Annotated in this window: 52 protein-coding genes and 1 pseudogene (2 of these 53 cut by a window edge); 24 read left to right on the top strand and 29 right to left on the bottom strand. The window is 73.4% G+C overall.

The window, feature by feature from the left end:
* The 8 genes and pseudogenes from ACTWO6_RS00785 to clpB form a co-directional block, all read right to left on the bottom strand.
* On the bottom strand, window positions 1-584 hold the 5' portion of the coding sequence (locus ACTWO6_RS00785) for a hypothetical protein (RefSeq protein WP_446217716.1). It extends 232 nt beyond the left edge of the window; the window shows 584 of its 816 coding nt (coding positions 1-584); its start codon is at window positions 582-584; its stop codon lies beyond the left edge, outside the window.
* Between the two features lie 72 nt (window positions 585-656).
* Window positions 657-1,427, bottom strand: a complete 771-nt coding sequence (locus ACTWO6_RS00780) for a hypothetical protein (RefSeq protein ID WP_446217715.1) — start codon at window positions 1,425-1,427, stop codon at window positions 657-659.
* 93 nt (window positions 1,428-1,520) lie between these two features.
* The gene (locus ACTWO6_RS00775; RefSeq protein ID WP_446220513.1) at window positions 1,521-2,516 is read right to left on the bottom strand and encodes a hypothetical protein; all 996 of its coding nucleotides are present in this window, start codon (window positions 2,514-2,516) and stop codon (window positions 1,521-1,523) included.
* A 72-nt stretch (window positions 2,517-2,588) separates the two neighbouring features.
* Window positions 2,589-3,285 (bottom strand): annotated as a pseudogene (locus tag ACTWO6_RS00770) (spermine/spermidine synthase domain-containing protein); the annotation flags it as partial.
* Window positions 3,284-3,913, bottom strand: coding sequence for a DUF4178 domain-containing protein (locus ACTWO6_RS00765; RefSeq protein WP_446217714.1), 630 nt, complete (start codon window positions 3,911-3,913; stop codon window positions 3,284-3,286). The pseudogene ACTWO6_RS00770 and the gene ACTWO6_RS00765, both read right to left, overlap by 2 nt.
* A gap of 83 nt (window positions 3,914-3,996) precedes the next feature.
* A complete protein-coding gene (locus tag ACTWO6_RS00760; protein ID WP_446217713.1) occupies window positions 3,997-4,869 on the bottom strand; it encodes a hypothetical protein in 873 nt (290 codons plus the stop codon).
* A gap of 69 nt (window positions 4,870-4,938) precedes the next feature.
* The gene (locus ACTWO6_RS00755; RefSeq protein WP_446217712.1) at window positions 4,939-5,313 is read right to left on the bottom strand and encodes a hypothetical protein; all 375 of its coding nucleotides are present in this window, start codon (window positions 5,311-5,313) and stop codon (window positions 4,939-4,941) included.
* Window positions 5,314-5,471: 158 nt separating this feature from the next.
* On the bottom strand, window positions 5,472-8,063 hold the full coding sequence (gene clpB / locus ACTWO6_RS00750; RefSeq protein WP_446217711.1) for an ATP-dependent chaperone ClpB: 2,592 nt from the start codon (window positions 8,061-8,063) through the stop codon (window positions 5,472-5,474).
* A 186-nt stretch (window positions 8,064-8,249) separates the two neighbouring features.
* Between clpB and ACTWO6_RS00745 the strand changes: the two genes are divergently transcribed.
* Window positions 8,250-9,302, top strand: coding sequence for a Fic family protein (locus tag ACTWO6_RS00745; protein ID WP_446217709.1), 1,053 nt, complete (start codon window positions 8,250-8,252; stop codon window positions 9,300-9,302).
* A gap of 167 nt (window positions 9,303-9,469) precedes the next feature.
* On the opposite strand, the gene ACTWO6_RS00740 is transcribed toward ACTWO6_RS00745, so the two are convergent.
* Window positions 9,470-10,573 (bottom strand): hypothetical protein, encoded by a 1,104-nt coding sequence (locus tag ACTWO6_RS00740; protein WP_446217708.1) that lies wholly within the window; start codon window positions 10,571-10,573, stop codon window positions 9,470-9,472.
* 30 nt (window positions 10,574-10,603) lie between these two features.
* Between ACTWO6_RS00740 and ACTWO6_RS00735 the strand changes: the two genes are divergently transcribed.
* The 3 genes from ACTWO6_RS00735 (at window position 10,604) to ACTWO6_RS00725 (ending at window position 12,930) form a co-directional block, all read left to right on the top strand.
* Window positions 10,604-11,104, top strand: a complete 501-nt coding sequence (locus ACTWO6_RS00735) for a cation:proton antiporter regulatory subunit (protein ID WP_446217707.1) — start codon at window positions 10,604-10,606, stop codon at window positions 11,102-11,104.
* A 5-nt stretch (window positions 11,105-11,109) separates the two neighbouring features.
* The gene (locus ACTWO6_RS00730; RefSeq protein WP_446217706.1) at window positions 11,110-12,318 is read left to right on the top strand and encodes a cation:proton antiporter; all 1,209 of its coding nucleotides are present in this window, start codon (window positions 11,110-11,112) and stop codon (window positions 12,316-12,318) included.
* A gap of 180 nt (window positions 12,319-12,498) precedes the next feature.
* The gene (locus ACTWO6_RS00725; protein ID WP_446217705.1) at window positions 12,499-12,930 is read left to right on the top strand and encodes a hypothetical protein; all 432 of its coding nucleotides are present in this window, start codon (window positions 12,499-12,501) and stop codon (window positions 12,928-12,930) included.
* Window positions 12,931-13,184: 254 nt separating this feature from the next.
* Here the strand turns inward: ACTWO6_RS00725 and ACTWO6_RS00720 are convergent, their stop codons facing one another.
* The 5 genes from ACTWO6_RS00720 to dnaK form a co-directional block, all read right to left on the bottom strand.
* The gene (locus ACTWO6_RS00720) at window positions 13,185-13,403 is read right to left on the bottom strand and encodes a hypothetical protein (protein ID WP_446217704.1); all 219 of its coding nucleotides are present in this window, start codon (window positions 13,401-13,403) and stop codon (window positions 13,185-13,187) included.
* Window positions 13,404-13,543: 140 nt separating this feature from the next.
* The gene (locus tag ACTWO6_RS00715) at window positions 13,544-13,984 is read right to left on the bottom strand and encodes a heat shock protein transcriptional repressor HspR (RefSeq protein WP_446217703.1); all 441 of its coding nucleotides are present in this window, start codon (window positions 13,982-13,984) and stop codon (window positions 13,544-13,546) included.
* 30 nt (window positions 13,985-14,014) lie between these two features.
* Complete coding sequence (gene dnaJ, locus ACTWO6_RS00710; RefSeq protein WP_446217702.1) at window positions 14,015-15,205, bottom strand: molecular chaperone DnaJ; 1,191 nt, start codon at window positions 15,203-15,205, stop codon at window positions 14,015-14,017.
* Between the two features lie 83 nt (window positions 15,206-15,288).
* Complete coding sequence (gene grpE, locus ACTWO6_RS00705) at window positions 15,289-16,032, bottom strand: nucleotide exchange factor GrpE (RefSeq protein WP_446217701.1); 744 nt, start codon at window positions 16,030-16,032, stop codon at window positions 15,289-15,291.
* Window positions 16,033-16,079: 47 nt separating this feature from the next.
* On the bottom strand, window positions 16,080-17,936 hold the full coding sequence (gene dnaK / locus ACTWO6_RS00700; protein ID WP_446217700.1) for a molecular chaperone DnaK: 1,857 nt from the start codon (window positions 17,934-17,936) through the stop codon (window positions 16,080-16,082).
* 220 nt (window positions 17,937-18,156) lie between these two features.
* Between dnaK and ACTWO6_RS00695 the strand changes: the two genes are divergently transcribed.
* The 11 genes from ACTWO6_RS00695 to ACTWO6_RS00645 all read left to right on the top strand — a co-directional run bounded on the left by ACTWO6_RS00695 (window position 18,157) and on the right by ACTWO6_RS00645 (window position 34,521).
* The gene (locus ACTWO6_RS00695; RefSeq protein WP_446217699.1) at window positions 18,157-19,998 is read left to right on the top strand and encodes an ABC transporter; all 1,842 of its coding nucleotides are present in this window, start codon (window positions 18,157-18,159) and stop codon (window positions 19,996-19,998) included.
* Window positions 19,995-21,680 carry a GTPase gene (locus tag ACTWO6_RS00690; RefSeq protein WP_446217698.1) on the top strand — a complete coding sequence of 562 codons (1,686 nt, stop codon included), beginning with the start codon at window positions 19,995-19,997 and terminating at the stop codon, window positions 21,678-21,680. Before ACTWO6_RS00695 ends, ACTWO6_RS00690 begins: the two co-directional genes overlap by 4 nt.
* Window positions 21,681-21,766: 86 nt before the next feature.
* On the top strand, window positions 21,767-22,990 hold the full coding sequence (locus tag ACTWO6_RS00685; RefSeq protein WP_446217697.1) for a hypothetical protein: 1,224 nt from the start codon (window positions 21,767-21,769) through the stop codon (window positions 22,988-22,990).
* Between the two features lie 312 nt (window positions 22,991-23,302).
* Window positions 23,303-23,710 carry an NUDIX hydrolase gene (locus ACTWO6_RS00680; protein WP_446217696.1) on the top strand — a complete coding sequence of 136 codons (408 nt, stop codon included), beginning with the start codon at window positions 23,303-23,305 and terminating at the stop codon, window positions 23,708-23,710.
* Window positions 23,711-24,176: 466 nt separating this feature from the next.
* The gene (locus ACTWO6_RS00675; protein WP_446217695.1) at window positions 24,177-24,638 is read left to right on the top strand and encodes a hypothetical protein; all 462 of its coding nucleotides are present in this window, start codon (window positions 24,177-24,179) and stop codon (window positions 24,636-24,638) included.
* Between the two features lie 628 nt (window positions 24,639-25,266).
* The gene (gene pdhA, locus ACTWO6_RS00670; protein ID WP_446217694.1) at window positions 25,267-26,445 is read left to right on the top strand and encodes a pyruvate dehydrogenase (acetyl-transferring) E1 component subunit alpha; all 1,179 of its coding nucleotides are present in this window, start codon (window positions 25,267-25,269) and stop codon (window positions 26,443-26,445) included.
* A complete protein-coding gene (locus ACTWO6_RS00665) occupies window positions 26,445-27,434 on the top strand; it encodes an alpha-ketoacid dehydrogenase subunit beta (protein ID WP_446217693.1) in 990 nt (329 codons plus the stop codon). Before pdhA ends, ACTWO6_RS00665 begins: the two co-directional genes overlap by 1 nt.
* 5 nt (window positions 27,435-27,439) lie before the next feature.
* Window positions 27,440-28,909, top strand: a complete 1,470-nt coding sequence (locus ACTWO6_RS00660; RefSeq protein ID WP_446220512.1) for a dihydrolipoamide acetyltransferase family protein — start codon at window positions 27,440-27,442, stop codon at window positions 28,907-28,909.
* A gap of 222 nt (window positions 28,910-29,131) precedes the next feature.
* Window positions 29,132-29,269 carry a hypothetical protein gene (locus ACTWO6_RS00655; protein ID WP_165823299.1) on the top strand — a complete coding sequence of 46 codons (138 nt, stop codon included), beginning with the start codon at window positions 29,132-29,134 and terminating at the stop codon, window positions 29,267-29,269.
* A 349-nt stretch (window positions 29,270-29,618) separates the two neighbouring features.
* Window positions 29,619-32,570, top strand: a complete 2,952-nt coding sequence (locus ACTWO6_RS00650; RefSeq protein WP_446217692.1) for an LppU/SCO3897 family protein — start codon at window positions 29,619-29,621, stop codon at window positions 32,568-32,570.
* A gap of 118 nt (window positions 32,571-32,688) precedes the next feature.
* Window positions 32,689-34,521, top strand: a complete 1,833-nt coding sequence (locus tag ACTWO6_RS00645; RefSeq protein ID WP_446217691.1) for an NHL domain-containing thioredoxin family protein — start codon at window positions 32,689-32,691, stop codon at window positions 34,519-34,521.
* Between the two features lie 40 nt (window positions 34,522-34,561).
* Here the strand turns inward: ACTWO6_RS00645 and ACTWO6_RS00640 are convergent, their stop codons facing one another.
* From ACTWO6_RS00640 to ACTWO6_RS00630, 3 genes are read right to left on the bottom strand one after another with little or no spacing between them, the layout of a single operon-like run.
* Window positions 34,562-35,311: a LamB/YcsF family protein gene (locus ACTWO6_RS00640; protein WP_446217690.1), complete on the bottom strand. Its 750-nt coding sequence runs from the start codon at window positions 35,309-35,311 to the stop codon at window positions 34,562-34,564.
* Window positions 35,295-36,212 (bottom strand): 5-oxoprolinase subunit C family protein, encoded by a 918-nt coding sequence (locus ACTWO6_RS00635; RefSeq protein ID WP_446217689.1) that lies wholly within the window; start codon window positions 36,210-36,212, stop codon window positions 35,295-35,297. The genes ACTWO6_RS00640 and ACTWO6_RS00635 overlap by 17 nt, the downstream gene beginning before the upstream one ends.
* A 7-nt stretch (window positions 36,213-36,219) precedes the next feature.
* A complete protein-coding gene (locus tag ACTWO6_RS00630; protein ID WP_446217688.1) occupies window positions 36,220-36,843 on the bottom strand; it encodes a 5-oxoprolinase subunit B family protein in 624 nt (207 codons plus the stop codon).
* A 108-nt stretch (window positions 36,844-36,951) separates the two neighbouring features.
* Here ACTWO6_RS00630 and trhA point away from each other — a divergent pair, with 108 nt between their 5' ends.
* On the top strand, window positions 36,952-37,629 hold the full coding sequence (gene trhA, locus ACTWO6_RS00625) for a PAQR family membrane homeostasis protein TrhA (RefSeq protein WP_446217687.1): 678 nt from the start codon (window positions 36,952-36,954) through the stop codon (window positions 37,627-37,629).
* Between the two features lie 61 nt (window positions 37,630-37,690).
* Here trhA and ACTWO6_RS00620 read toward each other — a convergent pair whose 3' ends face one another.
* Window positions 37,691-37,978 (bottom strand): DUF6458 family protein, encoded by a 288-nt coding sequence (locus tag ACTWO6_RS00620; protein WP_446217686.1) that lies wholly within the window; start codon window positions 37,976-37,978, stop codon window positions 37,691-37,693.
* A 116-nt stretch (window positions 37,979-38,094) separates the two neighbouring features.
* On the opposite strand from ACTWO6_RS00620, the gene ACTWO6_RS00615 reads away from it, so the two are divergent.
* Window positions 38,095-38,631 (top strand): SixA phosphatase family protein, encoded by a 537-nt coding sequence (locus tag ACTWO6_RS00615; RefSeq protein WP_446217685.1) that lies wholly within the window; start codon window positions 38,095-38,097, stop codon window positions 38,629-38,631.
* Between the two features lie 42 nt (window positions 38,632-38,673).
* Here ACTWO6_RS00615 and ACTWO6_RS00610 read toward each other — a convergent pair whose 3' ends face one another.
* The 4 genes from ACTWO6_RS00610 to ACTWO6_RS00595 form a co-directional block, all read right to left on the bottom strand.
* Window positions 38,674-38,943, bottom strand: coding sequence for a DUF6458 family protein (locus ACTWO6_RS00610; protein ID WP_067300694.1), 270 nt, complete (start codon window positions 38,941-38,943; stop codon window positions 38,674-38,676).
* Window positions 38,944-39,212: 269 nt separating this feature from the next.
* Window positions 39,213-41,069, bottom strand: a complete 1,857-nt coding sequence (locus ACTWO6_RS00605; RefSeq protein ID WP_446217684.1) for an acyl-CoA dehydrogenase — start codon at window positions 41,067-41,069, stop codon at window positions 39,213-39,215.
* Between the two features lie 115 nt (window positions 41,070-41,184).
* Window positions 41,185-41,544: a DoxX family protein gene (locus ACTWO6_RS00600; RefSeq protein ID WP_446217683.1), complete on the bottom strand. Its 360-nt coding sequence runs from the start codon at window positions 41,542-41,544 to the stop codon at window positions 41,185-41,187.
* Window positions 41,545-41,556: 12 nt separating this feature from the next.
* Entirely contained in the window at window positions 41,557-42,225 is a 669-nt protein-coding gene (locus tag ACTWO6_RS00595; protein ID WP_446217682.1) for an NAD(P)-dependent oxidoreductase, read from the bottom strand.
* Between the two features lie 154 nt (window positions 42,226-42,379).
* On the opposite strand from ACTWO6_RS00595, the gene ACTWO6_RS00590 reads away from it, so the two are divergent.
* Entirely contained in the window at window positions 42,380-42,802 is a 423-nt protein-coding gene (locus ACTWO6_RS00590) for a MarR family transcriptional regulator (RefSeq protein WP_446217681.1), read from the top strand.
* Window positions 42,803-42,810: 8 nt separating this feature from the next.
* Here ACTWO6_RS00590 and ACTWO6_RS00585 read toward each other — a convergent pair whose 3' ends face one another.
* The gene (locus ACTWO6_RS00585; protein ID WP_446217680.1) at window positions 42,811-43,938 is read right to left on the bottom strand and encodes a PP2C family protein-serine/threonine phosphatase; all 1,128 of its coding nucleotides are present in this window, start codon (window positions 43,936-43,938) and stop codon (window positions 42,811-42,813) included.
* A gap of 100 nt (window positions 43,939-44,038) precedes the next feature.
* Window positions 44,039-44,671, bottom strand: a complete 633-nt coding sequence (locus ACTWO6_RS00580) for a septal ring lytic transglycosylase RlpA family protein (RefSeq protein ID WP_446217679.1) — start codon at window positions 44,669-44,671, stop codon at window positions 44,039-44,041.
* 130 nt (window positions 44,672-44,801) lie between these two features.
* Here ACTWO6_RS00580 and ACTWO6_RS00575 point away from each other — a divergent pair, with 130 nt between their 5' ends.
* Both ACTWO6_RS00575 and ACTWO6_RS00570 read left to right on the top strand, forming a co-directional pair.
* A complete protein-coding gene (locus tag ACTWO6_RS00575) occupies window positions 44,802-45,419 on the top strand; it encodes a phosphoribosyltransferase family protein (protein ID WP_446217678.1) in 618 nt (205 codons plus the stop codon).
* An 85-nt stretch (window positions 45,420-45,504) separates the two neighbouring features.
* On the top strand, window positions 45,505-46,524 hold the full coding sequence (locus ACTWO6_RS00570; RefSeq protein ID WP_446217677.1) for a questin oxidase family protein: 1,020 nt from the start codon (window positions 45,505-45,507) through the stop codon (window positions 46,522-46,524).
* Here ACTWO6_RS00570 and ACTWO6_RS00565 read toward each other — a convergent pair.
* A complete protein-coding gene (locus ACTWO6_RS00565; RefSeq protein WP_446217676.1) occupies window positions 46,517-47,032 on the bottom strand; it encodes an alpha/beta hydrolase in 516 nt (171 codons plus the stop codon). The two genes, ACTWO6_RS00570 and ACTWO6_RS00565, sit on opposite strands and share 8 nt — an antisense overlap.
* Window positions 47,033-47,141: 109 nt before the next feature.
* Between ACTWO6_RS00565 and ACTWO6_RS00560 the strand changes: the two genes are divergently transcribed.
* Window positions 47,142-47,573 (top strand): ASCH domain-containing protein, encoded by a 432-nt coding sequence (locus ACTWO6_RS00560; protein WP_446217675.1) that lies wholly within the window; start codon window positions 47,142-47,144, stop codon window positions 47,571-47,573.
* 12 nt (window positions 47,574-47,585) lie between these two features.
* On the opposite strand, the gene ACTWO6_RS00555 is transcribed toward ACTWO6_RS00560, so the two are convergent.
* The 3 genes from ACTWO6_RS00555 to ACTWO6_RS00545 all read right to left on the bottom strand — a co-directional run bounded on the left by ACTWO6_RS00555 (window position 47,586) and on the right by ACTWO6_RS00545 (window position 50,302).
* Window positions 47,586-48,467 carry an LLM class flavin-dependent oxidoreductase gene (locus ACTWO6_RS00555; protein ID WP_446217674.1) on the bottom strand — a complete coding sequence of 294 codons (882 nt, stop codon included), beginning with the start codon at window positions 48,465-48,467 and terminating at the stop codon, window positions 47,586-47,588.
* A 59-nt stretch (window positions 48,468-48,526) separates the two neighbouring features.
* Window positions 48,527-49,597: a MerR family transcriptional regulator gene (locus ACTWO6_RS00550; RefSeq protein ID WP_446217673.1), complete on the bottom strand. Its 1,071-nt coding sequence runs from the start codon at window positions 49,595-49,597 to the stop codon at window positions 48,527-48,529.
* Between the two features lie 144 nt (window positions 49,598-49,741).
* The gene (locus ACTWO6_RS00545; protein ID WP_446217672.1) at window positions 49,742-50,302 is read right to left on the bottom strand and encodes an NUDIX hydrolase; all 561 of its coding nucleotides are present in this window, start codon (window positions 50,300-50,302) and stop codon (window positions 49,742-49,744) included.
* A gap of 406 nt (window positions 50,303-50,708) precedes the next feature.
* Between ACTWO6_RS00545 and ACTWO6_RS00540 the strand changes: the two genes are divergently transcribed.
* The 3 genes from ACTWO6_RS00540 (at window position 50,709) to ACTWO6_RS00530 (ending at window position 53,414) form a co-directional block, all read left to right on the top strand.
* Window positions 50,709-51,644 (top strand): ATP-binding cassette domain-containing protein, encoded by a 936-nt coding sequence (locus ACTWO6_RS00540; protein WP_446217671.1) that lies wholly within the window; start codon window positions 50,709-50,711, stop codon window positions 51,642-51,644.
* Window positions 51,641-52,390: an ABC transporter permease gene (locus ACTWO6_RS00535; protein ID WP_446217670.1), complete on the top strand. Its 750-nt coding sequence runs from the start codon at window positions 51,641-51,643 to the stop codon at window positions 52,388-52,390. Before ACTWO6_RS00540 ends, ACTWO6_RS00535 begins: the two co-directional genes overlap by 4 nt.
* 187 nt (window positions 52,391-52,577) lie before the next feature.
* Window positions 52,578-53,414, top strand: a complete 837-nt coding sequence (locus ACTWO6_RS00530; protein WP_446217669.1) for a DUF4097 family beta strand repeat-containing protein — start codon at window positions 52,578-52,580, stop codon at window positions 53,412-53,414.
* 112 nt (window positions 53,415-53,526) lie between these two features.
* On the opposite strand, the gene ACTWO6_RS00525 is transcribed toward ACTWO6_RS00530, so the two are convergent.
* Window positions 53,527-55,528, bottom strand: the 3' portion of a protein-coding gene (locus ACTWO6_RS00525) for a BTAD domain-containing putative transcriptional regulator (RefSeq protein WP_446217668.1). It continues 1,136 nt past the right edge of the window; only the last 2,002 of its 3,138 coding nucleotides appear in the window; its start codon lies off the right edge, out of view — the gene reads right to left on this strand; the stop codon is at window positions 53,527-53,529.

The following is a 55,528-nucleotide window of genomic DNA, read 5'->3' as shown; positions in this document are numbered from 1 at the left end:
GTCGGGCCGGCGGGGGCCGGGCGGCGGTGCAGGAAGGCGCTCGTGGCGGGCAGGGACACCAGCGCGGCGACCACCAGGTAGCCGAGGACCTGGGCCACCGACAGGGTCGCGTTCAGCGGGATCCACCACCCCGGATAGGCGTCGCCGAGCCGGGCGAGCAGGTCGGCGGTGACCCGCTCGTCGGCGCCCAACCGCAGCGGCGCGGCCCGCTGGACGACCAGCACGGCCAGCCCGCAGCAGCCGCAGAGCAGGCCCAGCCCGCAGACCACCCAGGTGCCCACCCGGGCGCCGGCCCGGCCGGCGAGCAGGCCGAGGGCGAGGCCGACGAGCACCAGGCCGACCAGCACGCCGACCACGGCCGACAGCACGGTGGAGCCGCGCAGCAGCGACACCACCCCGTCGATCTCGCCGGACCCGGCGCCGGTCGCGGTCGCCGCCAGTCGGAAGCGGTCGACGGTGCCGCCCAGGACGAGCAGGCCCGCGACGGCGTACACCACGGCGCCGACGGCCATCAGCACCAGCACCGCCGCCGCCGCGACCACCGCCGCCGGACGGCGGGGCGGCGCCTGATCGGGATACGACACGACAGATCCCTCCGGTAGGCGTCGGCTTGCAACCTACTCGGAGGGATCGTCGGCGTCGCTCTTATCCGGACGTCAACTTCCGGATGGCGGCCGGCTTCCCGGGCCCTCGGTCCCGCCCTCCCGACCACCCGGCTGGTCCGAGCCCGGCTGGCCCGGAGCCGGCGGGGCCGGCGGCTGCCAGGGGCCGGGCTCGGCAGGATGGGCCGGGGCCGGCGGGTAGCCGGGCTGGCCGCCCGGGTACGGCTGCCCCGGGTACGGGGCGCCGGGCAGCGGCGGCTCCCAGGCCTGCTGCGGCTTACGGAAGAACTCGTTGGCCTTCGGCAGCGCCAGCATGATCAGGGCGGCCAGCAGGGCGAGCAGGCCGAGGACGCCGAGCAGCGTGGTGACCGGGCCGTACCAGGAGGGCAGCGCGTCCTCCAGCCGGCGCTGGATCTCCTCGCCGCTCGGCATGTCGCCGGTGTTCCCGCCGCCGGTCAGCCCGCCGACCGCGTTGTTCACCAGGCTGCCGCCGGTGCAGCAGATCAGGATGCCGCCCAGCACCCAGGTGGTGATCCGGGCGCCGTTCTTCCCACGGTTGTTCAGCAGCGCGAGGACGACCATCCCGACGGCGAGCAGCAGGGTCAGCGCGGCCAACCCGATGCCGAACGCGTAGGCGAAGTCGCCGGCCTGCTCGGCGGCGGTGCCGCGGTAGGCGTCCCGCAGGACGTCCCGGACGGTGCCGATGGTGGAGATCGTCAGGATCAGGTTCACCACCTGAATGACGGCGAACAGAATGAGCAGCCAGCTGGATATCGTCACCAGGCCCGGCCGGGCGCGAGTGGGCGTGCCGTGGGCATCGACCATGATTCTCCTTCCCTAGATCACCCGCACACCGTAACCAGCCCCGGCCATCGCGGCACGGTACGCCGGGCGGAAACCTCCGGAGCCGGGCGTGGATCAGCCGGCGAGCGGTGCCTCCCGGCAGAGCCGGCGGTGCTCGGCGGTGACCACGCCGAGGAGGAAGAGGTCGACGGCGAGGGCGGAGACCGCCCCGAACTGGTTGACGGTGAAGTTGAAGATCTGCCCGAAGAGCAGGTCCACCAGGAGCGCCAGCTTGAACAGTCGGAACGCGTCGGCCCGGTCCCGGCGCAGCCGCAGCGCCGCCAGTACGCTGAGCACGGCGGTGATCAACGCGGAGACCGAGGTCCCGAGAACGGCGCCCCACTCCCGCTGCTGGTCCAGCTGACCGGTGACCCCGTCGATCACCACGGCGACCACGGTGACCGTCGGCTCCACCACCAGATAGACCACCACGGGGTAGACCAGCCACCGGCGGGCGGTCAGCCAGGCGACCACCCGGCGGCTCCAGGCCAACCACCGCTGCCAGAACCGGACCGGTGGCGGCTCCCGTCGGGGCATGGCGTCGAGCAGCTGCGCCAACGCCGCCTCGGCGGCCGGACCCGACCCCCGGATCAGCCGCCGCACCGAATCCCGGCGCCGGTCGGTGAGCCCGCCGGGCAGCCCGCCGAGCACCATGTCCAGCGCGTTGGCCGTCCGCTCCGCGGGGGTCAGCCGGATCCGGCCGCGGACCGCCTGGGTGAGCACGACCAGCAGTGCGAACGCGCCGTAGATGATGCCGGCGGCGGGGGCGTAGAAGTAGTCGGTCCCGGTGGTGACGAACTTGCCCACCTCGTCGATGAAGAGGCCGAAGCCGATGCCGCCGACGATCGCGCCGGCCGTCCGGGGCCCACCGCCGAGGAAGACCAGCACGATGCCGAGACCGGCGGCCATCAACAGGCCGCCCCAGAACACGTGCGCGATGTGCAGGCCACCCCCGCCGAGCTGCGGATACCCGGTGGCCTGCAGATACGCCCGGGTGACCAGCACGGTGACCACCCCGGAGAGCACGAACGCCTCGAGGTACGTGGCCGCCGCCACCGACCGGGTCGGCACCCGGTTGCGGAGCCACTCGACACCCGGTGGCGTGCGGCGGCGACGCGACGACCGGGGCGACATGCCCCGAACCTAGTAGCCGCGCCACTCCGCGCGGGCGTACTCCAGCACCCTGGGCTGCGACAACGTGGAGGCGGGCACGTCCATCCGACCCCGGTCGGCGGGGAAGGCCGCCGCCGCGCGCAGCACCTCCGGGGTGAGGAAACGCAGCCGCGGGGCGTCGGCGGGCAGCTCCAGCACCGGCGGGGTGGTCCCCGGCGCGGCCAGCACGAACCCCCAGTCGCCGAAGCTCGGCACGTCGACGTGGTACGGCGTGGTGGCGAAGCCGGCCTCGCGGACCGACCGCTCGATCGACCAGTACGACCGGGGGGCGAAGTATGGCGAGCCGGACTGCACGACCAGCCGCCCGTCCCCGGCGAGCACCGAGCGGATCAGCGCGTAGAACTCGACGGTGTAGAGCTTCGCGGTGGCGGTCTCGTCCGGGTCGGGCAGGTCGGCCACCACCACGTCGAAGCGTTCCGTGGCGGTGCGCAGCCAGCCGAACGCGTCGAGGTTGAGCACCCGCACCCGGGGGTCGGCGAACGAGTCGTGGTTGAGTTCGCGCAGCTGGGGCTCGGTCCAGGCCATCTTCACCACGGCCGGGTCGAGGTCGACCACGGTCACGCACGTCCGGGTAGCGGAGGATCTCCCGGACGGCGAGCCCGTCGCCGGCGCCGAGCACCAGCACCTCGCCGCGCGGCCCGCGCATCACCGGGTGCACCAGCGACTCAGGCCACCCGCTCCGGGCCGCCCTGCGGGTAGATCATCACCTCGGCCCGGTGCAGCTTCTCGCCGAGCGCCACCTCCCAGCCGGCTTCCCCGTACGCCTCGAAGGAGAGCCGGGCGCCGCCGGGCGCCTGGTAGTCGTAGTAGCGCATGGTGCCGCGCGGGTCGAGGCCGGTGCCGTCGGTGGCGGTGTAGCGGGCCTGGCCGGACTCGTCCCAGGTGTACCGGCGGCCGGCGATGTCGAGGGTCGGTGCGCCCGGGGTGACGGTGGCGGACGGCTCGGCGGTCCAGAGCACCAGCTCCAGATCCGGTTCCGCCTCGACGGAGAGCCAGCGCTTCACCCCGCCGGCGTCGTCGAGCAGGTGTTCCGCCCAGCTCCAGCCGCCCTCGACCAGGTGCACCGAGCCGCGGACCGTGTAGGGCACCTGGCGGATCTCCACGATGTCGCCGGGCCGGAGCCTGCGGGGGTCACCGCGCAGCGCGTCGACGTCCCGGTCGCGGAACGGGTCGCCGGGCGCCGGCGGCCGTGGCCGGGACCGGGCCCTGATCAGCGCCACCACGGCGATCACCACACCGGCCACCGCGATCAGACACCCCAGTGCCGTCACCAGGTACGCCACCGATTCGCTCAAGCCGACCGCCTCTCCACATGCGTCGGCGGAGACGGTAACAACCCGACGCACGCTTCCGGAAAGCCAGTTCGCTTAGTCAACGCTCAGCTACGGAGGGTGCCGGCGGTGGGGTCGGCGGGCGGCTCCTGCGGACCTTCGGGCGTCCGGTTCCCCGCCGCGGTCGGGCGCCCCTCCGCCGGACCGTGCGAGGTGGACGCGACCGACCCCGTGGGCGGGTGGGCCAGGTGCAGCGCGGGGTCGGGGCAGATCATGTAGCCCGGCGGGAACGTCACACCGACCGGCGGGTAACCGTACGAGAACGCCATCGGGTGGGCACGGGCCGGGACCGCGGGCGGGGGCCGGAACCAGCGCCCGGCCTCGGGGAGCAGGAGCAGCACCACCACGACCGTGGTGAGCGCCAGAACCGCCAGCACGACGAGCCCACCGACACCGAAGAACACGTCCGCCGGGTTGCCCTGCGCGTAGAGGGTGTCGAGGAACTTCGACTGCTCCCAGTAGGGACCGTCGGGCGGCACGCCCTCGGACGGGTCGAAGCCGGGATCGGCGGCGCCGGCGGCCAGCGCGAGGGGAATGAGGAGCAGCCCCGAGCAGCCCTGGAAGAGGCAGAGCAGCAGTTGCGCGCCGGCGGCCACGAAGACCAGGACCCGGGCGGTGTTGCTGCCCCGGCTCAGGGGCCGGGCGGTGGCGGCGAGCCAGCCCGCCAGGAGCAGCGCCGGGACGCTCATGGCCAGCGCCATGAAGACGTTGCCCGACCGCTCGTCCGACACCTCGACCGGGTCGGCGTCGGGGACCAGCCGAAGCGCCCGGTCGATCTGGCCGTCGTAGCGCACGGCCTGGACGACCACCAGTCCGACCAGGAGGAGCAGGACGACGACCGTCGCGAGCTGCACCCAGAAGGCGGCGGTGACGATGGCGGGCCGGGCGGGGCGTACCGGCGCGGCGTCGGGCGGGATCATGGCTGGCAAGGTACGGCGTACCCGCCAGCGCCGGCAGAACCGATCGGGCAGGGCCGACCGGCGAGTGGATCAATTACCGGCGAGCCGCTCCGTGGCGTACTCGCGCAGTGTCGCGCGGCCCATCACGCAACCGCTGAACGTGGTGAACTCGCGCTCATCGTCGCGCAGCCGCTTCCAGGCCGCCCGGCCGGCCTCCGCGTCGACCCGGTCCAGCAGCGTGGCCGCGTACGCCCTGCCGGCCGGCGAGCCGTGCTTGAGCAGCCAGTCGACCTTCTTGCGCGCCTCCGGGTGCTCGTCGAGCGCCCGCTCCACGTGCCGGAACGCCTCGGTCTCCGGCAGCAGCGTGGAGGCGATGCCCACCCCGCCGAAGGCGAGCGTGTCGGCCTTGGCCAGCTCCTTGACGGCGGCGTCCAGCTCGCGGTCCTTCTTCCCGATCCCCAACATGCCCTCACTATTGCCCCGCACGGCGGCCGCTGACCCTGTTGACCAAGAAGTTTGCGTCTCCGAATCCGCCTCCCCCGACACAAACTTCTTGATCACAGCGGCGGGTAAGGCGCGGCCGGGTCCCGCGGGGGGCGGGACCCGGCCGGGTGGGGGCGGGGTCAGGCGGCGGTGACCGCCAGGGAGTCCCTGCTCTCCGCGAGGTCGACCTTGACGGTGTCGCCGTCGCGGATCTGGCCGGCGAGCAGCGCCCTGGCGAGCTGGTCGCCGATGGCCGACTGGACCAGCCGGCGCAGCGGCCGGGCACCGTAGATCGGGTCGTACCCATGCTCGGCGAGCCAGGTGCGGGCCGCCTCGGTGATCTCCAGGCCGAGCCGGCGGTCGGCCAGCCGGCGCCGCATCCGGTCGAGCTGGATGTCGACGATGGAGCGCAGGTCGTCACCGCGCAGCGCGGCGAAGACCACGATGTCGTCGAGGCGGTTGAGGAACTCCGGCTTGAAGTGCGACCGGACCACCGCGAGGACGCCCTCGCGGCGCTGCTCCTCGGCCAGCGTCAGGTCGCTGATCACCGACGACCCGAGGTTGGAGGTGAGGATCAGGATCGCGTTGCGGAAGTCCACCGTACGGCCCTGACCGTCGGTGAGCCGGCCGTCGTCGAGCACCTGGAGCAGGATGTCGAAGACGTCCGGGTGGGCCTTCTCCACCTCGTCCAGCAGGATCACCGAGTACGGCCGGCGGCGCACCGCCTCGGTCAGCTGGCCGCCCTCCTCGTAGCCGACGTACCCGGGCGGGGCGCCGACCAGGCGGGCGACGGAGTGCTTCTCGCCGTACTCGCTCATGTCGATGCGGACCATGGCGCGCTCGTCGTCGAAGAGGAACTCGGCGAGTGCCTTGGCCAGCTCCGTCTTGCCGACACCGGTCGGGCCGAGGAAGAGGAAGCTGCCGGTCGGGCGGTCCGGGTCGGCGACGCCGGCCCGGGCGCGGCGGACCGCGTCGGAGACCGCGCCGACCGCCTCGGACTGGCCGACCACGCGGGCCCGCAGCGACTCCTCCATCCGGAGCAGCTTGGCGGTCTCGCCCTCCAGCAGCCGCCCGGCGGGGATGCCCGTCCAGGAGGCGACCACGGCGGCGATGTCGTCCGCGCCGACCTCCTCCTTGAGCATCGCGCCGTCGGCCTGGAGCCGGGCCAGCTCCTCCTCCGCCCTGGCCAGGTCGGCCTTCAGCGCGGGGATCCGGCCGTACCGCAGCTCGGCGGCGCGTTCGAGCTCGCCGTCGCGCTCGGCCCGCTCGGCCTCGCCGCTGAGCCGCTCCAGCTCCTCCTTGGCGGTGGAGAGCCTGGTGATGTGGCTCTTCTCCAGCTGCCAGCGCTCGGAGAGCGCGGTGAGCTGCTCGCGCTTGTCGGCCAGCTCCTTGCGCAGCCGTTCCAGCCGCTCGGCGGAGGCGGCGTCCGGCTCCTTGGCCAGCGCCATCTCCTCGATCTCCAGCCGGCGCACCGCCCGCTCGATCTCGTCCACCTCGACCGGCCGGGAGTCGATCTCCATGCGAAGTCGGGACGCGGACTCGTCGACCAGGTCGATCGCCTTGTCCGGCAGGAACCGGTCGGTGATGTACCGGTCGGAGAGGCTGGCGGCGGCGACCAGCGCGGCGTCGGTGATCCGTACGCCATGGTGCACCTCGTACCGCTCCTTGAGGCCGCGCAGGATGCCGATGGTGTCCTCGATGGTCGGCTCGCCGACCAGCACCGGCTGGAAGCGGCGCTCCAGCGCCGGGTCCTTCTCGATGTGCTCGCGGTACTCGTCCAGGGTGGTCGCGCCGACCATCCGCAGCTCGCCGCGGGCCAGCATCGGCTTGAGCATGTTGCCGGCGTCCATCGAGCCCTCGCCCTTGCCGGCGCCGACGACGGTGTGCAGCTCGTCGAGGAAGGTGATGACCTGGCCGTTGGAGTTCCTGATCTCCTCCAGGACGGACTTCAGCCGCTCCTCGAACTGGCCGCGGTACTGCGCGCCGGCCACCATCGCGCCGAGGTCCAGCGAGACGAGCTTCTTGTCCCGCAGCGACTCGGGCACGTCACCGGCGACGATCCGCTGGGCCAGGCCCTCGACGATCGCGGTCTTGCCGACGCCGGGCTCGCCGATCAGCACCGGGTTGTTCTTGGTACGCCGGGACAGCACCTGGATCACCCGGCGGATCTCCGAGTCCCGGCCGATCACCGGGTCGATCTTGCCGTCGCGGGCGCTGGCGGTCAGGTCGACGCCGTACTTGGCGAGGGCCTGGTAGGTCTGCTCGGGGTCGGCGGTGGTGACCCGCCGGTCCCCGCCGCGGACGCTCGGGAACGCGGCGACCAGGTTCTCCTCGGTGGCGCCGGCGGACTTCAGCGCGCCGGAGACCGCGCCGCCCACCCGGGCCAGGCCGGCGAGCAGGTGCTCGGTGGAGGTGTACTCGTCGCCGAGCGGCCGGGCGATCTGCTCGGCGGCGCCGATGGCGTTGACGAACTCGCGGGCCAGGGTGGGCTCGGCGATGCTGGAGCCGCGCGCGGCGGGCAGCGCGTCGACCGCACGCTGGGCGGCCCGGCGCAGCTCGGCGGGGTCGGCCCCGACGGCGCGCAGCAGGCCGGCGGCGGTGGAGCCGTCGGTGTCCAGCAGTGACAGCAGCAGGTGCCAGGGCTCCACCGTGGCGTGGCCGCGCTCGTTCGCGAGCGCGACGGCACCGGTGATGGTCTCGCGGCTCTTGGTGGTGAGACGTTCCGTGTTCATGGGCTCCCCCGGATCGGCGTGTCCACTAGGAAGGACACAACCAGAGTTGAGCCTATTCCGCTCAACTCCGGGGATGTGACCTGGCTCACTTTACGCGCGGCCAGCCGTACGCGGATCTACCCAATGGAACTGCATAAACTAAATAACAGCGCCTTACATTAGGTACTTTCTAGAGCGGATGACGTGATGCGGAGTTTCGCCGATCTCGATCGGTTGATCGGCCAGGTTCCTGGTCCGGTCGTCACCGCGCTCGGCACGGTGGACGTCGGTCGGGGCTCGGAGGCCCTCTACCGGGATCAACTTCCCGGCCTGCTGAGCCAGCTCGCCAACCGGGCTCGCGTCGCCAGCATCACTGCCTCCTCGGCGATCGAGGGTGTCGTCGTCCCCGACCACGCTCGAACGGACAAGATCCTTTCCGGCAAGGTCACGCACCTGAGGACAAGGAGCGAGCAGGAGCTCGCCGGCTACCGGGACGCCCAGGACCACCTGTTCCAAGGTTCGTGGCGCCCACTCAACAGCGGACTCCTCCTCCACCTGCACAAGATGCTCTTCGCGCACACCGCAGCCGCCGGCGGTCGGTTCAAGACCGAGGACAACCTGGTCGTCGACCGCTCCGCCTCGGGAGAGGTGACCGTCCGCTTCCGGCCCGTCCGAGCGTCCGACACGCCCTTCTACGTGTCGGAGCTGATCGACCGCTACCTGGTCGAAGTGTCGGGCCAACGGCATCACCCGGTGCTCCTGGTCGGGCTCTTCGCGCTCGATCTGCTCGTGGTCCATCCCTTCGAGGACGGAAACGGACGGGTGACCCGCGCCCTCACCAACGCCCTGCTGATGGAGACCGGCTACACCGTTTCCCGGTACGTCAGCCTGGAACAGCGGATCGCCGAGACGGCGGACGAGTACTACCAGTCCGTGTTGGACTCCACCCATGGTTGGCACGAGGACCGCGCCGACCCTTGGCCGTGGCTGAGCTACTTCGTCAACATTCTGGCCACCGCGTACCGGACGTTCGCGCAGCGGGCCGCCTCAGATCGGGCCGACGGCTCGAAGCAGGACCGGGTCCGTGACTACGTGGTGAACCACGCTCCCGCTGTCTTCCGGATGTCCGACATCCGCACCGCGCTGCCCGGCGTCAGCGATCCGACGATCCGCGTCGTGCTGGATCGCCTACGCAGTGATGGCATCATCAGCTCCGAGGGCCTGGGCAGGGCGGCAGCCTGGCGGCGAACGCCTTCCTGATCAGCCAGAGGGGGTGCGGCCAGGCCGGCCAGCAGCACCGCGAGGTGGCGGCGGCGCAGCTGCCGGGTCCGCTCCTGATCGGGTACGCGGGCCGCGCGCACCCCTCCAGCAGCCCGCTAGCACGAGCGGGATGGTTCCGCAGTGGTCACGGACCTGCAGCCGGCGGGTCAGTCGCCGTCGAGGATCACCTTGATCCACCGCCGGTTGGCGGTCCATCCGGTGCCGAGGATGACGTCGTCGGGCCCGTGGGCGGCTATCGTGCCGTCGGCGAGCACGGTCAGATTGTGGTCGCCGGTCAGTGGCCAGTCGACGTGGTAGTAGCGTCCCCCGGCCACCACACCCACCCCGTCCGGGCCGGTCACCGCCAGCAGCCCGACCCCGATCGGCGCCACGGACAGGGCCTGCGCCGGGTGCCCGGCAGCGCGGGCCGGCTCCCAGGACCGCGTACCCACGAGGCGCCAGAGCGCCGGGAAGCCGGTCCGGTCGGACCGCTCCCCGACCAGCCACACGCCGCCGTCGGGGGCGAGCACCACCCGCAGCACACCCACCTCGCCGTCGATCGCCGGCACCGGTGTGGCCAGCCAGCTCCGCCCCCGGTTCCGGGAGATTGCCGCGTACGGCCGGCCGTCGCGCGCGCCCGCCGCCACCAGCAGGTCGCCGTCGTGGCCGACCGTGTTCAGCCCCGGCACGGACGGCTGGGCGGCCAGTGGCACCAGCCGCCGGCCGTCCCACTCACCGACCACGCCCCGAGCCTCGACGATCTGGTAGCGGCCCCACGCGGCCACCAGGGCCGCGGGCTCCCCGCCGGTCGTGTGGGCGAAGCTGGCGCCGCCGTCGGTCGAGGTGTACCAGCCGTACGGCTCGGAGAGCAGCACCAGTGCGCCCGGCACGGCGTAGAGCTGCTGGTTCGCCGCCACCGGACGGGGATGCCGCAGCGCCCGCCAGGAGCGTCCATCGTCGACGGTGGCGTAGAGCAGGGCGGCGCAGCCACGACCGGGCGGCACCCCGTCGCAGGCGGCGAAGAGCGCGTAGCCGTGCGCCGCGTCGACGAACTCGACGTTCGGCTGGTCGTAGCGCGGTGGAACGGCGAGCCGGACCTGTCGTACCTCGTCGAAGCCGACGACCCGGGTCGGCACCGGCGCGGTCGGGGCCGGCCGGGGCGACGCGGACGCCCGGTGCGGCGGGGGCCGCCGGACGTCGCCGATGGAACAGGCGGCGAGGGCCGGCACCAGCAGCACCGCGACCACCGCGAGACTTCCGCGACCGATCATCGACCCACCTCCCAAGGTAGCCTTGCCGAGGTGCGAGTACGTGTCGAACAGACTGCCCTACCGGGGATCGGCGTACGCCATGACCTGGTGACCGAATCGGGCCGCCGGTTGGGGGTGGTGTCCCACCGCAACGGCCGCCGGGACCTCGTCCTCTACGACCCCGACGATCCCGACGCCTGCCAGGCCGACATTCCGCTGACCGACGACGAGGCGGAGGCGCTCGCCGACATCCTCGGCGCGTCGCTGATGCTCGGGCAGCTCTCCGGGCTGCGGGAGCAGGCCGCCGGGCTGCTCACCGAGCAGATCGCCATCCCGGCCGGCGCCAAGTACGTCAACAAGCGGCTGGGCGACACCAAGGCGCGCACCCGCACCGGCGCGTCCATCGTGGCGGTGCTCCGCGACGGCGAGGTCAACGTCTCGCCGGACCCCACCTTCCGCTTCGCGGCCGGTGACGTGGTGGTCGTGGTCGGCACCCGCCAGGGTCTCGACGGGGTGAGCGCCATCCTCGCCGACACCGACCCGGACGGCTGAGGCGGATGCACGAAACCACCACGCTGCTCGTCGAGGTCGGCGCGCTGCTGCTCCTGCTCGGCCTCCTGGGCCGGCTCAGCCGCCGGTTCGGTGTCTCCCCGATCCCCCTCTACCTGCTCGCCGGTCTCGCCTTCGGCCACGGCGGCCTGCTGCCACTGAACGCCAGCGAGGAGTTCTTCGCCGTCGGCGCGGAGATCGGCGTCATCCTGCTGCTGGTCATGCTCGGCCTGGAGTACAGCGCCAACGAGCTGGTCGGCAACCTCCGCTCGGCGGCCCCGGCCGGCCTGATCGACGCGGCGCTCAACGCCCTGCCCGGCTTCGCGTTCGCGCTGCTGCTCGGCTGGGGCTGGGTGGCCGCGGTGGTGCTCGCCGGCGTCACCTGGGTCTCCTCGTCCGGCGTGATCGCCAAGGTCCTCGGCGACCTGGGCCGGGTCGGTAACCGGGAGACCCCGGTGATCCTCTCCGTGCTGGTGATCGAGGACCTGGCGATGGCCCTCTACCTGCCGCTGGTCACCGCGCTGCTGGCCGGCGTCGGCCTGGTCAAGGGCGGGATCGCCCTGGCGGTGGCGGTGCTGACGGTGGTGGTCGTGCTGGCGGTCGCCATCCGGTACGGCCACCTGATCTCCTCGGCGCTCTCCGCCAAGGACCCGGAGGCCCTGCTGCTCGGGGTGCTCGGCCTGACCCTGCTGGTCGCCGGCGCCGCCGCCAAGCTCCAGGTCTCCGCCGCGGTCGGCGCGTTCCTGGTCGGCATCGCGCTCTCCGGGCCGGTGGCGCACCACGCGACCCAACTGCTCTCCCCGCTGCGGGACCTCTTCGCCGCGGTCTTCTTCGTCTTCTTCGGGCTGGTCACGGACCCACAGGACATGCCGCCGGTGCTGCTGCCGGCGCTGGCGCTGGCCGTGGTGACCATGGGGACCAAGCTGCTCACCGGCTACCTGGCCGCCCGGCGGGCCGGGATCGCCGAGCCCGGGCGCTGGCGGGCCGGCTTCGCGCTCACCCCGCGCGGCGAGTTCTCCATCGTCATCGCCGGGCTGGCGGTCGCCGCCGTCCAGCCGGTGGAGCCCCGGCTGGCGGCGCTCGCCACGGCGTACGTGCTGATCACCGTGGTGACCGGGCCGATGCTGGCCCGGCTGCCCGACTTCCCGTGGTTCAAGCGCTGGCTGCGCCGGCGCGGCCAGGTCCGCCGGCCGGAGCCGGTGCCGGCGGCCGACTGACGCCAGTCGATACGGATCGGGCCGGGTCGGCCGTACGGTGGACCCGGCCCGGCCATCCGTCGCCGAATCGGTCCCGGACAGGTCTTCCGCCGCCGCGCGAAAGCGCGTTACCGTGTCGCCCCAGCAGCCAGGGTCCGCGGGTGGCCGGTGCCCCCGCCAGCGGTAGCGGAAGGTTGGCCGGTGAGCGTGCAGGAGTCGACGTTCCACGGCTTTGCCAACCCCGTTGATCCGTCCCCGGCGGAGCTGCGCGCCTGGGCGTACCAGCCGGATTCGGTCCCGCTGGCCTCGATGCCCCCGGACTGGGACCTGCTGGTCGCCGGCGACCACCTCGTGACGACGCTCTTCGAGCTGGCGATGGACCCGGCCTGCCCGGCCCGGCGGTTCGCGCTGCACTGCCTCTACATCTACGCCGCCGACGGCATCCGGACGAACTTCCGGGCCCATCCGAAGCGCCGCTTCCGCAAGCTCGTCGAGCAGGCCGAGCGGGCCGGCGACGAGCTGATGCGCAACTGGGCGCACAACAGCCGGGTGCTGCTGGCCCGGCCGGACCACTTCATCTACCGCGACTGGTGCGAGGGCGGCCTGGTCCGGGAGAACCGCCGCATCGGCTGAACCCCGCCAGCCCTCGCGTCCCGGCCGAGACGGGCGAACGGGCCGGGACCCCCTCACGGCGTCCCCGCGTCCCGGCCCGCACGTCGGGACGGGCGAACGGGCCGGGACCCCCTCGCGGCGTCCCCGCGTCCCGGCCCGCACGTCAGGACGGGCGAACGGGCCGGGACCCCCTCGCGGCGTCCCCGCGTCCCGGCCCGGACGGGCGAACGGGCCGGGACCCCCCGTGGGTCCCGGCCCGCACGTCGGCGGACCCGTCAGGTCGATCCGCCCTGCTTGCGGCGTTTCACGTCGGCCCGGCCGCGGTCGATGCCGTGGTCCACCTGGTCGGTGAAGCGCCCTTCCTTGATCTTGTCCGAGAACTTGCCTCCGGTGACCTGGTCGAACTTCTCCCGGATGTTCTCGGCCACCTTCTCGAGCCGGTCCTCCGTCTGCTGGGCCACCTGCTGGGCGACCTTCTTCGCCGATTCCGCCATGGCTCCCCCCGCCAGTTCGGAGTCCGGATTGAGCTGGTTGGACCTGATTCCAGGCTAACGAAGACGGCCCGGCCCGCGCCGGGGATTCCCCGAACTGCGAGCCGGGCCGGTGTGGACCAGCGGGCCGAGCGGCGAGTGGGTCAGCGCTCCGGGTTCCGGCGCGGACGCCAGACCACCAGCGCCGTCGAGGTGCGGTTGGTGGGCACGAGATCCCGGCCCGGGAAGCGGGCCAGCGCCTCCAGCTCGGCGATCCGCCGGTACGCGACGTCCAGCTCCGCCTCCAGCCGGGCCACCCGCTGCTGCGCCTGCTCCAGCAGCCGCTCCAGGCCGATGATCCGCTTGACCCCGGCCAGGTTGATCCCGTCGTCCTGACTGAGCCGCTGCACCTCGCGGAGCAGCACCACGTCCCGGACGCTGTAACGGCGGCCGCCGCCGGCGGCCCGGCCCGGCTGCACCAGGCCCAGCCGGTCGTACTGGCGCAGGGTCTGCGGGTGCATCCCCGCCATCCGCGCCGCGACCGAGATCATCAACACCTTGGCCTCGTAGGCAGGGTCACCCGAGCCGACGAACTCCTCCGACATGCCCGCTCACCTCCGCAGCACCCGACCGGATCAACTGAATCGACGCACCCGCGCGTCGAGATGTTCCCGCGCGGCGGGCGGGGTCTGGTCGGCGAACGACTCCAGCGCCGCCCGCGCCTCGTCCGACAGCTTCGCCGGCACCACCACGTCGAGGGTGACCAGCAGGTCACCGGCCCGATCGTCCTTGCGCACCACACCCTTGCCCCGGGCCCGCAGCACCCGACCGCTCGGCGTACCCGGTGGCACCCGCAGGGTCACCGTGCCGTCGAGGGTCGGCACCCGCAGGTCGATGCCGAGCACCGCCTCCGGGAACGTGATCGGCACGGTCAGGGTCAGGTCGTCCCCGGAGCGCCCGAAGAGCTCGTCCGGGCGGACCTTCACCTGGACGAAGAGGTCGCCCGCCGGGCCGCCCCGCTCGCCGGGCTCGCCCCGGCCCGCCAGCCGGATCCGCTGGCCGTCGGCCACCCCGGCGGGGAAGCGGACGTTCAGGGTCCGGGTCTTGGTGACCCCGCCGGTGCCGTGGCACTCCGGGCACTTCTCCTCGACGACCGTGCCCACGCCCTGACAGTTGCGGCACGGCTCGGAGAAGCTGAACGACCCCTGGTTGCGGGTGGTCACCCCGGCGCCGTGGCAGACCGGGCAGGCCACCGGCTGAGTGCCGGGCTTCGCGCCGTTGCCGTGGCAGGTGTCGCAGACGCCGGGCGCGCGCAGCGAGAGCGGCAGGGTCACCCCGCGTACCGCGTCGCCGAAGTCCAGTGCGACCTCGGTCTCGACGTCCCGACCGCGCGCCGGACCCCGGGGGCGGGCCGGACCGCCGGCGCCGGCGCCACCGGAGAAGATCGTGCTGAACAGGTCGGTGAAGCCACCCCCGCCGAAGCGGGTGTCAGCGCCGCCGGCCGCACCGCCGCCGAACAGGTCGGAGACGTCGAACGGCATCCCGCCGGGCTGGCCCCCACCCCGGGCGTTGCGGCGGAACGCGCCCGAGCCGAAGAGCGAGCGCATCTCGTCGTACTCGCGGCGCTTCTTCTCGTCGCCGAGCACCGCGTACGCCTCGGAGACGGCCTTGAACCGCTCCTCGGCCTTCGGGTCACCGGGGTTGTGGTCCGGGTGCGACTCCCGGGCCAACTTCCGGTACGACTTCTTGATCTCGTCCGAGGAGGCGGACTTCTCCACGCCCAGCACGGCGTAGTAGTCCTTCTCGATCCAGTCCTTGGAACTCACCGGTCCACCCCCTTCCACGGGACGTACCCCGGTCGTCCCGCCCGCCCCTGACGGGCGGGCGGGACGGCGCGGGTCGGCACTACTTACTCCGGGTCGGCCACCGCGACCAGTGCGGGCCGCAGCAGCCGCTCGCCGAGCTGGTAACCCCGGCGCATGACCTGCACGCAGGTCGGTTCGGTCACGTCGGCGGAGGTCTGGTGCGCCACCGCCTCGTGCCGGGTCGGGTCGAACGGGTCGCCCTGCTCGCCGAACGCGGTCAGGCCGAACTTGCCCAGCGCGGTGGTGAGCTGCTCGGCCACCGTGCCGAACGGGCCCACCAGGTCGCCGTGCTCGCGGGCCCGGTCCAGGTCGTCGAGGATCGGCAGCAGCGCGGCCAGCACCGAGCCAGTCGCCTGCTCCTGGACCAGGCTGCGGTCCCGGTCCACCCGCTTGCGGTAGTTGGCGTACTCCGCCGACACCCGCTGCAGATCCCGGGTCCGCTCGTCCAGCTCCGCGCGGAGCGACTCCAGCTCGGCGCCGAGCGGCGCACCCGCCGGGGCGGCCTCCTTCGTCGGCTCGGCCGGGGAATCAACCACCGGCGGACCCGAGACCTCGGCCTCGGCCTCGATCTCGTCGACGACGACCTCGGCCTCCTCGACCAGCCCCTCGGCCGGGGCGTCGGCCGCGGCGTCGGTGGCGGTGGTCGTCGACTCCCCGGTCTTGCGGATCTTGCGCTTGTCACGGATGACGACCCGCGGCTCCTCGCCGGCGGCCTGCCCGGCGGTCGCGGAGCCACCCGGCGCCGACCCGGTGGCGCCCGGGTCGGCGGCTCGTGGCTTCTCCGTCATGCGGCTACCTCATCCCTCTGCCGTGAGTACGTGTCCGGAACGGCAGGTCACTTCTTGCCGTCCTCGTCCACGATCTCCGCGTCGACCACGTCGTCGGCGCCGCCGGCCTGCGGGCCACCGGTCGCACCCGCGCCCGGCCCGGCCGCACCCGGCTGCTCGCCCTGCTCGGCCTGCTGCGAGTAGAGCAACGAACCGGCCTGCTGGGAGACCTGCGCCAGCCGCTCGTGCGCCGCCTTGATCTTCTCGATGTCCTGGCCGCCGAGCGCGCCGCGCAGCTCACCGAGGGCCTCGTTCAGCTGCTCCCGGTTCTCGCTGGGCAGCTTGTCGCCGCTCTCGGCGAGGAACTTCTCGGTCTGCCACTGCAGGGCCTCGGCGACGTTGCGGGTCTCCGCGTCCTCGCGGCGCCGCTTGTCGTCGTCGGCGTGCTCCTCGGCGTCCCGGCGCATCCGCTCGATGTCGTCCTTCGGCAGCGAGGAGCCGCCGGTGATCGTCATCTTCTGCTCCTTGCCGGTGCCCAGGTCCTTCGCGTGCACGTTCACGATGCCGTTGGCGTCGATGTCGAACGTGACCTCGATCTGGGGCACACCGCGCGGCGCCGGCGGGAGGCCGGTCAGCTCGAAGGTGCCGAGCTTCTTGTTGTAGGCCGCGATCTCCCGCTCGCCCTGGAAGACCTGGATCAGCACCGACGGCTGGTTGTCGTCCGCCGTGGTGAAGACCTCGGAGCGCTTGGTCGGGATGGTGGTGTTGCGCTCGATCAGCTTGGTGAAGATGCCGCCCTTGGTCTCGATACCCAGGCTCAGCGGGGTCACGTCGAGCAGCAGGACGTCCTTGACCTCACCCTTGAGCACGCCGGCCTGCAGGGCGGCGCCGACGGCGACGACCTCGTCCGGGTTCACGCCCTTGTTCGGGTCGCGGCCGGTGAGCTGCTTGACCAGCTCGGTCACGGCCGGCATCCGGGTCGAGCCGCCGACCAGGATGACGTGGTCGACGTCGGAGACCTTGATCCCGGCGTCCTTCACGGCCTGCTCGAACGGGCCCTTGCAGCGGTCCAGCAGGTCCTGCGTCATCCGCTGGAACTCGGCGCGGCTGAGCGTCACGTCCAGGTGCAGCGGGCCGGCGGAGCCGGCGGTGATGTACGGCAGGTTGATGTTGGTGGTGGTGGCGGCGGACAGCTCGATCTTGGCCTTCTCGGCCGCCTCGCGGAGCCGCTGGAGGGCCATCTTGTCCTGGGCCAGGTCGATGCCGTGCTCGCCCCGGAAGGTCTTCACCAGGTGGTCGATGATCCGCTGGTCCCAGTCGTCGCCACCGAGGTGGTTGTCACCGCTGGTCGACTTGACCTCGATGACGCCCTCGGCCAGCTCCAGCAGGGAGACGTCGAAGGTGCCGCCACCCAGGTCGAAGACCAGGACGGTCTGCTCCTTGGAGCCCTTGTCCAGCCCGTACGCCAGGGCGGCCGCGGTCGGCTCGTTGACGATCCGCAGCACGTTGAAGCCGGCGATCTCACCGGCCTCCTTGGTGGCCTGGCGCTGGCCGTCGTTGAAGTAGGCCGGGACGGTGATCACCGCGTCGGTGATCTGCTCGCCCAGGTACGCCTCGGCGTCCCGCTTGAGCTTCATCAGCGTCCGGGCCGAGATCTCCTGCGGGGTGTACTTCTTGCCGTCGATGTCGACGGTCCAGTTGGTGCCGATCTCCCGCTTGACCGAACGGATGGTCCGGTCCGGGTTGGTGACCGCCTGGCGCTTGGCGACCTCACCGACGAGCACCTCGCCGTTGCGGGCGAACGCGACGATAGAGGGGGTCGTCCGCGAGCCCTCAGCGTTGGCGATGACGGTGGGCTCACCGCCCTCGAGAACGCTGACGCAGGAGTTCGTCGTGCCGAGGTCGATGCCGACCGCACGTGCCATGTTCGCTTCCTCGCTTCGTAACGTCGAGCAGATGACGGGCATCGCCCGTTGGGTTCCGGCGGGTCTCGCCAGCAGCGATCCCACCACAAGTTGAGTGAACTGGACTCAATAGTGCCACGCCCCCCGGAAACCGCAAGTCGAGGTTGAGTCAACCCGACGCAACCCGACCGTTATTACCGTCCGGTTGTCTTCCCTTGCATCGGTCGGGCACGCTTTAGCGGTGACGACGCATGGCGATCCCGCCACCCATTCCGGCGCGCCCGCCGTCGCAGCCCGCACCGGACCGCCGGACGCCGGGGAGGCTCCGCCCGGCACCACCGGGGACGGCCTGTCCGTCGATCTCGCCAACCTGCGGGCCGCGATCGGCGCGGCCCGGTTCCCGCTGGCCCTGCCCGCAGCCGAGCCGGCCCGGCACGCTGCCGCCGGCCTCACCGCCCAGCTCGACGACTACCTGCTGCCCCGGCTGGCCCGGCTCGACGCGCCGCTGCTGGTGGTGGTCGGTGGCTCCACCGGGGCCGGCAAGTCGACCCTGGTCAACAGCCTGGTCCAGGCGCGGGTGAGCGCCGCCGGCGTGCTCCGCCCCACCACCCGCTCCCCGGTGCTGGTCTGCAACCCCACCGACTCCGCCTGGTTCCGCCGGGGCGAGCTGCTGCCCGGCCTCACCCGCACCAACGAGCCGAGCGAGAACCCGGGCACCCTGCACCTGGTCACCGCGCCTGCGCTCCCCGCCGGGCTGGCCTTCCTCGACGCGCCCGACATCGACTCGGTGGTCGACGCCAACCGGGCCCTCGCCGGCCAGCTCCTGGCCGCCGCCGACCTCTGGCTCTTCGTCACCACCGCCGCCCGGTACGCCGACGCCGTCCCCTGGGAGCTGCTGCGCAGCGCCCGCGCCCGGGGCGCGGTGATCGCCATGGTGCTCGACCGGGTGCCCCCGGAGGCGGCCGACGAGATCGCCGCCCACCTGTCGGAGATGCTCGCCGCCCAGGACCTCGGCGCGGCGCCGCTCTTCGTGCTGCCGGAGACCTGGGTCGACGGCCAGGGCCTGCTCCCCGACAAGGTCACCGCCCCGCTGAGCGCCTGGTTCTCCCGGCTCGCCGCCGACGCCGACACCCGGTCCGCCGTGGTCCGGCAGACCCTCGACGGGGCGCTCGCCGCCCTGCGCCCCGCCGTCGACGGGCTGGCCGACGCCGCCGACGAGCAGGTGGCCGCCGCCGACGCGCTCGACGAGCGGGTCCGGGCGGCGTACCGGGGGGCCCGACGGACCGTCGAGCAGGGGCTCAAGGACGGCCGGCTGCTCCGGGGCGAGGTGCTGGCCCGCTGGCAGGAGTTCGTCGGCACCGGCGAGTTCTTCCGCACCATGGAGGCGCGGATCGGTCGGCTCCGGGACCGGCTGGTCGCGGCGGTGACCGGGCGCCCGGCGCCCGCCGCGGAGCTGCGCAACGCGATCGAGTCGCAGCTGGTGACCCTGCTGCGCGGGGTCGCCTCGGAGGCGGCCGAGAACGCGTACACCGGGTGGAAGGCGCATCCCGCGGGGGCGGCGCTGCTCGACCCGCCGCTCGCCCACGCCTCCGACGACCTGGCCGAACGCGCCGAGCGGCTGGTCCGCGACTGGCAGCGCGGAGTGCTGGACCTGGTCCGCGAGGAGGGCGGCGACCGCCGCTTCGTGGCCCGGACGGCCGCGTACGCGGTGAACGCCACCGGGCTGGCCGTGATGATCGCGGTCTTCGCCTCGACCGCCTTCATCCCCACCGGTCTGGAGGTGGCCACCGGCGCCGGCACCACGGTCGCCGCGCAGGCGGTGCTCCAGGCGATCTTCGGCGACCAGGCGGTGCGCAACCTGGCCAACAAGGCGCGGGGGGACCTGCTCGACCGGGTCGGCGCGCTGCTCGAGGAGGAGGCGGCCCGCTACCTCGACCGGACGGCGGCGGCCCGCCCGGCCGCCGAGACCGGCGCCACCCTGCGCCGGGCCGCCGCCGAGGTGGAGATGGCCCGGCACCGCAGCGGCCTGTCCCGGAGCGACGGGCCGGTGCTGCCGCCGACCGGGACCGGTGAGGCCAGATGAGCAACCTCGTCGGCCGGGTCCGCGAGGCGTTCCGGGGTGACCAGCGGGTCGACCCGGACGCGCTGATCGCCCGGCTGGACGCCGTGCAGCGCTTCCTCCGCGCGGTGGACGGCCAGGTTCCGGACGCCCGCCTGGTCGCCGCGCACACCGTCGTCGAGCGGGCCGGCACCCGACTCGCCCTCTCCGGCGACCACACCGTGGTCGCCCTGGCCGGCGCCACCGGCAGTGGCAAGTCCAGCCTGTTCAACGCCCTCGCCCGGTTGGAGCTCTCGCCGGTCGGCGTACGGCGGCCGACCACCGGCGTGGCGCACGCCTGCGTCTGGGGGCAGCTGGGCGGCGCCGGTCGGCTGCTCGACTGGCTCGGCGTGCTGCCCCGGCACCGGTTCGTCCGGGAGAGCGCGCTCGACGGCGACGACGAGTCCGGCCTGCACGGCCTGGTCCTGCTGGACCTGCCCGACTTCGACTCGGTGCAGCGGACCCACCGGCTGGAGGTGGATCGGCTGCTCGGCCTGGTCGACCTCGTGGTCTGGGTGGTCGACCCGCAGAAGTACGCGGACCGGGTGATCCACACCAGCTACCTGCGCGAGTTCCACCGGCACAAGGACGTCACGGTGGTCGTGCTCAACCAGGCCGACCGGCTGCCCCCGGCCGAGCTGCCCCGGGTCCTGGCCGACCTGCGCCGGCTGCTCGACGCCGACGGCCTGGACGGGGTGCCGCTGCTGCCCACGGTCGCGGTCGACCCGGCCGGGATGGTCGGTCTGCGCGAGGCGCTGGAGCGTACGGTCGCCGAGCGGCAGGCAGCGCTGCGCCGGCTGGCCGGCGACGTGGACGCCGTGGTGGCCGAGCTGGAGCCGCTGGTCGGGGTGGAGCCGCCGCGTACCGGGCCGGACGACGCGTCGGCCCGGGAGCTCACCCGCGCGATGGCCGGAGCGGCTGGGGTGCCCTCGGTGGCGGAGGCGGTCGAGGGCGCGTACCGGCACCGGGCCGGCGGGACGACCGGCTGGCCGCTGGTCAAGGGCTGGCGCCGACTGCGGCCGGACCCGCTGCGCCGGCTGCACCTGCCGGGACCTCCCGCGGACGCCGACGCGCCCGCGGAGAGCCTGGTCGCGGCGACGTCCGTACCGGATCCGACCGCCGCGCAGCGCTCGGCGCTCAACCTGTCCATCCGCGCGGTGGGCGACCGGTCCGGCGCCGACCTGCCGGCGCCCTGGCCGACCGCGGTGACCGCCGCGGCCCGGTCCCGGCTCGGCGACCTGCCCGACGCGCTGGACCGCGCGGTGGCCGGCACCGACCTGGGGATGGACCGGCGGCCGGCCTGGTGGCGGGTCGTCGGGGCCCTCCAGTGGCTGGTCACCGTCGCCGCGCTGGCCGGGCTGGGCTGGCTCGCGCTCGGCTACGCCCTGCGGGCGCTCGGCCTACCGTCACCCGAGTACCCGAGGGTGGGCGAGGTCCCGCTGCCGACGGTGCTGCTCCTCGGCGGCCTGCTCGCCGGGCTGCTGGTGGCGGCGCTGACCAGACCGGTGGTCAGGTGGGCGGCGCGGCGGGCCCGCCAGCGGGCGGAGAAGCGGCTCACCAGCTCGGTGGGGACGGTCGGCGAGGAGTACGTGCTGGTCCCGGTGCGGTCCGTGCTGGCCCGGTACGCGCAGGCCCGCGAGGCGCTCGGGGACGCCGCCCGCCGCTGATCGCCTCGGCGACGACCCGGCCCGTCACGGCGAGGCGCGCCGCGCTGGCAGGTGTCCCGGCCGGGCCGGCGGCGTAGGGTCGGTGCATGGCCACGCCACAGACCCCCTACGAGGCGGTGCTGCACGCCGCCCGCGACGTGACGAGGCTCGACTGCGCCCTCGACGCGGAGATGCTCGGCGCCGCGCTGCTCGGCAGCGTGTACGCCGTCGCGGAGACCGACCGGGAGAACGCCGTCCGGGAGTTCGTCACCGGCTTCCTCGCCGCCACCTCCCGCCGCCGCAGCGCCGCCGCCACCACCATCCGCGCCGTCTTCGCCGCCCTGGTGCCGGGCGCCGAGGGCGCCGGCCGGATCCGCCCCGGCGCGCAGGCGCCGGCCTGGGCCGGCCAGCTCGGCCGGGTCCACCTCACCGGCGTCTGGTCCTACGGCGACGTGTACGGCGACCAGACCTCCTACCTCGCCACTTTCGCGTACGACGAGGAGGAGGGTGGCCCGGAGCACGCCCTGGTGGCCCTGGTCGACCACAACATCGGCATCACCAAGGACGTCTTCGTCGGCGGCCCGGCCGAGCGGATCCTCGAACAGGTCCGGCAGATGTGCACCGAGGACGAGCTGACCTGGTTCCGCACCGAGGAGCCGGCCCGGATGCGCGGGGAGGTGGCCCGGCACCTGGCGGTCACCGACGATCTGGGCGAGCTGCCGGCCGCCGGCTCCCTCGCCACCGACCGGGCCCTGGTCGGCGCGCGGCTGGCCGTGCTCCCCGCACCGGCCCGGCCGAGCGGCGACCCGGCCGCTCCGCCGCTCACCGACCAGGAGCGGACCCGGCTGGTCCGGGGCTTCCTCGGCTCGCCCGAGGCCGCCCGGTTCGGCCTGGACGCGGTGGCCGACGCCGAGCTGGCCTCGCTGCACTTCTGCCTGGGCCTGCTGCTCGACCACGCGCAGAGCTTCCCGGACACCGACCCGATGCGGTGGAGCCCGACCGTGGCCGAGCTGTTCCTGCTCGACTGGGTGCACCGGCGGGCCGTGCTGGACATGGACGACGCGGCCATGCTGCCGCGGGTGCTCCGCGGCTGGGCGGCGTACGCGGCCCGGCAGCGGGGGCTCCCGGAGGCGGCGGCCGGCCGGACGGACGAGGCGATCGAGGAGATGGTCCCCGAGTTCGCCCGGCTCTACAGCACCGGGGAGCGGCGCAGCCCCGCCACCGCCGCCGTCGCCCAGTTGATGGCCGACGGCGTCGACCCGGACGACCCGGCCGCCCTGGACGCCTGGATCGAGGCCAACCGCCACCGCCTCACCGACGACCCCGCCTGACCCCCGCCCCGCCGGGGCGCGCTCAGGGCTCGGCGAGGGCGAGGCGGCGGGGGGCGACGTCGACGGTGAGGCGTTGCCCCCAGCTCAGGGCCAGCCGGTCGGCGCCGGCGAGCCGGCCGGCGGTGATGCTCACCCCGTCACCGGGGACGGCCACGCCTCGCGGACGTACCAGCAGAGCGCCTCCTCCTCCGGGGCGGGCGGCCGCGGCGCACCCGGACGGTCGCGCGCGATGGACGCGCACCAGCCGGTCGCCCCCGTACCGCTGCCGATCACGGCCGGCCGGACCGGGACCCACGCGGCCGGGTGGTCACGGTGGCCTGGCTGGCGCTGCTGCCGGACCTGCCGACCCCGGTGGCCGGCAGCGACGCCGCCTCCGCCGACTGGCTGCCGGTCTCCCGGCTCACCCCCGGGCAGCTCGCCTTCGACCACGACCGGATCCTCGCCGACGGGCTGGAGCGGGCCCGGGCCAAGCTGGAGTACACCCCGCTGGCCAGCGCGTTCTGCCCGCCCGAGTTCACCGTGGCGCAGCTGCGCACGGTCTACGAGACGGTTTGGGGCATCCGCCTGGACCAGCGCAACTTCCACCGCAAGGTCACCGGGACACCCAATTTCGTCGAGCCGGTCGGTCGCGCCACCGAGGACGAGCGCGGCCGGCCCGCACAGCTCTTCCGGCGCGGTCCGGCCGCCCTGCTGCACCGGCCGATGCTCCGTCCACAGTGACGGCACCGCCCCGCCCGACGCCTCCCACGCCTGATCTGCGGCGCGATTCGGCTCAGCGCCCCACGCCCACTCCGCCGCCCACATCGGAGCCGAGGGCGGGGAGCAGCTCGGCGCAGCGGGGCGTCAGCGCGGGTCGACCGCCACCACGCCGGCCGGCGCAGCTCCGGAACCGGCCGGTACCGGCGAGCACCGCGGCGACGGGACCGGCACGCGCGGGGCGTCGACCGGCGGTCCGCTGGCCGGCGGGGCCGGTAGAGCCGGGGTGCGGGCGGGCCGGGCGGGCGGAAGGCCACCGAAGTCCGCCGGGCCGGACGCCGGGCCGGACGGCGACGCGGGCGGTTCGGGCGGCCCGGGCGGCGCGGGCGGCGGCCCGGGCGGCGCGGGCGGATCGGACGGCGAAGCGCTGCCACCGGGAGCCGGGGGGGCGCTTCGGCTCGGCACCGGGGGCGGCGGGGTGAGGATGATCGTGGGCAGCGGCAGGGGCAACCGGTCCGGGCGCGACGAGCGGGTCGGCGTCGGGCTGGGTGAGGGGGTCGGTGCCGGGCTCGGCGACGCGCTCGGCGCCGGCGGCTCTCCGCCGCTGGCGGAGTGGGTGGGGCGGGTCGCTCCGGTGGGAGGTGCCTGGGGGACCGGTGGCCGGGGCCGTATGCCCCACGCCGAGTCGGACGCCACCGGCGGGGCGGGGGCGGCGGCGACCTCCGGCACGCCGGGACGGGTGACCAGCGGGGCGGGACCGGTGGTGGACGTCACCTCGGGCTGGCTGGTCGCGGGCAGCGGGATCACCACCGGGCCGACCGAGGGCGTCGGAATGAACGGCGTGCTGTTGTCCGGGAGTGCGGTGCTGCCGACGGTGGCCGACCCGGTGCTGATGGCGGCGAGGATCGGCATCGACGCGGTGCCGGCGAGCAGCGCGACCGTGAAGAGGTAACCCCGGCTCGGGCCGCCCAGTCCGGGCGCCCGGTGCGCCCCGACCACCCGGCGGTAGCCGGCGCCGGGGGCCGCGCCATGGCGGCCGAGGAGCGGAGTTCCGGGACCCTCGGCTGGCTCGGACACCGGCACACTCCTCGTCGTCGACATCGGCGGGACCGTCGGTGGCGCGGGCGTCGGGCCCGAAGCGGACAAACGCCGCTTAACGCTCACCGGACACCAGTCAGCTTGAACCAGTTACGCTCAGTTCACCAGCGGCCACCGCGTGTCGACACACAATTTGTCCGTCACGGTGTAGTCCACCCGGGACAAACAGGCATATCCGTCGCGTAGCCGACGGAACGCCACCGAGGTGGAGGGCCATACTGTGGGACCGCTCACCTCCTCTGCAATCATTCAGGCACGACGGCAACGCAGCCGCTACCTCCGCGCACCCCGCGGCTGGTGCGGTACGGCGCCGGCGCTCCCGAACCGGGTTCGCCCACGAATCCGGCTCAACGCCGCGCGGCAACCCTCACCCGGGCTAGGCGCGGCCGCCAGGGACCAGCCCGGCAGCAGCCGGGCGGCGCACGAGTTGCGCGGCACGGGTCACCCCCCGGCGCTGACGCAGACACGACAGGGAGAGACGGATGGCAAAGGGCGACCCCGGGGTCACCACCCGCGGCCGGCGGGCCACACCCCGTTCCAAGCGACCCGCCACGGCGGGCGAGCCGGAACTCGTACAGCTGCTGACGCCCGAGGGCGAGCGGATCGACAGCGCGATCGGCCCGGACGGGACCGAGTACCGCGTCGACTTCACCGACGAGGAGTACCGCGGGCTCTACCGCGACCTCGTGCTGGTCCGCAAGCTCGACGCCGAGGCGACCGCGCTCCAGCGCCAGGGCGAGCTGGGCCTCTGGGCCAGCCTGCTGGGTCAGGAGGCCGCGCAGGTCGGCTCCGGCCGGGCGCTGCGCACCCAGGACATGGCCTTCCCGACCTACCGGGAGCACGGCGTCCTCTACTGCCGGGGCATCGACCCGATCATGCCGCTCGGCCTGTTCCGCGGCGTCGACCAGGGCGGCTGGGACCCCAACGAGTTCAAGTTCAACATGTACACGATCGTGATCGGGGCGCAGACCCTGCACGCGACCGGATACGCCATGGGCGTCCACATGGACGGCAAGACCGGCACCGAGGACGGCGAGGCGGTGATCGCCTACTTCGGCGACGGCGCCACCAGCCAGGGCGACGTCAACGAGGCGTTCGTCTGGGCCAGCGTCTTCAACGCCCCGCTGGTGTTCTTCTGCCAGAACAACCAGTACGCCATCTCCGAGCCGCTGGAGCGGCAGACCCGCGTCCCGCTGTACCAGCGGGCGGGCGGCTTCGGCTTCCCCGGCGTGCGGGTGGACGGCAACGACGTGCTCGCGTCGTACGCGGTGACCCGGCACGCGCTGGACAACGCCCGGCTCGGCCAGGGCCCCAGCCTGATCGAGGCGTACACCTACCGGATGGGGGCGCACACCACCTCCGACGACCCGACCCGGTACCGGATCGCCAGCGAGGTCGAGGCCTGGCAGGCCAAGGACCCGATCGCCCGGATGAAGGCGTTCCTGGAGAAGCAGCAGCTCGCCGACGCGGACTTCTTCACCTCCGTCGACGAGCAGGCCCGCGCCGAGTCGGTGCACCTGCGCGAGCGGGTGCTCGCCATGCCCAACCCGGAGCCGGTGACGATGTTCGACCACGTCTACCCCAACGGGTCCCCCGAGCTCGACGAGCAGCGGGCGCAGTTCAGCAAGTACATGGAGTCGTTCGAGGGGAGCGCCCACTGATGGCCACGGAGACGCTCACCCTCGGCAAGGCCCTCAACACCGGTCTGCGCAAGGCCCTGGAGAACGACCCGAAGGTCGTCATCATGGGCGAGGACGTCGGCAAGCTCGGCGGCGTCTTCCGGATCACCGACGGGCTCCAGAAGGACTTCGGCGACCAGCGGGTGATCGACACCCCGCTGGCCGAGTCCGGCATCATCGGCACCGCGGTCGGCCTGGCCATCCGCGGCTTCCGCCCGGTCTGCGAGATCCAGTTCGACGGCTTCGTCTACCCGGCGTACGACCAGATCGTGTCGCAGGTGGCGAAGATGCACTACCGCTCGCAGGGCAAGGTGCGGATCCCGATGGTCATCCGGATCCCCTACGGCGGTGGCATCGGCGCGGTCGAGCACCACTCGGAGTCGCCCGAGGCGTACTTCGCGCACACCGCCGGCCTGAAGGTCGTCACCTGCGCGAACCCGCAGGACGCGTACTCGATGATCCAGCAGGCGATCGCCTCGGACGACCCGATCGTCTTCCTGGAGCCGAAGCGGCGTTACTGGGAGAAGGGTCCGGTCGAGCTGGACGCCCCGCTGTCGGAGGCGTACCCGCTGCACTCGGCCCGGGTCGTCCGCGCCGGCACCGACGCCACCGTGCTGGCGTACGGCCCGATGGTGCGGACCTGCCTGGACGCGGCGACCGCCGCCGCCGAGGACGGCCGGGAGCTGGAGGTCATCGACCTGCGCTCGCTCTCCCCGCTGGACCTGGCCGCCGCGTACGAGTCGGTGCGGCGCACCGGCCGCTGCGTGGTCGTCCACGAGGCCCCGGGCAACCTGGGCCTGGGCTCGGAGATCGCGGCCCGGATCACCGAGGAGTGCTTCTACTCCCTGGAGTCCCCGGTGCTGCGCGTCACCGGCTTCGACACCCCCTACCCGGCCAGCCGGGTGGAGGAGGAGTACCTGCCCGACCTCGACCGGGTGCTCGACGCCGTCGACCGCACCTTCGGCTGGTGAGCGGCATGTCACGGATCAAGGAGTTCAACCTCCCCGACCTGGGTGAGGGCCTGACCGAGGGCGAGATCCTCGCCTGGCTGGTCAAGGTGGGCGACGTCATCGAGCTGAACCAGCCGATCGTCGAGGTGGAGACGGCCAAGGCGGCGGTCGAGATCCCGGCGAAGTGGGCCGGCCAGGTGCAGGCGATCTTCCACCCGGAGGGGACCACGGTCGAGGTCGGCACGCCGATCATCGCGATCGACACCGACCCGGGCGCCGGCCCGATCGAGGAGTCGACGACCGGTGCGCCGGCCGCCGCGCTGCCCACCCCGTCGGCGGCCTCGCTGGCCGCGGTCGAGGTGGCCCCGGCCGAGGGCGCGGTCGAGCCGGGCCTGATCGGCGGTCCCGCCCCGGGTGGGCGGACCGCCGTGCTGGTCGGCTACGGCCCGCGGACCACGGCGGCGAAGCGCCGGCCGCGCAAGGGCGGCGCTCCCGCCCAGGCGTCGGCCGCGCCGGCCGCCCCGGTCCAGGCCGCGCCGGCTCCGGCGCCGGTCGCACCGGTGTCGCCGGCTCCGGCGGTCAACGGCAACGGCCGGACCGGCGGACCGGTGCTGGCCAAGCCGCCGGTGCGGAAGCTCGCCAAGGACCTCGGCGTCGACCTGGCCACGCTGACCGGGTCGGGGCCGCTGGGCTCGATCACCCGGGAGGACGTACAGCGGGCGGCGAGCGGGACCCCGGCGGCGGCCGAGCCGCTGACGGTCGCGGTGCCGGCCACGGTGGCCGCGAGCTTCGGCGCGGACCGCGAGCAGCGCATCCCGGTCAAGGGGGTACGCAAGCTCACCGCCGAGAACATGTCCCGCTCGGCGTTCACCGCCCCGCACGTGACGGAGTTCCTGACCGTCGACGTGACCCGGGCGATGAAGGCCCTGGACCGGCTCCGGGAGCGGCGGGAGTGGCGCGACGTGCGGGTCTCGCCGCTGCTGCTGGTGGCGAAGGCGGTGCTGCTGGCGGTCAAGCGTCACCCGATGGTCAACTCGACCTGGGCCGGCGACGAGATCGTGGTCAAGGACTACGTCAACCTGGGCATCGCGGCGGCCACCGAGCGCGGCCTGATCGTGCCGAACATCAAGGACGCCGGCCGGCTCTCGCTGCGCGAGCTGGCGGACGCGATGACGGCGCTGGTGCAGACGGCCAAGACCGGGAAGACCTCCCCGGCGGACATGTCCGGTGGCACGCTGACGATCACCAACGTCGGTGTCTTCGGCGTCGACACCGGCACGCCGATCCTGCCCCCGGGCGAGTCGGCGATCCTGGCCTTCGGCGCGGTCCGGGAGATGCCGTGGGTGCACAAGGGCAAGGTGAAGCCGCGCCTGGTCACCACGCTCGGCCTGTCGTTCGACCACCGGATCATCGACGGTGAGCTGGGTTCGAAGTTCCTCCGCGACATCGGGGACTTCCTGGCCGATCCGGAGGCGGCGCTGCTCGCCTGGACCTGACGGTCCTCGACACCAGGCCACGGCCGGTGTGCCACGGGTTAACGCCCGGCACACCGGCCGTTGCCGTTCGAGGAAGAAATCATCGGCTCAGCTACCCGTTGACCTACGATCCGTAGGTCCGTGGTTCAGCTCACCTAATAATCGATGGAAGTTGGCGGCGTTATGCGCTTCAATAGAGACATCAAGGGGCTGACAACCGAATAGCCAGGAGGAGAGACCCAGATGAGCATGATCGAGCGAATCCGCAACCGCCGCGACGCCAACCGCCGTGCCCGCGCCATCGAGCACGCGCTGCGTTCCGCCAACTCGCCCGCGGTCCGCGAGGAGCTTCTCGCCATCGCCCAGCGTCACATGAGCTGACGCTCCTCGACTTTCCTCACCTCCTCCAGTTCGAGGACCCGCCCGGCACAGCCGGGCGGGTCCTCGGCGTTTGGGGGTGCTTGAGACCGGGATTCCACCTCGCCGCACCGCCCGGTACGGTGGGGCTCGGTCGCCACCCATCCGCCCCGGAGCAGATCGCGCCGATAGAAGCCGATCGACACCGTACGGCAACGGTGAGTGACGGCCGGTGCTCCCCGGGCACCTCCGGGCGGCCACCGGATACGGTGCGGGGAGCCCGCACGGCCGGTACCCGCCGGCGACGCCGGCAACCATGCCGACGGTCCCCGATCGGCATCGGCGGCCGACATGTGATGGAGGAGGCGCACCCATGACGTCCGAGGCCCCGCACCGCCCCGGCCAGGAGCCGGGCGAGGTGTCGCCGGGCGCCGGCGGACCGGCGCCGTACGGCGACCACCCGGCGCAGCAGGACAACGGGTACCCCAACGCCCCCGACCTCGGCTGGGCGCCGCCCCCGCCGGCCGGTCGACCGAGTCAGCCCGCCCCCGCCTGGGCCGGGCAGGACGACCAGTCGCCCGCCCCCGCCTGGGGGCAGCCGGGCGGCCAGCCACCGAACCCCGCCTGGGGGGCCGCCCAGGTGCCGCAGCAGACCGAACCGGATGCCTGGGCCGGCTCGCCCCAGCCCGCCTGGGCCGCGCCGGAGCAGGCCGGCCCCGCCTGGGCCGCCGCTTCCGCGCCCGGCGCCAACCCGACCAACCCCCCGGAGCAGGCCCCACCCGCGTGGGCGACGCCCGAGCAGGCCGGCCCCGCCTGGGCCGCCGGGCCGCACGGCGACCAGCCGGCCTGGGCGCAGGCCGCCGACCAGGGCGCCCGGGGCGCGGCGCAGGTGCCCGCCCCCGCCGGGCAGCCGCACGACGACCCGGCCCGCTCCGGCGGCTGGGCCACGCCGACGCAGCAGCAGGACGACCCCGCCCGCTCCGGAGGCTGGAACACGGCTCCCGCCGCTCAGGACGACCGCTCCGGCGGCTGGCCCGTCGGGACCGGGGCGCAGCAGCAGGACGACCCGGCCCGCTCGGGCGGCTGGGCCGGCCCGCCGCAGGACGACCAGCCGGCCTGGGGCCAGCAGGGCGAGCAGTCCGCGCCCGCCTGGGCCTCCGCCGCGCCCACCGCCCGCGCCGCCGCGCAGGTGCCCGCCCCGGCCGGGCAGCCGAACGACGCCTGGGGCACGCCGAACGACCCGAACCGCTCCGGCGGCTGGCCGGCCGGCAACCCGGAGCAGGACGATCCCGCCCGCTCGGGCGGCTGGGCCGCGGGCGTACCGGCCCGGCAGGACGAGGCGGAGCCGGCCCGCGGCTGGTCCGCCCCGCAGCAGGACAACGCCGGCGGCTGGGAGACCGGGCCGCGCGACGGCGACCCGGACCGCTCCGGCGGCTGGGCCGCCGGACGGGCCGCCACGCACGGCGAGCCCGCGCAGCAGCCCGGCTGGGGCGCGCCGGACGACCAGCGTCCGGCCACCGGCTGGAGCGGCGCCGCCGCCGTACCGCAGCAGCAGGACCGGCCCGCCTCGGAGGAGTCGGCGCAGGCCGGCTCCTGGGGCGCGGCCGCCGCCCCGGCGCAGGACGACCGGCCGGAGGCGGGCGGCTGGACGCCGCCGGAGCCCTCGCCGGCCCGTGCCACCGCCTCGGTGCCGTCCCCGGACGGCCCACCGGCCTGGGGCGCCAACCAGGACGATGCGCCGCAGTGGACCCGCGGGGACCGCCCGGCCGTGCCGGACGCCGAGCCGTGGCCGGCCAGCGAGGTGTGGGGCCGGTCCGCCGAGGCGGAAGCCGCCGCACCCCAGTCGCACGGCTGGGAGTCGGGCCGGGCCGAGGAGCCGGCGGCCTACCAGCCGGCACCGGGCCCGGGCATCTCACCCGGGAACGCCGTACCGCTGCCGCCGCAGGAGCAGCGGGTGCCGGGTGCCAGCCTGGCCGCGTCGCCGCCGGCCGACTACCGGCCGCCGGCGCAGTTCGCCCCGGGCACCGAGGCGTCCGCCGAGCCGGTCGGCCGGGACCCGCAGGCGTACGAGTCGGAGCAGTCGGGCGCGGTGCCCGGCTGGGGCCCGGCCGAGGCGTCGCACCAGGAGCCGCAGTCGCCGGCCGGGCCGGTGGTGCCCGCGCCGCGTATCTCCCCGGAGGCCGGCGCCGTCTCCGCCAGCGCGTCGGTGCCGCTGGCCAGCCGGGTGATGCCCCCGACCGACCAGGCGGTGCGGCCCGCCGGCTCGCCGGCCCCGCAGCCCCGGGTGTACGGCCGCCCGACCCGGCCGGAGCCGGAGGAGGCCGCCGGGCAGGACGCCCCGAACGGCTACCCGGAGCAGGGCGGCCAGCGCTTCGACGAGCCCGGCCAGCAGTCCGGCTACGACGACCAGGGCCAGCGCCCCGACGACCGCGGCCAGCAGTCCCGCTACGACGACCAGGGCCCGCAGTCCGGCTACGACGACCAGGGTCGCCCGGCGGGGCCGCACGGCTTCGCCGAGGTGCAGTCCGCGCCGCCGTCGTCGCCCGCGGGCCCGCCGCCGTTCCCGCCCGGCGTGCCGTCCTTCGCGGACCCGGCCGCCAACCACCGTCCCGCCAACGGGGTGCACCCGCACAACGGCGAGCGCCCCGACCCGTTCGGCGGTCCCGGCGGCCACGCCGGTCCGGGTGACCCGTACGGCAGCCCCGGCCAGGGTGACCCGTACGGCGGTCCGGGGCACAACGACCCCTTCGGGGGCCAGGGCGGCCACGGTGACCCGTTCGGGGGTCAGGGTGGCCCGGCCGGTGGCCGCGCGTCGGTCGGGGTGCCGGGCCAGGGGCCGGGAGCGATGCACGAGCAGGGGCCGGGTGGGTTCCCGCCGGCCTTCCCGCCGCCGCCCCAGCAGGCGCCGCCGGCCTGGCAGCAGGGCCTGGGCGGCGAGTCGGAGCAGGGCCGCTTCGACGCGTTCAAGCCCGACGCCGAGCCGAAGACCGAGGCGCCGGCGCCGAAGGTGCGCAACGGGCGGGTGCTGGCCCTCGTGCTGATCGCGGCGGTGCTGATCCTGGCCGTTCCGCTCGGCCTGCTCACGCTCCTCGGCAAGGTCGGCGGCGACGACAACAAGCCGGCGGGCTTCGACCCGGCGGTGGGCTCCTGCGTGAAGCAGTCCGGCGCGGGCGCGGTGGCCGCCGACTGCGGCGAGCAGGACGCCTTCACGGTCGTGTCGAAGGTCGACGCGCAGGACAAGTGCGGCGACCCGACGCAGCCGCACGTGGTGCTGCCGGGCGAGGGGACCAACCGGGTGCTCTGCCTGAAGCCGGCCGGCAAGTAGGCAACCTCATCGACGGCGGGGCCACGGCGATCCGTGGCCCCGCCGTCGTACCCGGGGTGTGATCGAGCCCGCCCGGGTCCCGGCCGATGAGCGGTCCGGCGTCCGGCAGACTGGAGCCATGAGCGCACGAGTACGGGCACCCGAGCTGCGCGGCCGGGGCTGGCTGAACACCGGCGGCAGGGACCTCGAGCTGGCCGACCTCCGCGGCAAGATCGTCCTGCTGGACTTCTGGACCTTCTGCTGCATCAACTGCCTGCACGTGCTCGACGAGCTGCGCCCGCTCGAGGAGAAGTACGGCGACGTGCTGGTCGTCATCGGCGTGCACTCGCCCAAGTTCGAGCACGAGAAGGACGCGGAGGCGCTGGCCGCCGCCGTCGAGCGGTACGGGGTGCACCACCCGGTGCTGGACGACCCCGAGCTGGACATGTGGCAGCAGTACGCGGCGAAGGCCTGGCCGACGCTGTCGGTGGTCGACCCCGAGGGTTACGTGGTGGCCACGATGGCCGGCGAGGGGCACGCCGAGGGGCTGGCCCGGCTGGTCGACGACCTGATCGCCACCCACGAGGCGAAGGGCACCCTGCACCGGGGCGACGGCCCGTACGTCCCGCCGGCCGAACCGGAGACCACGCTGCGCTTCCCCGGCAAGGCCGTGGTGCTCGACGGCGGCAACCTGCTGGTCTCGGACTCGGCCCGGCACTCGCTGGTGGAGCTGGCTCCGGACGGCGAGAAGCTGGTCCGCCGGATCGGCGCCGGTGCCCGGGGCCACGCGGACGGCCCGGCGGAGACGGCCACCTTCTCGGAGCCGCAGGGGCTCTGCCTGCTCCCGGCGCACGTCGCCGAGGTGGCCGGTTACGACGTGCTCGTCGCGGACACCGTCAACCACCTGCTGCGCGGGGTGCGGCTGGGCACCGGCGAGGTGGTCACGGTCGCCGGCACCGGCCGGCAGTGGCGGTCGACCGTTGACGACCACGCGCACGACGCGCTCTCCGTCGAACTCTCCTCCCCCTGGGACGTGGCCTGGTACGACGACAAGGTCGTCATCGCCATGGCCGGCATCCACCAGCTCTGGTGGTTCGACCCGATCCGCCGGACCGCCGGCATGTACGCGGGCACCACGGTCGAGGCGCTGCGCGACGGACCGCTGCCGGACGTCTGGATGGCCCAGCCCTCCGGCCTCTCCGTTTCGGCCGACGGCGCCCGGCTCTGGATCGCGGACAGCGAGACCAGCGCCCTCCGGTACGTCGAGAACGGCGTGATGGGCACCTCGGTGGGGCAGGGTCTCTTCGACTTCGGCCACGTCGACGGGCCGGCCGACCGGGCGCTGCTGCAGCATCCGCTGGGGGTGTGCGCGCTGCCGGACGGCTCGGTGCTGATCGCCGACACGTACAACGGCGCGGTCCGCCGCTTCGACCCGGAGACCGACCAGGTCGCCACGGTGGCGGACGGGCTGGCCGAGCCGAGCGACCTGGTGCTCACCGCCGAGGGTGGGGTGCTGGTGGTGGAGTCCGCCGCGCACCGGCTGACCCGGCTGGCCCCGGGCGCGCTCTCCGCGGCGGGTGCCAGCACCGTGGACGGCCCCCGGCACCGGGCCGAGCGGAAGCCGACCGACGTGGCGGCCGGCGAGGTCACGCTCGACGTGATCTTCACGCCCGCGCCGGGGCAGAAGCTCGACGAGACGTACGGGCCGTCGACCCGGCTGGTGGTCACCGCGTCGCCGCCGGAGCTGCTGATCGAGGGCGCGGGGACGACGACGGACCTGTCCCGCCGGCTGGTGGTCAACGGCGAGGTGGCCGGCGGGGTGCTCCAGGTGACCGCGCAGGCGGCCACCTGCGACGCGGACGTCGAGCACGCCGCGTGCCACCTGACCCGGCAGGACTGGGGCGTCCCGGTCCGGGTGGTGGACGGCGCCGCCACCCGGCTCCCCCTCGTCCTGCGCGGCCTGGACGCCTGAGCGCCGGGCCCGCCCGGGGCGCGGCACGGGCCCCGGGCGGTCAGGCGAACGGGGAGAGGGTGACCCCGGCGTCGATCAACGCGGCCCGGACGAGGGCGGCGGAGGCCACCGCGCCGGGGGTGTCGCCGTGCAGGCAGATCGACTCGACCTGGCAGGGCACCACCCGGCCGTCGACCGCGACCACCGCGCGCTCGGTGGCCATCCGGACGGCCCGGTCGGCTACCTCGTCCGGGTCGGTGACCAGCGCGTTCGCCGCGGTCCGGGGCACCAGTGAGCCGTTGGGCAGGTAGTTCCGGTCGGCGAAGCCCTCGGCGACGACCCGCAGCCCGGCGCCGGCGGCGAGCTGGGCGAGCACCGAGCCGGGCGCGCAGAGCACGGGCAGCTCGTGGTCGTACCCGCTGACCGCGGCGACCAGGGCGGCGGCCTGGGCCTCGTCGCGGGCCGCCGCGTGGTAGAGCGCGCCGTGCGGCTTGAGGTAGCGGACCCGGGTGTGGAACAGCCGGCAGAACGCCTCCAGGGCGCCGAGCTGGTAGGTGACCTCGTCGCGGAGCTCGGCGAAGTCGTACGCGATGTGCCGGCGGCCGAAGCCGGCGAGGTCCCGGTAGCCGACCTGGGCGCCGACGGCGACCCCGCGCTCGGCGGCGGCGGCGCAGACCCGGCGCATGGTGGACGCGTCGCCACCGTGGAAGCCGCAGGCGACGTTGGCGGAGGTGACCAGGTCCAGCAGCGCGTGGTCGTCGCCGAGCCGCCAGATGCCGAATCCCTCGCCGAGGTCAGCGTTGAGGTCCATGGAACCTCACCGTAGTCCCTGGCCGGGCCTGCGCGAGCGGGGTCACGTCGTCCACCACACCCACGACCGGGTAGCCGCCGGTGGTCGGATGGTCGGCGAGGAAGATCAACGGCTGCCCGTCGGCCGGCACCTGCACCGCCCCGAGGACCAGCCCCTCGCTGGGCAGTTCCCCGGTCACCGCGCGGGGCAGGGCCACGCCGGTCAGTCGCGCGCCGACCCGGTTGCTCACCGGGCTGACCTGGTACGCGGTGCCGAAGAGCAGGTCCAGGGCGGCCGGGGTGAACCAGTCGTGCCGGGGGCCGGGGCGCAGGGTCAGCCGCAGCTCGCCCGGGACGGGCGGGGCGACCGTGACGTCGACCGGCGCGGGGTGCCCGACCGGCTCGCCGAGGGGCAGCCGGTCGCCGTCGCGCACCGGGGGCGGGCCGAGTCCGGAGAGCGTGTCGGTGGCGCGGCTGCCCAGCACCGGCGGCACGTCGATGCCACCGGAGACGGCCAGCCAGGTGCGCAGGCCGGCTCGGGGCGGGCCGATCCGCAGCACCGCCCCGGCCGGCAGCGAGAGGGGCCGGCCGACGTCGCCCGGACGACCCACGTCGGGCGACCGCTGGTCGGCCGGCACGCGGTGGATCCGGACCTCGACCTCCGCCCCGGTCAGCGCGACGCAGGCGGCACCATCGAACCGCAGGTCGCAGCCGGTCAGCGTGATCTCCAGCCCGGCGGCGCCCTCCGGGTTGCCGACGAGCCGGTTGGCCAGCCGCAGCGCGGCCGGGTCGAGCGCGCCGGAGCGGGGCACGCCGAGGTGGGCGAAGCCGGGTCGGCCCTGGTCCTGGACGGTGGTGAGCGCGCCGGCCCGGAGCACCTCGATCACGCTGAGCACGCCGGTTCGCGACTGCGGGGCTCGCAAGACCGGCTCACTCCTCGCGCTCACGGGACACCAGCCGTACCCGGGTGCCGGGGGTGAGCCGGGCCGGCGGGTCGGCGTGCACGTCGAAGAGGACGAGGTCGGTCCGGCCGACCAGCAGCCAGCCGCCGGGCGAGGCGGTCGGGTAGATCCCGGCGTACGGGCCGGCGAGCGCCACCGAGCCGGCCGGCACCCGCGGCCGTGGCGTGGCCAGCCGGGGGACGGCCAGCTCGGCGGGGAGCCCGGTCAGGTACGCGAAGCCGGGCGCGAAGCCGCAGAAGGCCACCCGGAACTCGGTGCGCCGTAGCCGGTCGACCACCTCCGGAACGGTCATCGCCCAGTGGCCGGCGACGACGGGCAGGTCCTCCCCGTCGTACACCGTGGGGACCTCGACCGGGTCGACGGCGGCCGTGGTGGTGACCGGCCGCGGGCTCCAGCCGGCGATCAGCGCGGCGGTGGCCGCCGCGTCGGGTACGCCGTCGAGCAGCACGGTGGCGGCGGCCGGGACGATCTCGATGGCGCTCAGCTCGCCGGACTCGCGGCGGCGCCACAGCTCGGCCCGCCATGCCTGCACCTGGTCGGGGTCGTCGCAGTCGAGCAGCAAGGCGTGCGCGCCGACGGGTCGGATCCGCATCCCGCCATACTCGCGGACCGCCCTGGCGACCAGGGTCCACCGGCCGGTCAGGTTGCGTGACGGTCCACACTACTTGAAAGTAACCTACGGTGCCGTAGCCTGATGGGCGTGACCACCTCCGCACCGCTTCGGCTCAAGCCGGTCGACATCGGTAAACCCCGGATGCGCGGCTGGCTGCACACCTACGCGTTCTTCGTCGCGCTCGTCTGCGGCATCGTGCTCTGCTCGATCGCGGCCGCCCGGCCCGGCTGGACGCCGCTGGTCAGCTGCCTCATCTACAGCCTGACCGTCTGCGGCCTCTTCGGCACCAGCGCCCTCTACCACCGGCGGGTCTGGACCGAGCGCGGCTACCAGATCATGCGCCGGTTGGACCACTCGATGATCTTCTTGTTCATCGCCGGCACGTACACGCCGTTCTGCGCCCTGCTGCTGGACACCCGGCATGCCGGCATCATGCTCGGCCTGGTCTGGGGCGGGGCGGTGGCCGGGGTGGCGGTGAAGCTGATCTGGCCGCACGCCCCGCGCTGGGTCTCGGCACCGCTCTACCTGGCGCTCGGCTGGGTCGCCGTGACGATGCTGCCGGAGATCCTGCACTCCGGCGGCGTGACCGCCCTGGTGCTGCTGATCGTCGGCGGCGCGATCTACAGCGCCGGCGCGGTCTTCTACGCGCTGCGCCGGCCCAACCCGTGGCCCACGGTCTTCGGGCACCACGAGTTCTTCCACGCCTGCACCCTGGTCGCGGCGATCTGCCACCACATCGCGATCTACTTCGCGCTCTTCTCCTGACCCGGAGACGGTTCGAGGGCCCCGCGCCGTTGCGGGGCCCTCGAAAACTCTGCGATGCGGCTCAGGCCGGGTAGCCCGGGCGGCGCACCTCGCGGTACTCCTCGCGCACGACCCGGTCGTCCTGCACCGGCACCACCGGCTCTGCCACGACCCGCTGGCGGACCGGGGCGGCGACCACCGTGCGGCGACGGGTGTTCCAGAAGTAGAGGGTGGTGATCAGGCCGACGAGACCGACCAGCATCAGCACCCAGCCGACGACGTTCAGGTCGAGCCATCCCAGGTTGGCGTTGATGGCGAACGCGAAGATCGCGCCCAGCGCGATCAGGAAGATGCTGGCACCGATGCCCATGACGTCGCCTCCTTGGCGTTCAGCTGGCGTTTCCTACCCGCCGCAGCCATGGATGAGGTAGCGGCATCCATCGACTTACCCAGGCGCTCAGATCGCCAATCAGGCAAGCTGTGCCCATGACGGACGGCAGGAACCAGGAGCGGACGCTGGTCTTGCTCCGGCACGCCAAGGCCGAGCAGTCCCAGGACGCCCCGGACGCGGAACGGCCGCTGACGGCCCGGGGGCACGCCGACGCGTCAGCGGCCGGCGCCTGGCTGGCCCGGCACGGGCTGCTCCCCGACGTGGTGCTCTGCTCCACCACCCGGCGGACCCGGCAGACCTGGCACGGCGTGACCATGGGCATGACCGGATCACCGCCGGAGGGCGGACCGGCGGGGTCGGCACCGGTGGTGCGTTACGAGGCAGGGGCCTACGAGGCGCAGCCGGAGGATCTGCTGGAGTTGGTCCGCGGGGTGGAACCCGGTGCGGGCACGGTGCTGCTGATCGCCCACAACCCGGGCGTCTCGCTGCTCTCGGCGCTGCTCGACGCGCAGCGGGCGGATCCGGACGGGCTGCGCACCACCGACCTGGTGGTGCACCGTCCGACGACGCGCTGGGCGGAGCTCGCCCCGGGCGGCGCGCCCATCACCGCCCGGCACACCGCACGCGGCTGAGGTGCGGGGAAGGGGCCGGCCACGGGCCCCTTCCCGGCCGGATCAGGACGGCGGGGCCGTCGGCGGCGGCGGGTCGGGCGGCGGCGGCATCATCGCGGTCGGATGGGAGAGCCGGTTCTCCTCCACGATGAGCGTGCGGGCCCGCTTACGCCGGTCCTGCCAGAACCAGAGCGTGGTGAGCAGGACGGCCAGCCCGGCCAGGATGAACACCCAGCCGACGGCGCGCAGGTCGATCCACCAGACGTTGGCCCGGATGGCGAAGGTCATGATCGCGCCGAGCGCGATGAGAAAGATGCCGCTACCTATGCCCATGTGCGCTGCACTCCCCCGTGCGGTGGCCCTTGGGCGTGCCCTGACGTCGTCCGCGACGGTTACCCGCCCCTTGGCGGCCCTACCCGGCCGGCCCACGCCAATCCCCGGCCGACGACCGGCCCGGCGTGCGGCAGGGCGGGGGTGTGGGAACGGGACGGACACCGCGACACGCCGCAATCCGCCCCGGACGGGCCGGGCGGGAAGACGGCGGCGGCCGGCGAGCGTGTGCTCGCCGGCCGCCGGTCGTCACTGCCGGGTCCCGTCGGGGATCAGAAGGCCTCCTCCGGGAGGTCCATGATCTCCAGGTCGGCGCCCTCGATGATCCGCCGGTCGGCGCCGATGCGGGGCAGCACCTCGCGGGCGAAGAACCGGGCGGCGGCCACCTTGCCGGTGTAGAACGCCTTGTCGGCGGCGGAGACCTCGCCGGCCAGGGCCTTCAGCGCCACGTCCGCCTGCTTCTGCAGCAGCCAGCCGACCACCAGGTCGCCGATCGCCAGCAGGAACCGGCGGCTGCTCAGGCCGACCTTGTAGAGGCTGCGCGCGTCGCCGGCCTGCGCCTCGCCCAGCCAGCCGGTCATCACGCCGAGGATGTTCTGGATCTCGGCGAGCGCCTTGCCGAGCGCCTGCCGCTCCTCCTTGAGCTGGCCGTTGCCGGCCTCGGAGGCGATGAACTCCTGGATCTCGCCGGCGACCGCCATCAGGGCCTTGCCGTTGTCCCGGACGATCTTCCGGAAGATCAGGTCGAGGCTCTGGATCGCCGTGGTGCCCTCGTACAGGGTGTCGATCTTGGCGTCCCGGACGTACTGCTCCAGCGGGTAGTCCTGGAGGAAGCCGGAACCGCCGAAGGTCTGCAGCGACTCGTGGCCGAGCAGCTCGTACGCCCGCTCCGAGCCGACGCCCTTGACCAGCGGAAGGAGCAGGTCGTTGACCCGCTTCGCCAGCTTGGTGGCCTTCTCGTCGCCGGCCGCCTCGGCGATGGCGACCTTGTCCTGCCAGGACGCGGTGTAGCAGACCAGCGCCCGCAGGCCCTCGGCGTACGACTTCTGCAGCAGCAGCGAGCGACGCACGTCGGGGTGGTGGGTGATGGTCACCCGGGGAGCGGTCTTGTCGGACTGCTGGATCAGGTCGGCGCCCTGCACCCGGTTCTTGGCGTACTCCAGGGCGTTCAGGTAGCCGGTGGAGAGGGTGGCGATCGCCTTGGTACCGACCATCATCCGGGCGTACTCGATGATCATGAACATCTGCCGGATGCCGTCGTGCTTCTCGCCGAGCAGCCAGCCCTTGGCCGGTACGCCGTGCTCGCCGAAGGTCACCTCGCAGGTGTTGGAGACCTTCAGGCCCATCTTGTGCTCGACGTTGGTGGCGAAGACGCCGTTGCGCTCGCCCAGCTCGCCGGTCTCCTCGTCGAAGTGGTACTTCGGCACCACGAAGAGGGAGAGGCCCTTGGTGCCCGGGCCGCCGACGCCCTCGACGCCGACCGGACGGGCCAGCACGTAGTGGACGATGTTGTCGCTCAGGTCGTGCTCACCGGAGGTGATGAAGCGCTTGACGCCCTCGATGTGCCACGAGCCGTCCGGCTGCTGGACCGCCCGGGTCCGACCGGCGCCGACGTCCGAGCCGGCGTCCGGCTCGGTGAGCACCATGGTGGAGCCCCACTGCTTGTCGATGAAGAGCCGGGCCCACTTCTTCTGCTGCTCGGTGCCCTCGACGTGCAGCACGTGCGCGAAGGACGGGCCGGAGGCGTACATCCAGATCGGGGCGTTGGCACCGAGCACCATCTCGGCGAGCGACCACCAGAGGGCGCGCGGGGCGTTGGTGCCGCCGAGCGCCTCGGGGAGGTCCAGCCGCCAGAACTCGGAGTCCATGAACGCCTGGAACGATTTCTTGAACGACTCCGGCAGCGGCGCGGTGTGCGTCGCCGGGTCGAAGACCGGCGGGTTGCGGTCGCTGTCCGTGTAGCTGGCGGCCAGGTCCTCGCGGGCCAGGCGGTCGACCTCGGAGAGGAAGCTGCGGGCGGTGTCGACGTCCAGGTCCGTGTACGGCTCCTGGCCGAACGTCCGGTCCGCCCCGAAGACCTCGAACAGGTTGAACTCGAGGTCCCGAAGATTGCTCTTGTAGTGGGTCATGCTCGCTGGCCCCGCTTCCGGACAGGTGTTACCGATCAGTAACCCCGACTGTATTACTCACCGGTAGGCAACGACAAGCCGATCGAGGAAGTGACAGCGATTACACACTTCCAGTTCAGCTTCCGGCCAATCCCAGCGCCAACGCGGCTCCGGAGAGCACCAGGAAGCCGTTCGCGAGCACAAACTGGGCCGAGCGGTCGCGGGCCAGCAGGTGGGTGTGCACGGCGCAGGCGAAGAAGAGCACCAGCCCGGCCGCCGCGGCCACGCCGACCAGTGGGACCCCGAGCAGCCCGAGCAGCAGCCCGACCGCACCCGCCGTCTTCAGGGTGCCGATGGGGAAGGTCAGCCAGGATTCCGGCACCCCCGCCGCCGCCATGCCGGGCAGGATCGGCCGGAGGTGGAGCAGGGCCGCGATCCCGGAGAACCCGGTCGCGGCGACGGCGAGGGCGGTCACGACGACGTACGCGAGGTGCACGACGCGCTCCGTTCAGTTGGCGATGCCGACGGTCCGGCCGACCGACTCCGGCCGGTCGAGCAGGTGGCGCATGGCGTGGGCGACATCGGCCCGGGAGACGGTGAGCCCGCCCCGCACGTTGCGCCCGTACGCAGTCCGGTAGACGCCGGTCGGCGGCTGGTCGGTCAGCCGGGGCGGGCGCACCGCCGTCCAGTCGAGGCCGCTGTCCCGCAGCACCTCCTCCATCAGCGCCAGGTCGGCGTAGTGCCGGCGCAGCACCCGCCTGATCGCCGGCCCGAGCAGGTACCGCATCAGCGGGCCGTCGCCCGGGTCGCGCCGCGGCGGGTGCGGCCGGCCGGGGGTCGGGACCGTGCCGACCGGCGCCGCGCTGACCACGACGATCCGGCGTACGCCGCCGGCGGTCATCGCCTCGACCAGGGCCCGGGTGCCCCGGGTGGCGATGCCGGCGTCGGCCGACGAGCGGGGGCCGAGGCCGGACAGGACCGCGTCGGCGCCCTCGACCGCGCCGCGCAGCGCCGTCGGGTCGGCCGTCGCCAGGTCGGCGGCGACCACCCGGACCGGCGCCCCGGCCAGCTTCCCGGGGTCGCGCACCACGGCGGTGACATCGTCCCCGGCGGCGACCGCCTGGTCGACGAGGTGCCGGCCGATACCGCCGCTGGCGCCGACGATCGTGAGCTTCATGAAAACGCCTCCTCGCCATCGACCGCGTTCGGCGGCCGGGCCTCGTAAGATATGGAAACCGTAACAGTTGATACGAGGCCCAAACAATATGGATTCCGTAGAACTTGAGGACGCGCGTCACCGCCGGCGCACGGCGACCCGGATCAAGGAGACGATGCGCGAGCTGAACAACCAGCTCGCGCTCCTCAACCACCACGTCGGCGTACGCCTCTCGCTGCGCGACGTGGACCTGGAGTGCCTCGACCTGATCGCCCGGCACGGACCGCTCAGCCCCGGCGCGCTGGCCCGGCGGGCCGGGCTGCACCCGGCGACCGTGACCGGCATCCTCGACCGGCTCCAGCGCGGCGGCTGGATCGTCCGGGAGCGGGACCCGGACGCCACGGACCGCCGCTCGGTCACCGTCCGGGCGCTGCGTGAGCGCAACGCGGAGCTGTACGGCCTGTACGCCGGCATGAACAGCGCGATGGACGAGATCTGCGCCGGGTACGACGGGAGCCAGCTGGAGGTGATCGCCGACTTCCTCCGCCGCGCCGGCGAGGCGGGCCGGCGGGCCACCGACGAGCTGGCCGAGGACTGACGGCGGGGTCAGCTCTCGGCCGCGCCGACCTCCCAGCTCGGCACGGCGGCGGTCGCGCCGCTGCGCGGCCCGGTGTACTCCATCAGCACCAGCGCGATGTCGTCGTCGAGCCGGCCGTGCACCCACTCGACCAGGGCGGTCTCCAGCGAGGCCAGGCCGTCGCCGACCGTGCCGTGCCCGAGCAGCCGCCAGGCCCGGTCGGCGGTCGGGAAGAACTCGCCGTCCCGGCGGGCCTCGCCGAGGCCGTCGGTGAAGAGCAGCAGCCGGTCGCCCGGTTCGAGCCGTTCCACCCGGGGGCGGACCACCGGCATGAAGCCGAGCGGGGGCGCGGGGGCGGGCGGTTCGAGCGGGATCACCGCGCCCCGGCGCAGCAGCAGCGGCGGCGGGTGTCCACAGTTGACGATGGTGAGCGTGCCGCCCCGCTCCTCGACCAGCGCGGCGGTGACGAAGTCCTCGTCGCCCACGTTGCGGGCCACCGCCCGATCCAGGTCGGTCACCACGGCCCGCAGGTCCGCCCGCTCGTAGGCGACGTGCCGGTACGAGCCGAGCACGATGCTGGCCAGCCGGACCGCGTCCAGCCCCTTGCCCCGGACGTCCCCGATGATCATGCGGACCCCGTACGGGGTGTCCATCGCCTCGTAGAGGTCGCCACCGATCTCGGCGGTGGCGGTCGAGGAGATGTAGCGCCCCGCCACCGCGAGCGTGCCCACCTGCGGGCCGAGCGGCCGGAGCACCGCCTGCTGGGCCACCGCCGCCAGCTTCGACAACTCGGCGATCTGCTCGGCCTGCCGCTGGCGCACCGAGGCGACCGCGGCGGCGATCGCGGTGGCCAGCGCGATCCCGGCGACGTTGACCGCACTGACCAGCGACATGGTCCGCTCGGCGAGGGCGAAGCTGGCGCCGATGACGGTGGCGAGGACACCCACTCCGAGCACCACCCGCCAGGAGGCCAGGGCGGCGGCGAGGAACGGGGCGGCCACCATCAGCGCCACGTAGTGCGCCGACCGGCCGTCGGCCAGCTCCACGGCGGAGACGAGTACGAGCAGCGCGAGGGCCGCGCCGAGGCCGGCGCGGGATCCGGGGCTCAGCGGGCCGCGGCCCGACTGAAAGGGTTGCGTGCGTACACCGGACAGCATGCCTGATGGACGTGAACAGGTGAATGAACCTGACCCGTCGTCCGAGGACGTTCTGTCCGGCCGGATCGCCCCGCCGGGCCGATCGCCGTCGGTCACCGGATCAGCCGAGCACCTCGTACTTCACGTCGACCTCGCCGAGATCGACGGAGGCGATCGCCGCGAAGGCGGCCCGGGAGAGGTCCAGGCAGCGCCCGTCCACGTACGGGCCACGGTCGTTGATCCGGACGGTGACCGACTTGCCGTTGGCCGGGTTGGTCACCCGCACCTTCGTGTTGAAGGGCAGCGTCTTGTGGGCGGCGGTCAGCGCGTCGGGGTTGAAGGTCTCCCCGTTGGCGGTCAGCTGACCCTCGTCGTAGAAGGAGGCCCCGCAGGAGCCGCTGTCGAGGACCTTGGCGGCCGCGGCGGTCTTCTTCGCCGTGGCGGTCGGCTTGGGGCTGGCGGTGCGGGCCTTGCTCCGGGAGGCGGCCTGGGTTCGGGTGGCCTTCGGGCTGGGGGTGGCCGTCGGCGAGGGGCTCAGGCTCGGCGAGCCGGACGCGCTGGGCGGGGGGGACGCGGAGCTGGACGTCAGGGTGCTGGGCAGGGCCTCGGCGCCGGCCGGCTCGGGAGCGGCCGAGCCGGAGGTGAGCTGGACCGCGCCGACGGTGCCGCCGACGGCGAGCGCCACGCCGACCGCCGCGGTGGCCGCGATGGCGGCGGGCGAGAACTTGCGGGTACGGAAGTGCCTACCAGCCACCGGCCCGGTCCTTTCGTCATCTGAACAAGCCGGCTCGGACCGTAACGAGAGAAGTACTTCCGAAGTCAACGTGATCATGGTGGTATGCCCATATTTACCCTGGTACGTGTGGCCGATCGGACCGCCCCAGATGGCCGATCGGAGGAATGATCGCTGGCCACGGCCTGTCCGGCATCGTCTGGCGTCGGTGTCCGAGGATGGGACGGTGCTGAGTGAACGCCTGATCGAGCTCTTCCGCTGGGTCGACCCCGGCCCGGGGAGCGACCACCTGGTCAGCGACGTCTCCGGCTGGTGGCGGGACCCGGAGGTGCTGGTCGCCCTCGGTCCGGCCCTGGTGGCGCCCTTCCGGCCGGCCGGCCCGACCGTGGTGCTCGCCCCGGCGGTGACCGGGCTGCTGCTCGGACCGCTCGCCGCGACCGCGCTCGGGGTGGGCTTCGTGCCGGCGTTCAAGGTGGGTGACGGGCGGGTCCCGGCCGGGGCGGTCAGCTGGGCACAGAGCCCACCCGACTTCCGGGGCCGGCGGGTCACCCTCGGTGTCCGGGACCGCCACCTCGGCCCGGGCGACCGGGTGCTGCTGGTGGACGACTGGGTGGCCACCGGCGCCCAACTGCGGGCCCTGCACGACCTCTGCGCGGCCCGTGGCGCCGAGGTGGTCGGCACCGCCGCCGTGGTCGCCGACCGCCCGCCGGAGGTCGCCGCCGAGCTGGGCGTCCGCGCCCTGGTCGACGCCGCCCGCCTCCTCGCCTGAGCGGGTGACGCCCGCCCGACCCCGAGGTGCGCCGCACGGGACCGATCTTGACTTCAAGCGCGCTTCAGGTTCGAGGATCGTCGGCATGGACGACGGCATCCTGAACGAGGCGTACCAGCGGCTGCACCGGACCGGCCCGGAGTTCGAGGGCTGGCTCTCCAACCACGGCCCGATGGCGGTCGAGGCACTTGTCCGGCACGGGCACGGGACGCGGGTGCACCGCTGGCTGGACGACTACCTGCGCCGCCTCGACGAGCTGCCCCGTGGGCTGCGCCCGATCGACGACTGGCGGGCGGCGCTCGGCGACCCGAAGCGGGCCGGCGACTGGCTCACCCACTTCGACCGCGAGCTGCGCGACCGTCCCTGGCGGGAGGTGCTCGGCACCTGGTGGCCCCGGCTGCTGCCGGGCATCGCCGCCGGCGCCACCCACGGGGTGATCCGGGTCGGGCACGCCGTCCGGGTGCTGCTCAACGACGGCGCCGGACCGGACCGGCTGGCCGAACTGGGCCAGGCGCTCGGCTACTGGGCCACCCGGTGGCAGCCGGTGCCCGGGGCCGGACCGCTCACCGGCCGGTCGGACGTGCCGGCCGCGCTGGCCGGGGTGCCCCGGATCGCCGAGCAGACCGGCGGCATCCGGGAGCGGCTGGGCCGGCTGCCCGACCTACCGCAGTGGCCCGGCGTGGTGACGGCGCTCCGCCCGCCGACCAGCCCGGCGGAGGCCGAGCGGACCCTCACCGACCTGGTGCACCGGGCGGGCCTGGACTACCTCCGGTTCGGGCACGGCAACCCGGTGATGCTGGTGCACGCGGTGACCGCGCCGACCGCGGTGCTGCGTACCCTGCCGGCCCTGGACCCTGGGCTGTGGGCGCCGAGCGTCGCCGCGGCCTGGTCGGCCACGGCCGCCGTCACCTCGGTGTACGCCGCACCGGCGGCGGTCCCGCCGCCGGCGGTCGCGCCCGGCGGCCCGGCGGAGGTCTTCGCCCGGGCGGCCCGGCACGGCGACGCGCACGTGGTGAAGCTGGCCGACGCGGTGCTCGACGCGCACGCGGCGACCGGCGACGACCGGGTGCTCGCGGCGGCCGGCTACGCCGGACAGCTCATCTGACGAAATCCTCGACGGCGGTGCAGACCCGGCCCAGCACCTCGGCGGAGCGGGCCAGCGGGCCGGGCACCATCATCGAATGGTCCGCGCCGGGGATCTCCAGCACGTGCGGGGTGAGCCGGCGGGCCACCTCGCCGTCCCAGAGCTGATCCGCCGTGCCGCCGACCAGCAGGAACGGCTCGCTCGCCCGGCTCAGCGCGGCGGTCACGTCGGCCCGGTTGAGCAGCGGGGTGAGCCAGACCGCCCGCAGCCCCCGGTCCGCGGCGAGCGGGGCGGCGAAGGTGCCGAGCGACTTGCCGACCAGGAGGTCCGTCGGCTCGCCGAGGGCGGGCGTCACCTGCTCGGCCACCCACGGCGCGGCCCGGTCGCCGCCCAGGTCCCGGGGCACCTGCCAGGTGACCTCGTGGGTGTCGAAACCGAGCCGGCGCAGCGCCTCGCCGACGTGGACGAAGAGCGGGGCCCGGGTGTCGTAGCCCCGGCCCGGGATGAGCACCGCGCGCCGGTCCGCCATGGTCGCCTCCTCGTGGTCCAGACCGCCCTCACGCTAGCGCTGACGGGGACGCAGGTGGGGGAAGCGAAAGGGCGCGACGAGAGATCACCCGACGACTAGCCTCGGCAGGATGTGGCCCCGCATCGGTGGACTGCGCTCGCTCGCCCTCGGTACGCCCGGCGAGCTGCGCGCCACGCTCAACACCCTGGTGCTGGCTGGCGTGAAGACCGCCACCGCCGGCCTGATCAGCGAGTACGCGCAGGAGAATGAGGAGCTGGAGCAGGTCGGCGAGCGGCTGGCCCTCGTCGACGACCACGATGCGCTGGTCGGGGTCGTCGAGGTCACCGGCGTCGAGGTGGTCCGCTTCGCCGAGGTGCCCTGGGACTTCGCCCGCTCCGAAGGGGAGGGTGACCGGTCCATCGAGGAGTGGCGGGAGGGCCATGGCGCCTACTGGGCGCGGCAGGGCACCCCGGTCACCGACGACACGCAGATCGTCTGCATCCGCTTCCGGCTGGTCTCGGCCGGCGACGGCGGCATCAGCACCGGCGACCTCAGCACCTGAGCGGGCCTGTCCTCAGGCGCGGCGCAGCTCCGGCAGGAGCCGGGTGGCGACGTCGACCAGGACCTGCTCGTCGCCGGCGTACCAGCTGCTGGCCCGCGGCCAGTGCGTGGCGACGTCGGTGAAGCCCAGCCGGGCGGCCCGGCCGACCTGCTCGGCGAAGAAGTCCGCGCTGCTCAGCGAGAAGACCGGCGCCGCGTCGAGCGACAGGTGACGGTCGAGGGTGGCCGGGTCGCGGCCCGCCTTCTCCAACGTCTCGTCCATCCGGGCGGAGAGCTCCGCGACCGAGGACCACCAGCTCTCCAGATCGTCACCGCTCGTGCCGGTGGTCACCCAGCCCTGCCCGAAGCCGGCCACCAGCCGCATCGAACGCGGCCCGTTCGCGGCGAGCACGAACGGCACCCGGGGCTGCTGCACGCAGCCCGGGTTGTTCCGGGCGTCCACGGCGGCGAACCACTCGCCGCGCCAGGTCGTCCCGTCCTCCCGCAGGATCAGGTCCAGCAGCTCGATGAACTCGGCGAACCGGTCCACCCGCTGCCGCGGCGGCAGCGTCTCGCCGCCCAGCACGGTGGCGTCGAAGCCGATCCCGCCGGCGCCGATACCGAGCAGCAGCCGGCCGCTCGAGACGTCGTCCAACGCGGTCACCTGCCGGGCGAAGGCCGCCGGGTGCCGGAAGTTGGGCGAGGCGACCAGCGTGCCGAGCCGGATCCGCGAGGTCACCGTCGCGGCGGCGGTCAGCGTGGTCATCGAGTCGAACCACGGCCCGTCGACCAGGTCCCGCCAGCCCAGGTGGTCGTACGTCCAGGCGTGGTCGAAGCCCCACTCGTCGGCCTGCCGCCAGCGGCGCTGCGATTCCGACCAGCGCTGGTCCGGGAGGATCACGATGCCAATCCGCATGATCGCCAGCCTACGGCCTGGCCGGCCGGCCCGAGCGGGTCCGGCCGGCCAGGCCGGGGTCAGTCCGCCACGACGTCGGCGACCACGCAGGCGAGGTTGTCCGGCGCGCCCTCGGCGTACGCGAGGTCGACCAGGCGCCCGACTGCGCTCTCCGGGTCGTCGGCCCCGGCGAGTGCACGGTGCAGCGCCTCCTGCCCGACGACGGCGGAGATTCCGTCGGAGCAGAGCAGGTAACGGTCCCCGGCCAGGGCGGTCCGCAGCGCCAGATCCGCCTCGACCTGGTCGCCACCGGCACCGAGGGCCCGCACCAGCAGGGCACGCTGCGGGTGCGCGGCGACCTGCCCGGGCGCGAGTCGACCCTGGTCGACCAGCGACTGCACGTACGTGTGGTCCTGGGTCAGCCGGAACAGCTCGCCCCCGCGCAGCAGGTACGCCCGGGTGTCCCCGACGTGCACCAGCGCGAGTTGCGATCCGCGCCGGAGGAGCGCCGTCAGGGTGGTGATCGGCTGGTGCTCCTCCGTCGCCGCGTCGCGTACCGTGCGCTCGGCCGACTGGACCGCCCCGGCCAGCGTGGCGAGCAGCTCGGCGGCCGGCGCGTCGGCGAGTTCCAGCGGCTTCAGCGCGTCGACGGCGGCGGCGCTGGCGGCGGCGCCGCCCGGACCGCGCAGGCCGTCCGCCACGGCCAGCAGGTTCCCGCTCGCGTACGCGGTGTCCTCGTTGCTGTCCCGGACGGCGCCGGCCTCGCAGCGGACGGCGTGGCGGAAACCGAGGGCGGGTCTGGTGTCGGGCATGGTGCTGCTCCCTCCGGAGAGCTGTTCGACGAGGTCGGAGACGACGCGGGCGCGGGCAGCGGTGTCGGCGCTGACCCGTCGCCAGTAGGCGTCGATCGCCTTCGCGGCCGCGGCCCGGTCGAGACCGCAGACGGCGCGGACGTTTGCCAGCGGCATCCCGGCCCGGCGCAGCGCGGCTATCAGCCGGGCTCGGTCGAGCTGACCCGGCTCGTACAGCCGGTACCCGGATTGCGGGTCGACGGCGGCCGGCGGCAGCAGCCCGAGTTCGTCGTAGAGACGCAGGGCCTTCGGCGTCAGCCGCGCTGCCCGGGCGAACGCCCCGATGGTCAGCAACTCCACGTCGGCATCCTCCTCGTACCGGTCCGGATGACCGGCACGGACCAGGCTGTGGCTTGCCCCAAGGTCAAGGTCAAGGTCGCGACCAGGGACCGGTCACGCTCGGGCTGGCGGTCGCCGCCGGCTGAGGTTCCGGCGCAGGCCGGATCAGGCGGCCAGGCGGGCCAGCATCCGACCGAGGTGGGGTTCGCACCTCGACGGGTCGGCGGCGACCTCCTGCGGCGTCCACCAGCGGACACCGCGGAACTCACCCGGGTCGGGGATCAGCTTCTGATCCCGGCTGCCGCTCAGCACGAACCAGAGGCTGACGTCGGTGTGCCGCTCCTCCGGCGCGCCGACGGTGTCGGTCACGGTGAGGAAGGCCGGGCGCTCGCCGAAGCGCGGTGAGAAGACGGCCGGCACGCCCAGCTCCTCCACCACCTCCCGGCGCACGGTCTCGGCCGGATGCTCGCCCGGCTCGACGTGACCGCCGCTGGGCAGCCACAAGCCGGCCTTGCGGTGGTCGACCAGCAGCACGCTGCCGTCCGCCGCGTCGTGGAGCAGGAAATACGCCACCAGGTGCGGCGAGGGGGTGCGGGGCTTCTCCCGGCGGAAGATGTCGTCGGTCCCGGCCAGCCAGGCCAGGCACTCCGCCCGGTGCCGCGCCGCCAACTCGTCCACCGGCGTCAGCGCCTCGACCAGGTCCCGGATCTCCGCCTCCACCCGCATGCCCCGGATGCTGTCAGCCGGGTACGACAGCTGTCAGCCCGCCGGCTGCGGATTGGCGTCGACCGCGGCGCGAACGAACTCGCGTACCCGGGCGGTGGTGTTGGTCTCCCGCCACGAGGGAGAGCATCTCGGAGAAGGTGTTGCCGACCGGCCCCTTCGGCACCGGCCGCCCCGACGGCGTCCGCTCCGGCGTACGGTCGCGTCTGAACTCGGCCGAGGTCACAGCCGGGTACTGCACCACCGGATGGCCGGCGAGCACCTCCAGGGAGACCGACGCCTGACCGGCGAGCGGGTGGCCGGCGGCCACCGCGAGCGCCCGCCCCTCGTGACGAGGTAGAACGCCGTGTCAGTGGTCGTGTCAGGGGCGTGTCAGGGACGTGTCAGGCCGGGTGCCGACAGTGGTCGCATGACAAGTTCGGCGATTGAAGTTTCAGGGCTGCGGAAGGCATACGGGGACAAAGCCGTGCTCGATGGCATCGATCTAGATGTTCGTGCGGGTACGGTTTTTTCCCTGCTCGGCCCGAATGGGGCGGGTAAGACGACGACGGTGAACGTGCTGACCACGTTGATGAAGGCCGACGGTGGAACGGTACGGGTTGCCGGGCATGATGTCGCGACCGAGACCAAGGCGGTGCGTGCGGCAATCGGGGTCACCGGTCAGTTCGCGGCGGTGGATGAGCTGCTGACGGGGCAGGAGAACCTGCAGTTGATGGCGGATCTGAAGCGTGTGGGCTCCGGCGAGCTGGTTGTCACGGAGTTGCTGGAGCGGTTCGATCTGGTGGAGTCGGCGCAGAAGCTGGTGTCTACCTATTCCGGGGGTATGCGCCGGAAGCTGGATCTGGCGATGACGCTAATCGGCAAGCCACGAATCATTTTCCTGGACGAGCCGACGACGGGACTGGATCCGCGCAGCCGCCGCACGATGTGGGACATCGTCCGCGAGTTGGTGGCCGATGGTGTAACCATTTTCCTCACCACCCAGTACCTCGAGGAAGCCGATCAGCTCGCCGACCGGATCGCGGTACTCAACCAGGGCCGCCTGGTTGCCCAGGGCACTCCCGACGACCTCAAACGCCAGATCCCCGGCAGTCATGTCCGGCTTCGGTTCACCGACGTCGTCGAACTCGACGCGGCCGCGCGGGTCCTCACCGACTCCACGCGGGACGACGAGGCACTGGCCCTGCGGGTTCCCAGCGACGGTGGGACGAAATCGCTGCGGGCCCTGCTGGACAGGCTCGACGAGTACTCGATCAGCGCCGAAGAGTTCTCCGTCCACACACCGGACCTCGATGACGTTTTCCTCGCCCTGACTGGCCACACCACGGAGGTGGTCGCGAAATGAGCACCAAGTCCCATTCGATGGTCATGTTGCGTCGCAACTTCAAACACACCGCCCGGAATCCGACCTCGGTGTTCAACGCCGTCCTGATGCCGATCGTGATCATGTTGATGTTCGTGTACATCTTCGGAGACGCTTTCAACGTCGGTGTCGACTACATCGACTACGCGACGCCGGGACTGATGCTGTTGGCCGTCTGTTACGGGCTGGGGGCCACCGCGACGTCGGTGAACTCCGACATGACGAAGGGCATCATCAACCGGTTCAAGGTCATGGACGTCTCCCGTGGTGCGGTGTTGACCGGTCACGTCGTCGCCAGTGTGCTGACCAATCTGATCGCCATCGGGGCGCTCATCGGGGTGGCCTTCCTGCTGGGATTCAGCCCGTCGGCGAGTTCCCTCGATTGGCTCGGCGTGGTCGGCATCGTCGTGCTGCTCGGTTTCGCGGCCGGCTGGCTCACGGTCGCCCTGGGATTGGCGGCGAAGTCTCCGGAGACGGCGGGTCTGGCCGCCGTGCCGCTGGTCATGCTGCCGTTCTTCAGCAGCGCGATCGTACCGGCGGAGAAGATGGGTCCGGGCGTCCGGCAGTTCGCGGAGTACCAGCCCTTCACGCCGATCATCGAAACCTTGCGCGGGTTGCTCAACGGCGCACCGTCCTCCAGCGACGCGATCACCGCCATCGCCTGGTGCGTCGGCATCGCTCTCGTCGGGTACCTGTGGGCGCGTTCCACATTCAAGAGGCGCGCGTGACCTCCCGGGCGATGGCCTTCCGAGGACCGTGATCGGGCTGACCCCGAAGCCGCGAGCGACGAGCTGATACGGCGCGCGCTCGCCGGCGACGAGCGCGCGCCGCGGGCGTGCGGACCGATGCTTCACAGGCTGGGTTTGGCTGAGCCGCCCACCAACAGATCAAGTATGAGACAAGCGGAGAGTTGTCATGCCTACATTCGCCACGCCAGGACCCATCGTCGCCACCGTTGTTGTCGCCGGTGCTCAGGTGCGGGTCACCGCGAGCGACCGGACCGATACCGTGGTGCTGGTCGAACCCATCAACAAGGCGAGCCGGTTGGACGTCAAGGTGGCCAACAAAACCAAGGTCGACTTCGCCGGCGGTCAGCTATCGGTCAAGACGACCGCCTCCGGGGACAAGAGCGGTTCGGTCGCCATCACGATCGACCTGCCCGCCGGCTCCAGCCTGGTTTCGTACCTGGCGCACTCGGATGTTCACGCTGACGGCTCACTTGGAGAGTGCGAGCTGCACATGGCATCGGGTCGGGTCCAGCTCGATCGCATCAACGCGCTGCAGGCGAACATCGCGGCCGGTGAGGTCACGATCGGCCACATCGCCGAGCGCGCCAACATCGACGGTGCGGCGTTCGCAATGCGGATCAGCGAGGTCAAGGACACCGTCAAGCTCTCGAGCTCGGGCGGGCAGATCTGGATCGGCCACACATCAGCCGACCTCGATCTCAGCAGTGGCAGCGGCGGTTTCGACATCGACCGCGCCGACGGCAGCGTCACCGCCAAGACCGCCAGCGGTGCCATTCGGATCGGACGAATGAGGAACGGTCATGCGAAGCTGATGAACGGCTCAGGGAACATCGAGGTCGGCATCAGCGAGGGCACCGCGGCCTCCATCGACGTCAACAGCGAGCGAGGGTCGGTGCGCAACTGGCTTCCGTCGCTGGCAAGCCCTGGCCCGTCAGACCCCAAGGTCTCGGTCCACGCCCGCACGCGGCACGGCGACATCATCATTCAACCCGCAGCAAACTGACCTGAACGCGACGGCGCCGCCATGGCGCCGTCGCGTTCAGGGTCAGCCGACATCGCGATCGCCTGGTGCGGCGGGATCGCGCTCGTCGGGTACCTGTGGGCGCTTGCCACGTTCAGGAGGCGAGCGTGACGGTGACCAACTGAGACCAGCTCGTCTGCGTGCCCTCCCGAGCCGCCTCGGCGTACCGTGCTTCGCCGAGGCGGCTCCGCGCGGACTGCTCGATCCGGGCCACATCCGGGTGGGAACGATCCGGCAGTCCGCGCACGCCGGCGCTTGCCGCGAGCAGCCGCGCGGCCTGCTCGTACTCTTCGCTGCGTAGGGCCAGGTCCGCGACCCCGACGAGTACCTGCGCGATCAGGGGTGCGTGGCCCGCCTCGGAGGCCGCCTGGCAGGCCGCCGCGTGGTACGTACGGGCCTCGCTGGGATCGTCGGCGAGGTAGCCGAGCAGGTCGTGTGTTACCGCGCGGATGTTTGCCTGCTCCGCGTCGTTGCCCAGCATGGTTGTCGCGACGCCGAGTTGCTGGTATGCCTCCTCGGCGTTGCCGCGCCAGCGGGCGAGTTCCGCCTTCGCAAGGGCCAGCTCAGCCAGCGCATCCGGCCAGGTGACCCGTTCCGCGCACTGTTGCGCCTCGGCTATAGAAGCCTCGCTAGACTCCTCATCGCCTAGCAACCAGTACAGCTGCGCCTGTCGCGACCGCATCCGGATGACATCCTCGATAGCACCGACTTCGGTGACGACCGCGATCGCCTGTTCGTAGTGCTCCCGCGCACCGGCGAACTCGCCGCGCACGGCGATTCGGTCCGCCAGCTCGGTCAGGGCCATCGAGATCCCATACCTTTCGCCGATTGCCCGGAACTCGGCGAGCGCCATCTCGAGATACGCATCCGCATCCCGCCCGCCCTGGCCGAGCACGATCCGCATCTTGCCGAGGTGAAACCGGGCAAGTGCGCGTACCCAGGGGTCCTCGTCGTCCAGCAATGGTTCCCACGCGGGCAAGAACGCGTCCGGCGCCTGCAACATGCGTTCCAGCGGGACGACCAACCCCAGCAGCGGGTTGCGGGACTGACTGCGCTGGCTGAACCGGTATGCCTTGTGGATCCACTCCGCCGCCTGGTGTTCGTCGCCCCGCCCGGAGCTCGCGAACAGCACGACGAGCGCATACACGATGGCCCGGATCTCATCGGCCACCTCGCCGGGCGTTTCGGTGGCCGCGGTGATCAGCTCGATGCCTTCGGCCTTGTGCCCGCTGAGCCACCAGTACCAGCCGGCGCCCGCCGCGAGCCGCATCGCCGCGTGCGCCTCGCCAGCCGCGAGCGCACCACGCATCGCCGAACCGATGTTGTCGTGCTCGACCTCGAGCGTGGCGAGCCATTCCAATTGCTCGGCGCGGCGAAGATGCGGCTCCGCGGTCTCGGTGAGTTCGGTGAAGTAGCCGAGATGCGCCTGGCGGGCCAGGTCCGATTCCCCCGCCTCCGCGAGCCGGTGGCCCGCGTACTCCTTGATCGTGCCGAGCATCCGGTAACGCGGTGCGCGGCCGCCCTCGGTGAGCAGCAGCGATTTCTCGGCCAGCGAGGTGAGCAACTCGAGCACCTGCTCCTGCTCGACCGCATCGCAGGCACAGACCCGCTCGGCCGCTTCCAGGCTCGCCCCGCCCGAGAACACCGAGAGCCTGCGCAGGACCATCCGTTCGGCGTCGGTGAGCAACTCCCAGCTCCAGTCGACCACCGCGCGCAGCGTCCTGTGCCGCGGCAACGCGGTACGGCTACCGCTGGTCAGCAGGCGGAACCGGTCGTTGAGCCGGTGGGCGAGCTGATCGAGGGACATGGTGCGTAACCTGGCCGCGGCCAATTCGATCGCCAGCGGCATCCCGTCCAGCGCCCGGCAGACGCGCACCATCGTCGACAACGTGTGGGCGTCGATCGCGAGATCCCTGCGCACCGCGCCCGCCCGGTCCCGCAGCAACCGGACGGCCGGAGAGGACTCGATCTCGCCGGGGCCGGCGTCCCCCTCCGGCACGGCCAGCGGCTCGACCAGCCACAGCGCCTCACCGGTGATGCCGAGCGGTTCCCTGCTCGTCGCCAGGATCCGCAGCCGCTGGCACTGCCCGAGCAGT

It is taken from the genome of Micromonospora sp. IBHARD004, assembly GCF_052814115.1.
The sequence above is the reverse complement of the archived record's forward strand: the minus strand, read 5'-3'. Positions and strand labels throughout refer to the sequence as shown.

What these genes read in the sequence shown, in the direction of transcription:
- ACTWO6_RS00660 (WP_446220512.1), top strand. Translation starts at nt 27,440, where the DNA reads ATGTCACGGATCAAGGAGTTCAACCTCCCCGACCTGGGTGAGGGCCTG.
- ACTWO6_RS00605 (WP_446217684.1), bottom strand. Translation starts at nt 41,069, where the DNA reads ATGACCCACTACAAGAGCAATCTTCGGGACCTCGAGTTCAACCTGTTC.
- dnaK (WP_446217700.1), bottom strand. Translation starts at nt 17,936, where the DNA reads ATGGCACGTGCGGTCGGCATCGACCTCGGCACGACGAACTCCTGCGTC.
- pdhA (WP_446217694.1), top strand. Translation starts at nt 25,267, where the DNA reads ATGGCAAAGGGCGACCCCGGGGTCACCACCCGCGGCCGGCGGGCCACA.
- ACTWO6_RS00740 (WP_446217708.1), bottom strand. Translation starts at nt 10,573, where the DNA reads ATGATCGGTCGCGGAAGTCTCGCGGTGGTCGCGGTGCTGCTGGTGCCG.
- ACTWO6_RS00570 (WP_446217677.1), top strand. Translation starts at nt 45,505, where the DNA reads ATGGACGACGGCATCCTGAACGAGGCGTACCAGCGGCTGCACCGGACC.
- ACTWO6_RS00640 (WP_446217690.1), bottom strand. Translation starts at nt 35,311, where the DNA reads ATGGACCTCAACGCTGACCTCGGCGAGGGATTCGGCATCTGGCGGCTC.
- ACTWO6_RS00745 (WP_446217709.1), top strand. Translation starts at nt 8,250, where the DNA reads ATGCGGAGTTTCGCCGATCTCGATCGGTTGATCGGCCAGGTTCCTGGT.
- ACTWO6_RS00715 (WP_446217703.1), bottom strand. Translation starts at nt 13,984, where the DNA reads ATGTCGGAGGAGTTCGTCGGCTCGGGTGACCCTGCCTACGAGGCCAAG.
- ACTWO6_RS00655 (WP_165823299.1), top strand. Translation starts at nt 29,132, where the DNA reads ATGAGCATGATCGAGCGAATCCGCAACCGCCGCGACGCCAACCGCCGT.
- ACTWO6_RS00665 (WP_446217693.1), top strand. Translation starts at nt 26,445, where the DNA reads ATGGCCACGGAGACGCTCACCCTCGGCAAGGCCCTCAACACCGGTCTG.
- ACTWO6_RS00685 (WP_446217697.1), top strand. Translation starts at nt 21,767, where the DNA reads ATGGCCACGCCACAGACCCCCTACGAGGCGGTGCTGCACGCCGCCCGC.
- ACTWO6_RS00595 (WP_446217682.1), bottom strand. Translation starts at nt 42,225, where the DNA reads ATGAAGCTCACGATCGTCGGCGCCAGCGGCGGTATCGGCCGGCACCTC.
- ACTWO6_RS00585 (WP_446217680.1), bottom strand. Translation starts at nt 43,938, where the DNA reads ATGCTGTCCGGTGTACGCACGCAACCCTTTCAGTCGGGCCGCGGCCCG.
- ACTWO6_RS00780 (WP_446217715.1), bottom strand. Translation starts at nt 1,427, where the DNA reads ATGGTCGATGCCCACGGCACGCCCACTCGCGCCCGGCCGGGCCTGGTG.
- ACTWO6_RS00620 (WP_446217686.1), bottom strand. Translation starts at nt 37,978, where the DNA reads ATGGGCATCGGTGCCAGCATCTTCCTGATCGCGCTGGGCGCGATCTTC.
- ACTWO6_RS00730 (WP_446217706.1), top strand. Translation starts at nt 11,110, where the DNA reads ATGCACGAAACCACCACGCTGCTCGTCGAGGTCGGCGCGCTGCTGCTC.
- ACTWO6_RS00575 (WP_446217678.1), top strand. Translation starts at nt 44,802, where the DNA reads ATGGCCGATCGGAGGAATGATCGCTGGCCACGGCCTGTCCGGCATCGT.
- ACTWO6_RS00545 (WP_446217672.1), bottom strand. Translation starts at nt 50,302, where the DNA reads ATGCGGGTGGAGGCGGAGATCCGGGACCTGGTCGAGGCGCTGACGCCG.
- ACTWO6_RS00590 (WP_446217681.1), top strand. Translation starts at nt 42,380, where the DNA reads ATGCGCGAGCTGAACAACCAGCTCGCGCTCCTCAACCACCACGTCGGC.
- ACTWO6_RS00535 (WP_446217670.1), top strand. Translation starts at nt 51,641, where the DNA reads ATGAGCACCAAGTCCCATTCGATGGTCATGTTGCGTCGCAACTTCAAA.
- ACTWO6_RS00615 (WP_446217685.1), top strand. Translation starts at nt 38,095, where the DNA reads ATGACGGACGGCAGGAACCAGGAGCGGACGCTGGTCTTGCTCCGGCAC.
- ACTWO6_RS00565 (WP_446217676.1), bottom strand. Translation starts at nt 47,032, where the DNA reads ATGGCGGACCGGCGCGCGGTGCTCATCCCGGGCCGGGGCTACGACACC.
- ACTWO6_RS00645 (WP_446217691.1), top strand. Translation starts at nt 32,689, where the DNA reads ATGAGCGCACGAGTACGGGCACCCGAGCTGCGCGGCCGGGGCTGGCTG.
- ACTWO6_RS00690 (WP_446217698.1), top strand. Translation starts at nt 19,995, where the DNA reads ATGAGCAACCTCGTCGGCCGGGTCCGCGAGGCGTTCCGGGGTGACCAG.
- ACTWO6_RS00540 (WP_446217671.1), top strand. Translation starts at nt 50,709, where the DNA reads ATGACAAGTTCGGCGATTGAAGTTTCAGGGCTGCGGAAGGCATACGGG.
- ACTWO6_RS00755 (WP_446217712.1), bottom strand. Translation starts at nt 5,313, where the DNA reads ATGTTGGGGATCGGGAAGAAGGACCGCGAGCTGGACGCCGCCGTCAAG.
- ACTWO6_RS00760 (WP_446217713.1), bottom strand. Translation starts at nt 4,869, where the DNA reads ATGATCCCGCCCGACGCCGCGCCGGTACGCCCCGCCCGGCCCGCCATC.
- ACTWO6_RS00720 (WP_446217704.1), bottom strand. Translation starts at nt 13,403, where the DNA reads ATGGCGGAATCGGCGAAGAAGGTCGCCCAGCAGGTGGCCCAGCAGACG.
- ACTWO6_RS00610 (WP_067300694.1), bottom strand. Translation starts at nt 38,943, where the DNA reads ATGGGCATAGGTAGCGGCATCTTTCTCATCGCGCTCGGCGCGATCATG.
- ACTWO6_RS00530 (WP_446217669.1), top strand. Translation starts at nt 52,578, where the DNA reads ATGCCTACATTCGCCACGCCAGGACCCATCGTCGCCACCGTTGTTGTC.
- ACTWO6_RS00630 (WP_446217688.1), bottom strand. Translation starts at nt 36,843, where the DNA reads ATGCGGATCCGACCCGTCGGCGCGCACGCCTTGCTGCTCGACTGCGAC.
- ACTWO6_RS00555 (WP_446217674.1), bottom strand. Translation starts at nt 48,467, where the DNA reads ATGCGGATTGGCATCGTGATCCTCCCGGACCAGCGCTGGTCGGAATCG.
- clpB (WP_446217711.1), bottom strand. Translation starts at nt 8,063, where the DNA reads ATGAACACGGAACGTCTCACCACCAAGAGCCGCGAGACCATCACCGGT.
- ACTWO6_RS00560 (WP_446217675.1), top strand. Translation starts at nt 47,142, where the DNA reads ATGTGGCCCCGCATCGGTGGACTGCGCTCGCTCGCCCTCGGTACGCCC.
- grpE (WP_446217701.1), bottom strand. Translation starts at nt 16,032, where the DNA reads ATGACGGAGAAGCCACGAGCCGCCGACCCGGGCGCCACCGGGTCGGCG.
- ACTWO6_RS00650 (WP_446217692.1), top strand. Translation starts at nt 29,619, where the DNA reads ATGACGTCCGAGGCCCCGCACCGCCCCGGCCAGGAGCCGGGCGAGGTG.